Source organism: Methylomicrobium lacus (genome assembly GCF_041897535.1).
Lineage (GTDB): Bacteria > Pseudomonadota > Gammaproteobacteria > Methylococcales > Methylomonadaceae > Methylomicrobium > Methylomicrobium lacus_A.
The window spans coordinates 4,294,218-4,351,888 of sequence record NZ_CP169217.1 but is presented as its reverse complement, the minus strand read 5'-3'; the positions used below and the strand labels follow the sequence as shown (position 1 = coordinate 4,351,888).

Sequence of the window (57,671 nt, the reverse complement as noted above, 5' to 3'; positions counted from 1 at the left end):
GTATCAGCAAACAACGCATGAGACTGGCGGCGAGTGCTGCGGAACTGAGGTTGTGGGAATGGGACATCGTGCATGATGAAATTTTGAGCACGGATAAATCCCGTGCGTTTTACGGCATCGCCACGCCGCAGAAAATCAGCTTCGATTGCTTGCTTAACATCATTCATGACGAGGACCGCGAACAGGTCAGGTTGGCAGTGGAAAAATCAATGGCGGGAAACGGCAATTTTGAGAGCGAATACCGTCTTAAGATGCCGGATGGTCAGATACACTGGTTTAACTCCCGCGGCCGCATCGAATTCGGCCATGACAATCAGCCGCTGCGAATGCTCGGCGTTTCGATCGATATTACCCGGCGTAAACAAGCGGAACTGGAGGTGCAACAGCAACGCAATGAGCTAACGCACCTTTCGCGCGTAACCCTGCTAGGCGAACTCTCCGGTTCGCTGGCGCATGAATTGAACCAGCCGCTAACAGCCATTCTCAGCAATGCCCAGGCCGTCCAGCGTTTCCTCGCGCGCGACGTCGTTGATCTTGCCGAAGTGCGTGACATTTTGAACGACATAGTCGCCGAGGACAGGCGCGCCGGCGATATCATCCACCGCTTGCGTCTGCTGCTCAAGAGGTGCGAGATAGAACATCTGCCGGTCGATCTGAATAAGGTAGTGCGCGATGTCCTGAAACTCCTGCACAGCGATTTGGTGAATAACAATATTGCCGTGAGCGTTGACCTCGATCAGCAACTCCCTGCCGTCATAGGCGATCGCGTGCAGCTCCAGCAAGTGTTGCTAAACTTGATCATGAATGCCTGTGAAGCGATGTCTCAAACAAAAGCAGGCAGGCGCCGACTGTTTGTCCGCACCCAATTAACCTGCAATAATAGCGCGCAGGTATCCGTCGTCGATCAAGGTCAGGGAATTCCCGCTGAAAACCTCGAGAACATCTTTGAGCCGTTTTTCACGACCAAATTGCATGGCATGGGCTTGGGACTTCCTATTTGCCGGACCATCATCACCGCACACGGCGGACAACTCTGGGCTACCAACAAAAACGACAGCGGCGCGGTCTTTCATCTGACGCTGCCATTATACTCTGGAGAGAACGCATGAACGAGCCCGCTCCGATCGTGTTTATGGTCGACGACGACCCTTCCGTGCTGAAAGCCCTGGCGCTGCTACTGCGCGCGATGGATTTGAACGTGATTACATTCGGTACGCCGTATCAGTTTCTTGAACAGTACGCACCGGGGACCCACGGCTGTCTGGTGCTCGATTTTTCGATGCCCGATCTCAATGGACTGCAGTTGCAACAGGAACTTGCTGCCAGGGACATCGAATTACCTGTCATTTTTCTCACCGGACGCGGCGACATTCCGGTCAGTGTGCAGGCGATGAAACAGGGTGCCGTCGATTTTCTGACCAAACCGGTGAATGGCCAAGACTTGGTCGCCGCCATCCATGCCGCTTTCGAAAAGGATCGCATGAGCCGGCGGACTCGCGCCGAACAGGGTGAAATCCGGCAGAAACTCGCGACGCTGACTCCGCGCGAGCGGGAAGTCCTGGAACACGTCGTAGCCGGCAAGCTCAACAAGCAAATCGCTGCCGACCTCGGTACGGTCGAAAAAACGATCAAAGTCCACCGCGCTCATCTGATGACGAAACTGAAAGCCCGGTCATTGGCCGATCTGGTCCGTCTGGCCGAACGCGCCGGGGTTTTGTCCAAAGCGCAGGATCAAAACGACTATCAAGCTTGAACAACCGGCTTTGTCGGTTACCACAGTTCATTTTTGGCCAGCGGCTTGATGATGGTCAGCGCATCCGACAGAATCTTTATGGCCTTCGGGATATTCGCGCTATTTTCACGCACCACGTCGTAGGCGCCGAATAGTGCCACCGAAAAGAACTGTTTAATCAACGAGAAATGCTTCCTGTTTAAGCCGGCCAGGATGGCAATCGACTCCTGCGCGTTGGCGCCGCCGCGCTGCAGGTATTTGAAAACAGCGGATTTGAGCAAATCATTCGACATCACGCCGTAGAGCGCATTGGCAAGAATATTCAGATTGGCATTGGCCTTCTTCCTGTCCCGGTAATAGGCTTCGATTTTTTGATGAATCAAATCGGTATTATTGAAATCCGGCATCGCCAATAAATAGGCGCTCAATATCTGGATATCCGAGAAGACCGCGGTCAAACCGCCGCCGGTTAACGGATGCCGCATATTCAGCGCATCTCCCAGCATCACCGCGCCTTTCCTGATGATAGGTTTTGCCGCCATGTAATGATTGGGCATGACTTTAAACCCGTCTTCCTGCAAGGCCTGCTGATAGCTGCTGCGCATGGCTTCAGGAATATAAGGCGTCACGTTCGCATCCAGATGCGCTTGCAGCGCCAATTTCCTCGGCAGTTCTCCGCCCGGAAAATCGATCAAAAGCCTGACTTCAAAACTGGAAATCGGATAGCAAATGAACGGCGTCGGTCCCGATAAAAACACATGACCATGCTTCGGAAAAGGCATTTCACAATCTTTCAGTATCAAACCAATAAAGTAAGAGGTCACCGTTTTTTCATTGTTGCTGAGACACTCCCTAAAATTCGAAAAGAAACCGTCGCTGGTAATCGTGAGGGGCGCATGAAGGGTCTTGATCTCGGACGAGAGTTCTTCCCGATAACTCACGCCGATAATTTCCTGCCGCTCATTTTCGAGCAGTTGCAATGCCTTGCCGTGTATTTGCGTCACCGATTCGTTTTGCAGCGCAGAGGCTCTAATTTGCTGCAAAAACCGGCCATTATGCAGGCCCATTCCCTTAAAGTCATCCGGATACGGAACGGTGAACTTTTCATTCCCTTTCAGTAGCGAATAACCCTCAACCTGCTGCGCATCAAACCCTTCCAGGCAATGCCCGAGTCCCATTTGCTTGAGCGACTGTACGGCTCCTGGTTGCAGCAATTCACCGACGATGCGCTTTTTTTCCTTATAGCACTGATCGATTAACGCAATCCTGATGCCTTTGGGGGCGAGGTACGCGGCGATGGTGGCGCCCGCCATGCCGGCGCCGATAATACAGATGTCGAATTCTGACTTCATAGTAAGCTCCCTGAATATGAGCGCTTTGAACTGCGTTGATTCATCGATCATCCCTGAACATGCTGCCTGTAGTATCGGCCCAACGCCCAGATTGGAAAGATATTCCTGTAGTTGGCATAGGTGATCATGCAGTTATAATTAAAAACGCCGGAAATACTTTCCTGCGGCCAATCGCCGATGTCGCTTTGTTTATGCAACAGCACATCGATACCTGCTTCGATAACATCTCTTTCGCTAAACTCAGCGGCCATCAGCGCCAGTAAAGCCCACGCCGTATTCACCAGCTGGGACGTCGGCGCCTCGGAGTAAACCAACGTCGAACAGGATTTGAACGTTTCGCCCCAGCCACCATCCGCTTTTCGTTTACCGACGAGAAAGGCGCAGGCTTTGTTGATGCCGGCCGCTAAGGCCGAATCGTCATAATATCCTCTAGCCCTGGCCTTGCTGAGTGCTTCCACGCCGAACCACGTCGCATAGGTGAAACATACCGCCCAGCCCCCATACCAGGAGCCGTCGAGCCTTTGTTGCTTGAGGATGAAACGGAGTCCTGCGCTGGTCGCCTGGCGAATTTCACTGCTTCTATACGCGGGATCCGTTTCCTGAATCTCCAGTAACGCAATCACACAGGCGGCCGTACATTCGGTCCATGAATAATCGATCATGATGTCCGCAAACACTTCGGAAGGATTCAGTTTTTCCAGCCACTTGGGCGCGCGCGTCAATTCATAGGTTGCCCAGCCGCCATCGGAATTTTGGTATGACAAAATGACGTCGACCGCCCGTTGGATACGCGACTGATCGATCGCCGGCTCTACCAGGCCCGAATGATGAACCGCCAACGCGGCACTTAGACCTTCCGCGGTGCAATCCGCAACCGGCCAGCCGTTTTCGGGCGTTGAAAAGGGCCAGCTGCCGATCATCGGGTGACGGAAAAACTCGGCATGCGTCGCGTGTTCCGCCTGGATTTGCGATCGTTCGATAAAGCGATAGCTTTTAGCGATCGTCTCCGGAAACAGTTTGCCAATATCGCTTTCCAGCATCGCCCTGGTCGCAAAAGCGGCATCCCAAAGCTGCGAGCCGTTGTAGCCGTTCATCTTCATGCCATCCTCGGCCACCCATAAATAATCATACCAGCGCGCGACATGCTGTTTAAATGGCGCGGAATCCTTGCCATGGGCATGCCAGATGCAAATCGAATTGATCGCTTTGTTGACCGGGCCGATGTTGATGTAGTCGGTTTGCTGATCCTCGGCATCGATGTATTTCAATATATAGTCAGTGGACTTTTTCCTGAGCCAGTTGCATTTGAATTTTTCATAGTTATTCGTGAAAAAATTCATCCACTTCAGCACCGGAGACGGCGTGGTGTAACAATCCTTTTCGCACACCGCATCGCGCTGCTTCGGCCAGTCAATCGAGGCGAAATCTTCGTTATAAATTTCCTCTCTGAGTGACAAAATCAGTGGGTTTTCGGGCACCTTAATACGCTGAGCATAACAATAGGCCATCGGCAAGTACACCATACGCGTGTGACACCAGTAGCGCCAGGGATGCACCGGCAGCCACTTCGGAAATAACCACATTTCAGGAAACAGGCTGTTAAATCCTTGCCAGTCATAACAATTCAACACCGCCAGATAAAACTTTCCCCAGGAAGGAATGCCGGTTGCGCCGCCATGACTTTTAATCCAAGTCCTCGCTTTGACTAGTTGATCATGGTTTTTATCCACTCCCAGAAGGCGCAATGACACATATTGCATCACCGTGCCGAACATGGTCGATTCACCTTCGATATGCATGCCCCAGCCGGCATCCGTATTTTGATGATTGAATAGATAACGCTTCATCATTTCCCGATGCGCCATGGGAAACGGCACATCGGAAATATAGGAAGCGATCAGCAGGCCTGGCAAAAGGAATAACGGGCCGCCATAATCGCCCGGCCAATGGCCATCCTTGCTTTGCAGGTAAGAAAAGTAATTGATGCCCTTGACGAGCGCATCGGCGACGTTTTGCTCTTCGGGGGTCTTGGCTTCAGGAATTTTCCCGGCAAATTCCCGGTACTTCGCATTGATCGCTGCGTGCCGATATACCTGGTCGGCGGAATTGGGATTAAGGAGTGAATCGAAATGAAAATCCTCGGCAAACCGGGCTATTTCTTCATCCGAAATCTGATCGGCATTTTGTAGATGAGTATCGATAGTGTTCGAGCCGGGCTTGAATGCCCAAATTTGCCGGCCCTGTTCAGTGAGCAGTTGCCAGCTTTTCCAGGAAGGCTTTACATGCAGCATAGATTATTAGAGGTTCTTTTTTTAGCGGGGTTGAGCATCAGATGCCATTCTTGAAAGGAGAGTTTCCATGCATTTTGGAATTATTGATTAAACAGGGCAATACGCACCATGGCCAAAAATCCCTTCAGTTTTTTGAATAATCCGGGCGGTTTGCGCAAACGTTCGTGGCCGGGCAGTAACTGCCCCTTGGCCAATTTGCCGATTTTTCTTTTCACGGCCGGGTCGAGTTTGCCGTCGGCGGCCAACTCAAAAAACAGGGCTTTCACATTGCCCAAATCAAAGAAATCCCGCTGCCATTCCCATTTGAAATTGCCGCCGTAACGGAACCAGGAACCGCCGATACCTGCGACTTCATAATGCGTCCCATCCTCCCTTAGCGCAGGCGACACTTGCCGCCACAAGCCAATCACCTCGCCCAGTTTTTCATCGATTAAAATACGGTGGTAGGGATAGTGCCACTGTTCAAAGCCTTCCATTTGCACGCCTAAAGCCCATTCTTCAATCTCCTTGCGGCTGCGCGCGACGAATTCTTCATTGGGTCCGATATTCCAGCGATATTCTGCGTCATCGGTATACATCGCCCCCAAATATTTGGGCCAGTTGCCTTCTTTTTCAGCGTCACGATTCGCCTGTAACCAACGTTCAACCATTTCTTCCAGTTCTGCTCTAGGATATGCGGCCATTCTTCGACTCTTCAGGGTTCTCAATCAGTTCAATCTTTATTGCCTGGGTTGGGCAATATTTTTCGGCTTGCCGGGCTTGCGCGAGCAAATTCAGCGGCGGGCTTTCTTGTAGAACAGTCACGTTGCCAACATCGTCTACGTGAAAAAGTTCTGGCGCTTCGCTCATGCAGGTCGCATGGCCTTGGCAGAGTTCCCGATCGATTTTGATTTGAAATCTAGGTCTAACAGGAGCCTCTGCTTGCGCCGTATTTCTCGCCGTCTCGGCAGCGGCTTTCTTCATGCCCAAACGTTTGATGTAGCGAACCCGGCAAGGCGACACAGGTTGCACCACCATTTGAGTGAAATCATCCTGGTAAGTGTCCTTGTCGTCGATCAGCTCGAAGGTATACCGGCGCAGCAAAATGCTGAAAATAGCTTTCAGTTGCAGCATCGCAAAGGCGTTGCCCGAACATTTGTGTTTGCCACCGCCAAAGGCAATCCAGCTGAAAGGCCTGGCATCTTCCTGGCGTGCATCCGAATAGCGCTCAGGATCGAACTTTTCCGGGTCCGGGAAAATGTCCGCAATGCGATGCGATACGCGCGGCGAGGTGCAGACATATTTTCCGGCCCTGACCGTATAGCCTTTGAAGTGAAAATCCCGCATCACCTTGCGAATCAAAAAGATCAACGGCGGATGCAGGCGCAGGACTTCCTTGATCACGTTTTCGAGCAGCGGCGTTTCGCGTAACGATTGAAAAGTGACTTCGCCATCGGCGCCGAAGTGGGCATCCAGTTCATTCAACACGCTCCGCATCACTTCAGGCCGGCGCGCGAGTTCCAGCAGGGTCCAGGACGCCGTACCTGCGGTGGTATGGTGACCTGCGAAAATCGTACCGATCAACATGCCGGTTATTTCATGGGCGGACAAGCGGCTGCCGTCGTCATAGCGGGCATCGATCAGCAACTGAAATGCATCTTCACTTTTTTCCGGTTTCTGCGCTCTTTTGGCAATGATACCGGTGACTAGCTCTTGAAGTCTAGCGCGGGCTTTATCGCGGCGGCGAAAGACCGGCAAGGGCAGATAGGGAAACACAAACGCCAGAGGGTTCACGCCTTTTTCGAGATCGTGATAAATTTTCGCGAATTCCTCATTCAATTCGTAACGGAACTCATCGCCGAGCAGGCAGTGGCTGGAGGTATAAATGGTCAGTGCTTTCATGAACGCCAGCAAATCGATTTCGCCGGCATCGCCCCACCCGGCAATCATCTGTTCGACTTCCCGGACGATCACCTCTGCGTAGCCGCGCATCGGTTTATCGCGCAAGACCGGCATCAGCATTTTAAGCTGCTGGTCTTTTTTATGCGGCGGCGCGTCAAACACCACACCCTTGCCAAAAATCGGCGTCATGATCTTATACGCCTGGCTTTGATCCAGTTGCGCGTCGGGCGCACGAAAAAAAGCTTCATTCGCTTCAGGACCGGTCATCAGCACCATTTTTTGATGAAACATACGAAATTCACCGATCTCGCCGAGTGAATTTCGGAGTTTCATCATGTACTCAAAAGGATTTTTACCGAATGCGAGCATGTGCCCTACAAGCGGCAAGGCGCCGGGCATTTTCGGCGGAGCTCTGCCGGGCAAAACGGTTTTCTCGGTAGTCGTCGTATTCATCACTCGAACTGGGTGGTTGCATTCAGGAACGCTCATGGCAGATCCTCGTGGTTCCTTGAAGAGCATGTTCCTTTACATGCTACAGGCGGGAAGCTTTGATTCTACGCGGTACCCGGCTAATGTACAAAACTTTCCTTTTTCCAGCCTCCTCATCTCGACCGGCGAAACCCTGCCTTGCGTGGAAACCTTGTCGTACACTTCATCAAAGGCGTACCGTCAATACGGCAAGCGCTTCCGCAACAGGTCATAGCCGGCATGGTCGATCATCGTCCTGAACCACATGAAACTTTTCCCTGAGCCACCGGGTGGTTTCGGTCTCCGTGTATTTCAATAATTCGATGCGAGGAGGCAAGGCCCAGCCGAGCAGCGCCCTGAAAATCGGGTGCTTGCCAAAAGCAATGATTTCCTCCATGGCCCAGAAATAGCTACGGGTATGGCGGTGAAAATAATCGCGCACCGTCAAACTGTCCAGCTCCGACACCACGGACAGCGTCCAGCCGCGGGAAATCAGGCTGCGCGAAAGCTGGCCCATGGTCGCGAGCGGCTCCACGCGGACGATGCCGCGCTGTTCGTCGATTTCAAGTGTCGTACAGACCGACATCGATCTTGCGATGGGACAGCTTGTATTTAGGCACCATCTCACTCATGGTTTTCCAGCCTGACCTTGCGGTGCACAGATTTTTGTTTTGCGCCCTGCTCTTTCCAGTCCACGATTTGCCGAATCACCGCTTCAATCCTGGCATCGTGTTTGGCGGAGGCGCTGTTCAGGGGAAAGGCAATCCCATTACGAATGCCGGCGTAGGCGCCATAGACCGCCGAGACAGGTAGAAGAAAAAGGGTGGCGAATAGGCCGCGGTAATGGGTCAATAGGTGTTCGAATAATTGATCGGGCTTTATCATTGGGTTTATTGTAAATTAATCGGGAATTATTAGAGACGCTGTCACATCCAATTTTTTTTAAATTCCGTGAGGCAGCCAAATTGGCTATCTGCTCGCAACGGCTTGCCGCCAGGAGGTGCATCCCGATGCATCGAAAACCGTCTCATGCCGTCGCCCTCTCAGGGCTATTGGGCATCAGTTCTATCCTATCGGGAACTCCCGCTTTCGCCGCCCCTCCCGCAACCGAGGAAGTATTGGGCGTGATGGGGATGGATAAAGAGCAAATTGCCGAACTGGCGCAAGGTCAGCCCGTTGCTTATGCCTTAACCGAAGGCCGCGACGATGAGATTGCGGCGGGCATCGCTTGGCTTTTACCGGCTCCATCGATCAAGGTGGCCGAACATTTGCGGCAGGAAAATCCTGACCCGCTAGATGTTGATGTCACTGGGTACGGATTGTTGAAAGAGCATGGCGGTCCGATTTCCTTGGCGCCTATCGTCCTGTCCAGAGAAGAAATCGAAACCTTATCGGCTGCCGAGCCGGGCGACGCATTCAACCTGTCCGCTGCCGAGATTGACAGTCTCAAAACTCTCAAGCAGAACGCTAAGTTCTTCGAAGGCAGGCTCTTACAGCACTACCGGGAGATTCTATTCCGACGCTTTGAAGCCTATCGGCGCCAAGGAATATCTGCGATAGCTCCTTATGTTCGGGAGGAGGGCCCGGATTCCAAGCCGTCCTTGGAACTCCGTCAGGCCGCAAATGCCAGCCCCATCCTAAACCGTTACTTGCCCGCCTTGCACAAGGCATGGCGAGATTACCCAAAACCTTTGCCGGCCGGAGCGGACGAAGCCTTCCCCTGGGTCGAGAAAAAAGTCGAAAACCGCCCAGCGGTCATTCTCAGGCACCGCATCAGTATGGATTGGAACGGCGGCGTCTTGGTGTTGACCCGCGAATTCTATGCGCCACATTCCTACAATTCCAGCCAATGGATAACCGGCTGTCTGCCCTATCACAACGGTACGGTCGTCTTTCAGCAGGTGCGCAGCTACACCGACCAGGTGGCGGGCATAGCCAGCGATGTCAAACATATCATCGGCCGGAAATTACTGAAAGACAAAATGCTCAAGTCTTACAAGCGCCTTTGCGCTGTCGTGGATCAATGCCGTTGATTGACCGGCAATGCGACTTCACTTGTTACGCATTAATGTAAAATTTTTTCACATTCCCTCATATTGGACTATGGTCCAATTTTTTTATGTCGAGCGACTAGTAGCCCTCAACTCCCTTATTAATCGTCATCCCCTAATTCACCTGGAGTTGAATATTTCGTTCATTGAATGGCCTGAATCCACAGATTACTGTCCAACGGATACGGCGCCTCGAAGTTCCTGTCGAAACGTGTCGAATTCCTTTTGCCAAGCCGCCTTATTGTATCCCCAATTGCCTTCGTCCAACAGTTTCTCCCCTTGCGCGAATTCGGCTTTTACCTGAGTCAGGACAGCCTCGTCATCCTCACTCCACAGGGCCTGGGCATAAAACAGATGATTGAGCGGATGCCCTGGATGCTCCTTGACCGCCTTTGCCAGCAGTTCCAACGCCTTGTCGAGATCGCCTATGCCATTGGGCCAGGACGGGGCTTTAAGATAGAGCGCGCCCAGAAGACGCATCGGGCCGCCGTCGTCGATGTCCGGACTCAAGGCCAGCGCCTGCTTCATCTCGCTTTCGAGCCGGCTCAGGTTCTTCATGGCCACGGTGATGTGTTCGCGCACCGCCAGGCCAAGGTTGGCCGCCAGATAGTAATGCACAGGCCCATCCTCGTCGACCTTATGTGTCAGGGCGGCTTCGGCAAACTCCACGCCTTCGGCGGCCAGCTTTTCACGTTTTTCGGGGTTGGTTTCGCGCTCGGCCAGATGCAGGCAAAGGCGACTGCCTAGCGAGGTCCGCAGCAGCGCGATATCCTGGCTGTCGCGCAGCACAGTCAGCGCACATTCCAGGGTATGGGTGTCGCTCAATGGGCCGAGCCGGCTTTGTTGGGCAACGAGCTCGTCCGCCGTCTGCTTGGGGCAGTCGGAGAGCCGGTCGATTTGAACATGGCCGCTCTGGAGCCCGGCGCAGCCCGCCAGAAATGCCAGCACCGAAACGGCCGCAAAAAGTCGAGCGTGACGCAAAATCTTAACTCCCCTTATCCCACAGTTTGACCATGGGCTCGAACACAACCGGGTCCGCGGCGGCGAAGGCTTCGACTCCGAACAGTTCGCACAGTTTTTTGCCTTCGGCGTCGGCACACATCCCCTCCAGCGCCTTGCTGAAGCGGGCGCGTTCTTCCGCGGTCGTGGTAGCGCTGTTGGCCACGACCCCCATCAGCGGGATTTCCTCGGACGTGAAGACCGCTTCAAGGGGCGTTTGCAAATGCAGCGAGCCGAGTCCGCCGAATTGCTGCTCGTTCAAAATGACCGCATCGAGTTCCCCTTTGTCCAATGCGCGCAACGCACGGATGGCCTGATTGGACTTTTTCAGGACAAAGAAACTGGCCGGGTCGTATTTCCCGGCAAAAACGATCTTGCCGATGTAGGACGGCTCTTCCAACACCGTGCCGCCGAGGGTCTTGCCTTTAAGATCGTCCAGGCTCTTGTATTTGTCCTTCTGCACCATCACCCGGTAGCGCTCGTGGGTCAGGCCTTTGATCTTGGGTTGGACCACCGGGACCAAGTTGTGTTGGCCGCGCAGTTCCAGATAGAGCCCCAAAGAGGTGATCGCGAACTTGGGACGCTTTTCGGCCATCCGTTGCCTGCATTCGTCCGCTTTGGCGGTAAACAGGCTGATGAAGCTATTCTCTTGCCACTGGCCGACGCGTTCCACCACCCGCAGCATCGAACTCATCGCCTCGTTGGCATCCTTGGCATTCACGAGGCCGCCGGGATAGCACACCACGATCATTTCGGGATTGGGCGCGGCGTTTGCCGTAAAAGAGACTAACAGGCCGGCGATTATAAGACAGGTTTTTCGCATGATGATTTTCTCCTGGAATCCAGTAATTGTCCGATGGCAGGCGCCACGACGAGAGTTGCGGTCAGGCAGCACAACAGTCCGATCGTGATGCTGACGCCCAGGGAAGACACGCCCCGGTAGCTGGCCAGGGTAATCGCGCCCAGACCGGCCAACTCGGTACCCGCGGCCAGCCCGATCACCTTGCCGGCAGCCAGACTGACTTCTAAGGGTGAGTAGCCTTTCAATTCGGCCCAGCGATAGCTGAACCACACGCCATAATCCACCGCCAACGCGATCACCAAGGGCAACGCGACGATGTTCGCATAATTATAACGAATGCCGCCCAGGGCCATCAGCCCGAGCATCCAGCCGCCGCCGATCAGCAGAGGCAGCGCCGCCAGCAGGAAGCCGCGCACGCTGCGCGTCGCAAGCATGACCCAGAGCAGGCACAGCGCCAAAGCCAACTGCGTGCCGCGGCTGAAACCTTCCACCACCGATTTGGCAAACGCCTGATGCGTGGTCGGGAAGCCGGTCGCTTCCGGCGAGACCCTGTAGACGTCTTTTATCAGAGCGTCGAGGTTGCCGGGATCATACACCGATTTGGCCGGAAAGGCGTAAACCGCGATGGAACCGTCGGCGGCAAAAAATCGGTCGCGCAAGGCCGGCGGCAACTGCGCCGGCGTGAGAACTTTGGCCTGCCGCCAGCCGTCGATGATTTTGAGCCCGGCATCCGCTGAGGCCAACAAGGCCCGCAGGAAACTCTCGCTGCGCCCCCGGCCCTGTTCGCCGTCTGCGGCAAGTTTCGCCGAGATCGCCAATAGTTGTGCGCGCACATCCTCCAAACTCTCGACCAGTTTGTCATGCCCTGCCGAGAAGGCCTGCTCTTCGGCTTCGTCGATGATACCGGTGCCGTTTTCGAGCACCTCCCGCAATAGCTCGAATGATTTTGCGGACAAGCCGGCCTGGTCGAGTTCGGCGATCTGCTTGGCGTAATCGGCCCGGGCGAACGCCTCGCCGATACTCACGGCTTTGTGAAGGCGTTCGCCTCTGTCCTCTGGAAACAGGTTGGCCAACGACTGCGCCTGAGCAACCGTCTTGAGCTTGCCCGCCTCACGGGTGATCCGCCGGGCCTCGGCCATATCCTTGGCGGTGAAAATAATCACCTCGGACTGGAAGTCGCTCTCCGCCACCATGCGGCGTTGATAATAGGCCGCCTCGGAATCTTTAGGCAACATGGCCAACACGTCGTAATCGAACGGAATGCCGAGGCCCTTCATACCGCCGAAGACGGCGCCGCCTATCGCCAGAATCACCAGCGCCACTGCGGCAGGCTTGGGGAATCTGCCGCCGCATTTCCCAGGTTCTACAGGACTTGTCTGTGTGATTGGCGAGTTAATCTCTTTCAATTTGGGCGGCAGCAAGGCATAGAGCGCGGGCTGGACCATCCAGGTGCTGATCAGGATCATCAGAACGCCTTTGGCCGCCACCAGGCCCAGTTCGGCGAAACCTGGGAAATCCACCGTGGCCAGGGCGCCGAAGATCAGCAGCGAGGCGCCGCCCGCCGTCAGTACCGCGATAAAGGAGGAGCCGATGCCGGCCCCGATGGCTTCCACCAAAGGCTTGCCAGTCCGTCGCTCCTCGGCGATGCGCGAGGAGGTGAAGATGCCGTAGTCCGCCCCCAGGCCGAACAAGATCGCGATGAAGGCGGCGGTGATGATGGTCAGATGGCCGACGGTGACCAGCGCCAGACCCAAGCTCCACAGCACCCCGAGCCCCATCGGGATGAAAATCAGCACGGCCCAGCGCACGCTGCGGACCACCAGCAAGATCAAGGCGGCGATCAATCCGGCGGAAGTGAATATCACCAGGGTGATATCCCTCCGGATATTGGTATATTCCTCATACTCGATGGCAGGTAACCCGGTCAGTCCCACCGTGGGCGGAATGTGGCCTGCGGCTTTGACTTGCCCGGCCAAAGCCTCCGACACCTGCTTGACCTTGCCGACAAAAGGGCCAAGGTTCTCGAAATCCTCGGAAGGGTTTTTCGGATGGACGAACAAAAACAGCATCTTCCCGTCGCGCGAGGCGAAGTAGCCGTCGGCCATGCCGCCCGCCCCGTTTTTGGCCAGCAGCCTGTTCCAGTCGAAGCTGGCTGGCACTGTTTCGGCGAATAGCCAGCGCCGCCACTCTTCCAGGAAAAACGCCGCCAGGTTCAAGCCGGCTTCGGCGGTTTGCAGGTCGGTGCCGGCCCCTCCCAGCGGCGGATGGTCTTTGCTCCAACTCAACGCTTTGCGCAGGTTTTCTTCCATCCCGCCGCCCAGGATCGGCTGCTTCGCGATCGCGGTCAGCTTGTCCAGCCCCTCGGCCGGCATCAGCAGGTAGGCGTGGTCCAGGAAAAACGCGGTATCGAGGCGGGATGCCGCCTGGCCGATCTCGGGCTCCGCTCTTAACTTTTCCGCCAGATCGTCGGCAAAGGATTCCAGTTCGTTACGGGGAGCTCCCTCCAATACGACCATCAGATCGGAGGCAGCACCGAAATTTTTCAGGAAAGCGTTGAAACGCTGCGCCACGTCCGTGTCCTGCGGCAGCAGAGCCTGCCGCGAGGTGTAGACCGGGAGTTGCACCGTCGCCCAGCCGGCCAAAACCGAGAGCGATAAGGCTAATCCCAAGATCTTCCAAGGGTTTCTGGCAAAACATTCGGCGAGTTTGGCGGCACGATGGGTGATATTCATTAATCAGAAATGTTGTTAATCAATCCGCTGAAGCAGCCTGCGCCGCCTCCTTACGGGCCAGATATTCCTCCCACTTGCGCGCACTAAGACGCTGGAACATCGGCACTACCGGGTTCAGCTCTATGGGCGGCGCATTCCAGTAGCTTTCATAGCTTAACATCTCGGCTTCCAGGGCGACACCGTCCTGATCGAGTATGGGCCTGAACACCAGCAGCTTGGCAATATTCAGCACCATCTGGGTCAGCCACTTCGGGGTTTTGATCGAAAGCAGCGGAATCGTCAGCGCATCGAAATAAAACAGGAAAAATACCCGGGTGGTCCGCTCGTTGATCGGAAGCATGAACGACCAGTTCTTGATGCTGTCGCCGGTGTTGGTCCATTGGTAGGGGTACTCGTAGCACAATTCGATCAAGCGGGTATTGACCCGGTTGCGGTCAACGAAAAGCCCGGAAATCCGGCCGCCGGCCATATAGGTATCATAGGTCAGGTAAACCCGATCGTCATCGGCTTCGTGATGAGTCAGTTTGGCATCGATGAAAGGCTTGTATTTGCGGTGCAGGAAGGCATGGGAGAAATCGCAGATATTCTCCATCACCATCGAATGATGCGTCTGCCAGGTGTAATCCACGGCAAAGCTGGCCCACGTGTTATTCCCGGTGAGTTCGGGTATTTCCGGTATCTTGTGCTCGGCGGCCAGCTCCGAATCGCCTGGGAAAAGCCAGATCAGGCCGTAGCGGACTTGCACCGGATAAGTCCGCAGCCGTTTCTTGATCAGCGGCTTGCCGAAGCTGTCGTGGGAGTAGTCCTCCAGCCAGCCTTCCCTATTGTAGGCCCAGCCATGATAGGCGCAGCGCAAACTGCACTTGTCCACCGCGCCCTGGCTGAGCTTGAGCTGGCGGTGCGCGCAGCGGTTCTGCATGGCCGCGAGTTCACCGTCTTCGCCTCGATAAAGGGCAATGGGGGTATTCCAGAAAATGACCTCCTTCACCTGGCCTTTTTTTACGGCGCCGTCGTATTCCACCACGTACCAGCGATCAGGGTCCATGCCGGCGGCACGTGCCTTTTGCCGGGAAGTCTTGGCTTCCGCAAAGGCGGGGGGCGGAGTTATTGTCTGTGTGTTGTTCATCTTCGGAACTCCGATTCGCGGTTAAGCAGGGATGCGTTGGTACTTTACTTGCCCGGGACGATTAAGCCCCTGCGCACGAAATCTTCGTAAGCTTCCCGCACCGCTTGGGACAATGGGGTGGACTGGTAGCCCAATTCTTGTTTGGCCTTGTCGTGGTCCGCCTGCCGGCGCATCTGCAGCAGGCGCACCGCCGCCGGCGTGAAGCGCCGGGGCAGGTTCGGAAACAGCCGATACCAGGTCTTGTCGGTTACCTCGGCCAGAGCGGCCATCAACAACGGCGGCATGCGCAGCCGAGGCAATGGGCGGCCGGTGACTTCTCGGTACAGCGCCATCAAATCATCCACGCTGGCGTAGGCGGTACCAATAATGTATTTCTGCCCGGAACGCCCATACCGCATCGCTAAAACATGCCCTTCGGCAATATCGCGGCCGGATACGAATTCGAAGCCTCCGGGAATGTAGGCGCGCAGATTGCCGTGAGCATAATCGATCAGTACGCGACCCATCCGCGAGGGCGCATAATCGTGGGGGCCGATGATCGCGCAGGAAGTCGCGACCACCACGTTCAGGCCGTCGGCGTGGGCTTTGAGACATTCATGCTCGGTCAGATGCTTGGTGAAGCCGTAGGGCAGATGGCGATCGAAAGGATAGAACGGCATGCCTTCGTGGCTGGAACGGCCGGGCTCGTAGCCGGTGGCGCTCAACGATCCCGACACCACCGCCTTGTCGACGCCATGGTACCTGGCCGCCTGCAGGACATGGATGGTACCGCGAACGTTGGTCTCGAATAGTTCGCGCTTATGTTTCGCGTTTCCTTCGATCGTCGAAACCAGAGCGGCGCAATGGTAAACGCGGGCGCAACCGCGCACCGCCGCGAAAACCGCCTCACGGCTGCGAAGGTCGGCAACCACGCGCTCCACATCGAGGCCAGCGAGTGCCCCATTGTCGCGTTCGGAATGCATCATCACCCGCACTTGTTCCCCATCGGCAAGCAGACGGCGAACCAGGTTGGCGCCAAGGTGTCCTGTGGCTCCTGTAACCAGCGTGATGCCTTTAGTCATAATTTTAACCGATGGTGTGACATTCAGAATGGAGCCATGGAGTAAGCTGAAGAGTTCGAATTCATGACACCCACTAATAAGCTCTCTAAAAAAACATCATAGGCATTTAGCAATTGGGTATTCCGGCCAAAACAATTCGAACCCAGTTTTCGGAAATCCAGGTTTATATTTCGAAGCTCTTGAAACAAAAAAGCGCGGATTCAACTCCGAAGTGCGGAATGAGTCATTATACTGTGTCCGGCTAAGTTCTGTTGGTATTTGCTTATAGAAGCAAATTCATACCGTTCAATCAATTAAAATTTCTAATCCACTCACTGGAACTTATCCTATCGATTTGCATAGAAAACCAGCGATCCGCCGCGATAAAGCAGCTTGCGACGGTTTACTTTCTACACCCGACAGCCTCATCGATGGCATTCAGTAAAACCTGCCCGTCAACCGGCTTGCGCAAATATGCGACAATGCCGTTATTCATGGCGAGTCCGTAGGCTTCTTCGCTATCATTGCCGGTGATTACAATCACCGGCAATTTCGAACGATTCAGCGCAAGTTGTTCCAAAACCGCAAAGCCGTTCATCGGCATCATATTCAGATCGAGCACGACGCAGTCCGGCCGGCCAGTTTCCAGGAACCGCAGGAAATCGGGGCCGCTAAGGAATGTTTTTGCGGTAAGCCCTGCGGAACGCAACAACCGCTCAAGACCTTTGCAAACGGACTCCTCATCATCTATGACGGCTATAACAGCCTTATCAGTTTTCATCGTGGCGTCACTTTAGCGGGTTTGGTGCGTCAGAGATACTGGACTTTGGTCTAATGTGTTCGTAGCTTTCGGATACCTCTCTGCCATGATCGAAAATCCTCTGTCCTCCATCCGTCATCAGCTTCAAAAGGACGGGATTTTCAACCCCCGCCCGGCTCAAGATAGAGTTACAGCCCCATCATTGGACACTGTAACCCCGCCCCATCAAGCATGAACTATACGCTTGATCAAATGCTTGAGACGACGTAGCGCTTTGTTGCGATGCCTCGCGGCGATCGTGCCTTTGTTTGGCTCCACCGACAACAACTCCGGCGGCAGCGGCCGATTTGGCTTCGTTTTGACGGTATTCTTGCTTGATGTCGTCGTTCACATTGCCATAGGCTCCGTGTTGCCGCCCTTGCGCCTCCGCCTTTCCCGCACCCGCCATCGCGCCTACGGCCGCCCCCCTCGCTCGGCCGCCAGTAGGAGCGGCTGGCTGGGTTTGCGAACCGGCAGACTGTTGTGCGATTGAAGTGCAATCAGCCTGATCCCTTTGGATCTGATCCGGCGTTTGTCCCTGCATGGGGGTTATCGTGAGCGCAGAAACACCGGGTGAAAATGTGGAGGTGAGTAACAGGATGCTTGCACCCATTGTGAATGATAAAGATGTGTGTTTCATGGTTATTTTCCTACTCTGTAAGTTATGGGTTATGGTTTAAGCCGCTATCTATCTCCCTGACAAGGGCTGGCCTCGTTAGAAACCCTGACGCGATCTTTGGGATCAATATTGCAACTGCCCGCCCCGTTTCTTGGCTAATATCCGGGCGGCGGAGCTACCGGTGAATAAACGACACCCGCATTACCGTATGCCTGGGTATACCAGGTAGAACCGCACTGATAATAAGTTACGCCGTCAACAACAGCCGTGTTGGGAGTGCATGGCAGACTTGCGGAACCCGATGGCGGCGGCGCATAGACGACTGTCGAGGGGGCTGTTGTTGTCGTGGAGGTTGACTGGCCGGCCGCGTAGCCTCCCATCGCGCCCAGGGCGGCTGCGCCGATTGCCACGGCGGCGACTTCGCCATCGTCCCAGTTGTTATCGTCGTAATGTCCAGACTGTGGCGGGTAATACCCTCCGCCGTGGTAAGACTGCGCGGTTTGCTGCCTCGCTTGCGTCCGATCTGTGTAACCTTCTTGGCGCGTGGCAGTCCTGGCAGTGTATCCTTCTTGGCGCTCCTCAACGTTTTGATTCGAGTATTGCTGCCGCTGGGCCTGATTCGCCGTCGAAGTCGTTTGGCGGCCTTGCTGGGTCGTTGCACGGTTCGTGGAAGCGGTCTGAGCGGTCTGCGATCGGCCAGACGCTCTGGACGCGGAGGCCGCCGAACTTCCGGCACTTCTCGATCCGTATTGTCCCGCGCCGGACGAGAAGCTGCCGCTTGCGGCGGCCCCGCTACGGGAAAACCCGCCGCCAGCACCGCCTCCACCGGAAAAGCCACTCCTTGCGCCTCCCCCGCCGCCACCGGAGAAACCGCCCCTCGCGCCTCCTCCGCCACCGGAGAAACCGCCTCCGCCCCCGCCGCCTCCACGGCCACGGGCGGCAGCATCATCGACGGTTCCTATGAGTAAAACGATCGTGGCCGTCATAGCCGTAACGATAAAGTAGGGTTTGGTATTCATTTCTTTCCTCCGGTTTGTACTGTTTTTTTAGGGCCCTCAAGCGCGACTTGGGGCAACTGTGCGAGGAAGGCAATCTTCCGTGCCCCTTCGGGTGGAGTGAACACGAACAGGTTATCCTGAATGGCGGGCGCAAGATTCCAATCGGAAAATACCGCTCTGAACGCCGGCTGCCCCTCCGCGTTCTTGTAGGTCAACACCACGCGGAGCGGCAACGGCTGGGCGCCAGCCGGGACCCAGACCTGATAATCTACCGTTTCGGTACGTCCCGCCAGGTGGTGGACCGGTGTCCCATGAATCACGTCTTTCTCTACATAGTCGAGCGCCTGCGTCCGATTTTCGAGTTCGGCCGGAAGCCGGCTGAGCAGGAGTGCGGCAAGCGGCAGCCGCATATGCAGATCCTTCAGGAAATAGGTGACTGCCTCGTCAATGCCCCCGGGTTTGGAAACTTGCGCATAGACATTCTGGGTCGGGGTATACGTCGTAATCGTCTTGCCGTCGTACAGGACGAGATGCTTCTCGCCGTCGCTATGTTCCACCTCTACCCGAAGCCCATTGGGCCGGCTCACGGTGATCCTCCTGCTCTCGCCGAATTCGATCTTCTGACCCGATTCCTGGAGCACTTCGAAGCTGCCCGTCAGGTTCACGCTGAAACGCGGGGTCTTGGCCAGAAACTCGGCCATGCTCATGAGTATTTTTTTGGGATCGCGCTCCATTTCGGCCACCGCCACAGTCGCCGAAGTAAGGGCTGCGGTGGGTTGTGGCCGGATTGCCGCTTGTTCCTCTGCGCAGCCCACCATGATCAACGGTGCTATCGCACACAGAACAGAGCGTTTTAAGCTCCAACTATATTTTTTCATGGTTAACTCTCCTCTTGGTGAGAACAAAAAAATTACCGGCCGAATACCCGGCCAAAATTGCACGGTATTCGCAACTCGATATCAAAATCAAACAGAAAAACAAGCCCCTTCCCTTTAAATTCGATAGATCGAAACATGAGTCTTATTTATGATTCGTCTGAAGACGGATTAGTTAATCTCAAAATCCGAAGCAATCATTCTATTGCTGCGCAAGCAGATTGCGCTATTGGACTTTAGGTCAAGACCCGGGATGAAGCATTGCCTAGTGCGAAGACACCTATTTTTTTAAGATGTCTACAAAATTAGGAAAATCGGGGTCTCGGCAGCAACCCTAAAATCCTTCTCCCCAACGGTACTGCCAGGCAATTCCGATCGTGTCGAAAAAGCTGCCGGTTCGTGCGTGAACAACCGTATTGCCGAAAATCTTGATGGAGTTCTGCCGATTAACCGAAAATGAAAGCGTACCCCCAACGCGCCAATTCTGTTGAAGGGTATCAGTGACTTTATCGTTCAGTGTGGTACGCGCGCCGGTGTAATAATTGGCATCTATTGCCCCCCACATACCGTGTCCGAAACTATATATCAAATGCCCTTGGAAGTTATAAAGCGGCGACTGTTGCAGTTGCACGTTCACTCCCTGTTTTGGAGAGACAGGCACAAACTGAGCGTCGTTATCGGTAAAAACAAATACCCCGGCAGCGAACTCGGCAGTCCATGCCCCCCACGCCTTGGAAATGCCGATTTCGGGCTTGATTGCCCAACGATGGGTGCCGATATTGACGATCTTCTGCGACTCGTATCGCCCTCCCGGCGGAATCACCGCCAGGCTGGCGCCGATAATCGTGTCCTGCTGGTAACTGGCGAATTCTTTCATCGACAGGGCCGGGGCACCGAAAAGGTTCACGTACAAACGAAACAAGGGATCGGTAAAACCCGAGGTTTGCCGGGGCCTTGGTTGCCCCAAAAAATCCGCCTTTCCCGACATCCAGGCCTGGGGGATGATGATGTCAACCTTGCCGGATTTTCCCCACAGATCGAGCGAACGGACATAGGCAAAAACGCTGCTGTGAATTTCCATCTTACCGTTTTCGATCGGCACCGAAGGTGCAAATGACACATTGCCTTGGGTATAGGAATATCCGGCAATCAGAAAATTGACTCCGACAGGGATGTTGGAATAGGATCGGGGTTCGATATCCGCAGCGCGAACCGAAGATGACATTATGACCAGAGTCGCCAACGCGGCAAGTCCGGCGAAGCGGGATGGCAATAACTGTAAACACGGAAACCTCAAATTCGTCCCCTTCTGTTATTAGCAGACCTTAGCCACGATCGGTTAGGCTTCTGGCTTGTTCAACGCTTCCTTAGCTGATTCCGGCTCATAAGGATTACTGAATCCAACCTTCCTGCTGAAATCGGGTTCTTAGTCTTTCAGTGATTTCCTCAACAATTTGTTCGGTTCTGCCTTCGACTTTGCTGCTACCGCTCTCTTCGCCATAGACCTTCATGCCTGTGCTGATAATCAGCCCGGCAGGATTGCCGGTGGCGATTGCACCGATAGCACCCAGAGCCGCGCCTGGGGCTTTGCTGCCGCTTGCATCGCCGGTACCGCCCCCCACGCTTCTGAGTCCTTGCGGGGTCACTTGATAGCCTTCGACCTGCACCTTCAACTCCGATGCACCGGAACCAAAACCAATGGCGACACGCTCCGCAGTACTCCCCTCATCCATCGAAACAATCTTGCCCTTCAGCACAATATCGTTGATCTGCATCTTTGTTGTCGGCGAACCCGGATCAGCCGGCAGTCCCATTTGACGGATGCCGCTGACTATACCGCCGGCAATTTCTCTGCCAATTTCAGCTTGCAGGGAGGCACTGGCTGAAGATGTCGGCACAAAGTCATAGACCCAGATCTGGTTGGGTCTTGGCAACTGTTCGGCCGTCGCCAATCCTGGGCTTCCGGTAACGCTGGCGAATCCCGGGCTTGTGGTGACGGGGGCCAATTCCGGGCTCGTCGTGACATAGGTTGAGGCACAGCCGGTGCTTAGCAGTACAACGCATAGGTAAAAGAGGTTGGTTGATACTTTTTTCATTTTAATGGTTTCCATAATCTTAAAGCTATAATTTATCATTGTATTCCTGCACGAACAGGCCTCGCTATTGGACCTTAGGTCAAGCCCAAGAGCATCTCGTTATACACAACTTGCCTAATCCTGTAAGCTACGCGATTTTTTCGAACCAAGGACAAGAAGGCAAATGGAGTGGGTGAAAAAGGAATTATCTGGAATCAAACTGGGAGATGAGCGTTTGAACAAAAGATCGGCGAAGCTGTTGAAAAGTTTTGCGTCGAAGCCGAGCGCGAGCATACCGACAGCCTGTGGAGGTTGGAGTGAGACCCTGGCGGCGTACCGGTTTTTCGGGCAAGAGGGGATTGCGTGGAATGACATTCTGCAGCCGCATATCGATTGCACCTTGATACGCAGTCAAGCCTATCCGGTGGTGCTGTGCCTACAAGACACCACGGAGCTGAATTTTAACGGACAGTCAATCGAGGGATTGGGGCCGTTGTCATATGAAGCGCAGCGAGGGATGTACTTGCATCCGACGTATGCGGTGACGCCAGAACGGCTGCCGCTGGGCGTATTGGATGCCTGGATGTGGGCACGGGAGCCGAAAGACGCCGATGGCGAGCGGCGTGGAATCTGTGAGAGCGCGCGCTGGCGGGAAGGTTACGAACGCGTAGCAGAGGTTGCGGAGGCACACCCGGACACGCGCTGGGTTTATGTGGCAGACCGCGAAGCCGACATCCTGGGACTAATGCAACGCGCCCATGCCCTGAAGAATCCAGCCGATTGGCTGATCCGATCCCAGCACAACCGCAAACTTGGGAAGGATGAGGCCAAGTTGTGGGAGCAGGTCGAACGGGCGCAGGTCTTGGGCGAGATTCGCTTTCATCTGCAGCCACGCCCGGGACAGAAAGGGCGCGAGGTAAGCCAACAGCTACGCAGCCTGCGTGTCGGCTTAGCCGATGGCAATGGTGGAACGTTTGAAGTGAGCGCTCTGTTGGCGCGCGAAATCGCCCCGCCTGAAGGCGAAAAGGCGGTGGAATGGCGCTTAATGACAAATCTTCCGGCGTCGACGTTGGACGCAGCGAGGGAGTTAATCGATTGGTACCGATGCCGGTGGGAGATTGAGATGTTTTTCAACATTCTCAAAAACGGCTGCAAGGTGGAAGCCTTACAATTGTCGGCGATGCCCCGCGTCGAGTTGGCCTTGGCTTTCTATCTGATTACCGCTTGGCGGATCGGTTACCTGATGCGTTTGGGGCGAAGCTGCCCGGAGATGGATGGCGAAGCGGTGTTCGAACGGGAAGAATGGCAGGCGGCCTGGCTAGTGGCGCGCAAACCCCTACCGGATAAGCCGCCGACTTTGAACGAGATCATCAGAGTGATTGCCGGTTTCGGCGGCTTTCTCGGACGCAAAGGCGATGGTGAGCCCGGCGCCAAAACACTTTGGATCGGTCTTCAGCGCGTCATGGACTTCGCCATCGGCATTCGCGCGATGCGGGAAGCTCAGAATTGTGTATAACGAAATGGCCCAAGAGCCCTGCTCACCGCTAAGCTTTACAACCAAAATTTTCATCGAAAATAAATAAAATCAGTGTTCTAATTAATAACTGGAGAATATAGTTTGCTAAATTAAAACCTCAGCAGGTAAAAATGATGAAAAATCCAATCGTACTCCTGTTTTTTCTGCTTTTTACCGGCTGCGCGACCCTGGTTTATCAGGCTGAAGATTATGAAGCCTTATATGGGCCCTCTAACCCTAAACAGCGGCGGCTGACCGAAGAGGATGCGGCCCTGAGCCGGCGGCAAAATAAAGTCTCCTTTTACCAAGACGTCAAGCCGATACTGGACTCACGCTGCGTGGTTTGCCACGGCTGTTATGATGCGCCTTGTCAATTGAAGCTAGGTTCCATCGAGGGCATTGACCGAGGCGCCAGCCAGCAGATTGTCTATGACTTCGCCCGCCTGAAAGCCGCCGCGCCGACCCGGCTATTTATCGATGCCTCGGATACGGCGGGCTGGCGGCAGAAAGATTTTTATCCGGTTTTGAATGAACGCCAGGATTCAGACGACGCCAATCTGGATAATTCGGTCCTGGCCAAATTGCTTCAATTAAAACGCCAGAATCCGTTACCCGATACAGGAAAACTGGACAAGGATTTTGATTTTGACATTAGCCGCGAACTGCAATGCCCGACGGTTGAAGAATTCCCCAAATACCAGCACCAGCATCCCCAATGGGGCATGCCGTACGCGCTGCCCGGCCTGTCTCAGAAGGAAGAAGATACCCTGCTGCGCTGGCTCAAGGAGGGAGCAAAAGTCGAGCCGCTGCCGCCCTTACCGAATCCATCAGTCGCGGAGGTGGCGAAATGGGAAAATTATTTCAACGGCCCTACCCTGAAACAGAAACTGGTATCCCGTTATCTTTATGAGCATCTGTTTATCGGGCATCTGCATTTCCGGGAACATCCCGAACAGGAATTCTTTCGCTTGGTGCGCTCGAAAACGGCCCCGGGTCAGCCCATCGAAGAAATTAATACGGTACGGCCTTATGATGACCCGGGCACGGACGCTTTTTATTATCGTTTACGGCCGGTGACCGAAACGATTGTGGACAAGGTTCATTTCGTCTACGAATTAAGCGATCAGAAGATGCAGCGCTATGATGAACTGTTCTTTCAGCCGGATTATCCAGTCACCGCATTGCCCTCTTATCGACCCGAAGTCGCGGCGAATCCGTTCAAGGCCTTCATTGAGTTGCCTCTGGCATCGAAATATCGCTTCCTGCTCGATGATGCCGAATATTTCGTGACCGGATTCATCAAAGGCCCTGTGTGCCGCGGCGAAATCGCGACCGAAAGCATCCGGGATCAGTTCTGGGTCGTCTTTACCCAGCCGGGCCATTTTTATCCCGAAAAAGTGGCCGAGGCGCTGGCCGAAAACAACCAGGTTCTCGGCTTGCCCGGAGAAGAAGGCGATCAAATCGGCCTGATGGGATGGACCAAGTTTGACGCTTTCGGCAAGCAATATCTCAAAATAAAAGATCGGTTCATTGATCTGTTGCTAGCCAAAGATCAAGGCTTTGGCCTGGATAATATCTGGGACGGTGACGGCGAAAATCAAAACGCGGCGCTGACCATTTTCAGACATTTCGACAGCGCCACCGTGACCAAAGGCCTGATTGGCGATACCCCGTTAACGGCCTGGGTGCTTGATTATCCGATCTTCGAACGGCTGCATTATTTATTGGTTGCCGGTTTTAATGTGTATGGTACGGCAGGGCATCAAGTCGCCAGCCGGACCTATATGGATATTTTACGTCAGGATGGTGAAGACAATTTTTTACGTTTTATGCCCGCGATGCAGCGCCAGTCGATCTATAACAGTTGGTATTTGGGCAAGGATGGTTTGCGGACGGCTGACGCCTTATTCAGCATCGGCCATGCAACCCAGATAAAATACCAATCCACGGATTATAAAAAGGAATTTTTTGATCAGGTCAGGCAACGCTTGGGCAAGGCGGCCGGCCCAGTCGATAGCATTAATCAATGCCAACAGGAACCTTGCATCAGAGCCGGTACCACGCCCGTTCAGCAGCAAGTCGATAGCGAAATACGGAAGCTCGCAAAACTGCAAGGGCTTGAATTAGGCGCATTACCGGAAATGTCCCTGCTCCGGGTAAAAACCGGCGATCCCGCCGGAGACCTGGTCTATACCCTGCTGATCGACAAGGCCTACAGCAATATCTCGAAAATGGTGTCCCTGGGTTCCCGCAGGCTGCCGAAAAACGACAGGATTACGATCGTCCCCGGTTTTGTCGGCAGCTATCCGAACTTTTTCTTTAGCGTAGAAAAAAACCGACTGGGCGAGTTTGTGAATAAGATTCAAGGCGCCAGGTCAGAGGCCGATTTGGAACCACTCTACAGTCAATTCGGTATACGCCGCAGCAATCCCGAAATCTGGCTACAGGCGGACTGGTTTAATCAACAACACAAGATATACCGCGGTTTACAGGCAGGGCTGCTCGATCTGAGCCGCTATGAAAATCTGTAAAGGCAATAACCAGTTAGGAGACACTCTATGCTTCGGTCGCACATCGATCACATAGTCATCACAGCCCCCTCCCTGGAAGTCGGCGTGGAATACGTCCGCCAGACGCTTGGGGTGATCCCGCAAGTCGGCGGCGAGCATCCTCGCATGGGCACGCACAACTCGGTGCTGAAATTGGGGGAAAAGCGCTACCTCGAAGTCATCGCGATCAATCCGAACGCGCTTCAGCCCGATCGGCCGCGTTGGTTTCGGCTAGACGACCCCGATGCGTCTGAACCCATTCGCCTAGCTACGTGGATAGCCCACACGAACGACATCCATGCAGCGGCAACGGCTTCGCCGATACCTTTGGGCGAGGTTGAGTCCATGAGCCGTGGTCAGATGAACTGGCTAATCACCCTACCCGCAGACGGCAGTCTGCCTCTGCAAGGGATTGCACCGACCCTGATCCAATGGCCCCCTGGCGTTCATCCGGCTGCCACGCTGCCGGAAAGCGGATGCACGCTTGTGCGCCTTGAGGGATTTCATCCGGAAGCCGAGAAAGTCGTCAGGATGCTTGAGTTCATTGGTTTTGAAGGTGCTTTTCGTGTCTCGCCGCTGCCACTCGATCAAAAGCCGTACCTGGTTGCCCATATCCAGACACCGAAGGGGGTACGGCAGCTGAGCGCCTCTTTTTAGCTCTATTCTGACTTACTGCAAAATGTGCATAGCCAAACAGAATTGGAGATGCCCGTTGTTCGTGAACATGCTCTTTGGCCAGGAACTCTATGCTTGACGACCTCTTTTCCTTTCTTTTGTCGGTGCACTGGATGATGTTCTTTGCTCCGGTTGCCGCTCTATGCGCGATTGTATACGGCTTTATTTCGATTCGGTGGATCAATAAACAACCGGCCGGTAACGAACAAATGCAGGCGATCGCCGCCGCCATACAGGAGGGAGCCAAGGCTTATTTATCGCGGCAATACCAGATCATCGCGCTGGTCGGCACGATTCTGCTCGCGATGATTGCATACTTTTTAAACTGGGAAACCGCGGGCGGCTTCTTTATAGGCGCGGCGCTTTCGGCTATGGCCGGCTTTATCGGCATGAATATTTCGCTGCGCGCGAATGTCCGTACCGCCCAGGCGGCCTATCAAGGCACCGATCAGGCCTTTTGGGTTGCGATCCGGGGCGGGTCCATCACCGGCATGCTGGTCGCCGGCCTCGGGCTTTTGGCCGTCAGCGGTTACTACGAAATCTTACGGCTTAGCGATGTACCTGATCCCTTGCACGCGATGACCGGGGTCGCTTTCGGGGCCTCTTTGATCGCCATATTTGCCCGCCTCGGCGGGGGTATTTTTACCAAAGGCGCCGATGTCGGCGCCGACCTGGTCGGCAAGGTAGAGGCCGGCATTCCCGAGGACGACCCGCGCAATCCGGCCGTTATCGCGGACAATGTCGGCGACAACGTCGGCGATTGCGCCGGCATGGGAGCGGATTTATTCGAATCATACACCGCTTCGCTGATCGCCACGATGATCCTGTCGAGCCTTTTGGTAACAGGAAATCACAATATCACCCTCTACCCGCTCGCATTAGTCGGCATCTCGATCCTGACCTCGATCATCGGCATCTTTTATATCAAGATAGGCCGCGACGGCAACATCATCTATGCACTGTACCGGGGGATGATCGTCTGTGCCGTTTTGACGGCATTGATCTATTACCCGGTCACAGAGTGGCTGCTCGGCGAGACGCTGATTATCCAGGGCAAGATCGTGCCGTCGATCAACCTGTTCTATGCGGCATTGGTCGGTCTGGGCTTGATGGGCGCCTTAATGCCGGTGACCGTTTACTATACGTCCAGCGCCTATGCCCCAGTCCGTTACATTGCCAAAGCATCGACGACCGGTCATGGCACGAATGTGATTGCAGGGCTCAGCGTGTCGATGAAAGCCACGGCGGCGCCGGTGATGCTGATTTGCGCGAGCATGTGGCTAACCTATCAACTCGCCGGTTTGTTCGGCATTGCGATTGCTTCGGTCGGCATGTTGTCGTTGACCGGTCTGATCGTCGCGATGGATGCCTACGGACCGATTACCGACAATGCGGGCGGCATCGCCGAAATGGCAAAACTGCCCCCGGAAATCCGCAAGATTACCGATGCCCTGGATGCGATCGGCAACACCACGAAAGCGGTGACCAAGGGGGCCGACATGGGTTCTGCCGGGCTTGCGGCGCTGGTGCTGTTTTCCGACTATACCACTCAACTGGGCGGGCTGGTTTGCGACCTCGGCGATATCAGAGTCATTATCGGCTTGTTGCTCGGAGCCCTGATTCCCTATGTGTTCGCCGCACTGGCCATGGAAGCCGTCGGCAAGGCCGCCGGCGATATTGTCGATGAAGTCCGCCGTCAATTTAAGGAAATTCCCGGAATCATGAACAATACAGCCAAGCCGGATTATTCCCGAGCGGTCGATATACTGACCATTTCGGCGCTCAAAAAAATGTGGGTTCCGTCTTTATTACCGGTTGGCGTTCCGATCCTCGTGGGATTTACCCTGGGTAAAGAGGCTTTGGGTGGCGTACTGATCGGAGCCATTGTTTCCGGTCTGTATCTTGCGATCTCGATGACCGTGGGGGGAGGCGCTTTCGACAACGCCAAAAAATATATCGAGGCGGGGCACTATGGCGGCAAAGGTTCCCCCGCGCATAAGGCCTCGATCACCGGCGATACCGTCGGCGATCCCTATAAGGATACGGCCGGTCCCGCCGTCAATATCAATATTAAAATGATCAATATCGTGGCCTTGCTGATTGCGCCGTTGCTGTGAGATAAGCTTCGTTCGCCATCAGGTCGTCATTCCGGCAGGAACCATCGGCCTCGGAAACTCGAATTGAACCAAAACCACGTGAGGCAGTCACTTTAAACGTCCCGCCCAGTGGTTTTGTGATCCCTGAGCAAGCGGATCAAGAAAAATCAGGCAGCTTTGAACATCAGTTTTTTAAGCATTCCTCTCCCGCAAAGAACACATCCCTTTAGGAGGCATCATGCCACTCAAACACTACGGCGTTCTTAAAGGCAAGGCGATCAATAAAATCATCGGCCAGGGTTCGAGTCCGCATTATCAAGTGCATCTGATCGACAATACGGCCGACTATCGTATCGCCGTTAACGTCAAATCGAACCTTGCTCCGTCGGAACTTCTGTACCTGGTCATCGATGACTTTAAACATCCGATCCTGGACAAGTTAAAAACCCTCGAAAGCGGTTTTACGCCGCTGGAGAGCGCGCCGAACCAACTGGCGCTCGATTATATCCGCGGCAACCTGTTCGATCCGAGTCGGTTGCGCCCCTTACCGCATAATATTCCGGGAGCGGATAACGACCTGAACGAAAAAATAGATGCCTATGTGCTGCGCGCGATCGGCGACGAAAGGGCAAGCATCTACGCTTTCGGCGAACGCTGGGGACCGGAAAACGGGACGAAAGACAAATATTTCGGTTTCCTGCCCGGCAACGGCATCCATGATATCCACATGAATCAAGCCAATGTGGCGCCATTCGTCAAAGATGACGGCGTTTGGCAGGACGGCGGGCTGCTTTTTCATTTTCCGGGTATCGATCAGATGGAAACCGGCGGCACGGAGGTTTGGCCGGAACAGTGGGTCGCCGTGTTCCTGGCCTTTCAGTCGCAGTGCTGGCATTCCGACGATCGAACCGGCCATCGCCTCCCTGAATGCGATGCGATCATTCCTCCGAAGATAGAATCCGGCGTCCAAATCGTGGCGGCATTGGTCAATCCGGAAGGCGACGATGCCGGCCATGAAACGGTGACGCTGATCAATCTCTCGCCCAGGATGATCGATTTAACCGGCTGGTTTATCGCGGATAAAAACAAGAACCGATCGCAAATTACGGATCTATTGCTGAGTCCCGGAGCCACCGGCGTGGTGAAACTGGATGGACTGGGCGCGCAGCTCGGTAACAGCGGCGGCATTATTACCCTGCTTAACCCCGCCGGGATCAAATACCACGGTGTGTCCTATACCCAAGAACAGGTACGCAGCGGCTGGACGGTCCTGTTTTAAAACTCGCTTCCTAACACTCTGCACTGGACCTGCCAGGTTTAAAAAACCTGACAGGTCTTCAGCCGAGAAATGATTTCCAGTGAAGTCTTCAAGCAAATTTCTTCTTCAACTTCCAAAAAACAACCGCGGTAGTCAGGCCCATCGCGCAAGCGGAACCTATCAATATCAGGCCCAGAAACAAAGTTTGCCTGAACGTATAGTCCACCAATGCCTTGCCGCTGGTCTGTGCTTGCCCGACCGCCCCGCCCAATCGCTCCGACAGACGGTCAATCTGGCCGGAAGCCAGGGTCTGGTCGAAAGCTTGCAGCAACCTCATCAAGTCTTGCGCGGTGGCATTGATCTGCGCTGCCGCCGCCGTGTAATCGTTGATCCGAAAGGGTTCGGCGTTTGGCTTCGATGGGCTGGCATGGAGTTGCCTAACCACTTCTTGAAAGGACTTCAGGGTGGCAGTTGACGCATCGGACATCTGCTTGCCTGCGTCCAGTGCTTTTTCGGTCTGTCCGGCGAGACTGGCAAGCCCCGGTTGGTGCTTGTCCAGGGCTTGGACGATCTGTTCGCGCTCGGCGCTGATGAATCCCGGCAGACTCTCTGCGGTCTGGCTGAAGCGGTCTGCCGATGCGGACAGTTGACTGGCATTGGCCAGCAGTTTTTCCATCTGCGGCATCTCCGCCGTCTGTAATACCAGCAATTCGGTTTCCCAGCGGATCAGGGCCGGCATGTGCCGGGCCAGAAACAAGCCCCGTTCCGCGAACAGCCGGGTGTTGGCCAGTTCGCGCGTGGCAGGGTCAAGCCCCATCAAGGGGTCGATCGAGAGCAGATTGAAAACACTGCTGGTTATGCCTGTGCGGGAACTTCGATGACTCTGCGCGACTTCGGACGCAAAGCTAAGCGACCCGAGATCACTCGGTGAACGCGCATTCGGGTGTTGTTCGTGCCAAATTTTGATCGCGGCGCGCAGTTCCGCGAGCTGTTCTTTTTTTAGCGTCGTCGCAGCGATCCGCCACATCTCCTCCTCGATCTCTTGCGAGGCGCGCAAATAAGGTTTGGCGGATTCGCCGTAAAATTTGGGTATCCAATAATCCTCGACATTCATCCGGTTCAAGCTGGCCAGGATGGTCATGTCGAGGAGGTTGGCATAGGTATTGGCTCCGGTGACAATGGCCAATATATCATTGGTGACGCTGATACGGCGCCTCAAAAGAGTACGCCTTCGGGTGCCCTTATCATCTTCCCGCTGCAACTTGCTGATGGCGAGATTGAGTGTTTCGATAGAATTGTCGGCAATACGGAGCAGTTGGGATTGCAGTTCGACCGGATCGGATACCTCGTTTTCCTGAAACAGGGAGCGGATACCCTTCTCTGGCAACTCCAGGGTCGTTTTGAGCAAATTGCAGCCGCTCACACCCAAGACCAAGGCGAGCAGCAGAAAGACTTTCGGCCCCCAACGATGGGCATCCGGACAGGAAGGCTGACACAGTGCTAGCATAACTCCCCCCCAATTATTCTCCTCGGCATATCCGGTTGCACGACTCAATTCCCCTGAATCGTGACCACCGGCGGCTGGGCTTTCTCTCCTGTTTCCGCCAGTGTCATGATGATCATCAGGAAGGTAAAGACGCCCTTTGACCTGTAATCGCGGTCGTCGATCCAATAACAATAGTCGCGATATTTAACCGTGGCAAAGGCATCAGCCGGGCATGAGGTTTCCGCATGAATCTTGATCAAGGGCGGCAGCGACTGGGTTCCTGCCGGCTCCACGATCTCAGGATAAGTACGGCCTTCCGCAATGTGCTCGGGCGGCACTTCGACATTCGAACCCAATAGATTCAAGATTTGGAATCCGGAACGGGTCTGGATGGCTATCGTGTCATCTTTTCCGGACACATTGCCGCTGACGACCTTAAACTCTTGCAGATCCGGCCGCAACCCTAACAACTTCCTAACCAGGTCTCGATCGGCCTGGTATTCGGGTGGAAGCTCCTTCTGACTGATGACCATTACCGTACCCTCCTGCTTCGATTCCTTGGACACTTCCACCCGCAATCCGAGAATGCCCGAGCCCTGGAGACGCTGCAAGGCCGCCAACAGCCTGACGAAATCGGGTTCTGCCGCATGTCCTCGCGCTCCGCCCTTGCGATTCGAAATACCGTTGATCGATTGCGCACCAATCTGCAAAAGCATGTCTATTGGCCAGCCTTCCTGAGAAAGCCTTAATAAGTTCGGAGGCGGAACCGGCGTGATCATGACCTGAAGAAAATGGGCGCCGGTCAGCGGCGTATAGGTGATTGTCGGACGATCGGTGTAGGTTGCCGCGGACCCCAGGTTCAGGATATCGCCCACTACGCTTGCGCTATTGAGCGATGCCCCCACCGTCACGGCCCCTTGTAACTGGTAGCCGCTAATGATCTGTCCCACGTCCAGAAACACCGGCGTATCGGCATAGCGCATCTTGACGATATTGAGCAGGGTTTGCTGTTTCCAGGAACTCGAAATCGCGTTGACGTAATCGAAACGGTCACGATCCAGGCTTGGCGGGCCAAAGCTGCTACATCCGGGCAGACCGAGAACGATGTCCGCTAAAAGGAACAGGCGGCTGACCTCGACCCAAGCGCGGGCAGCATGCCGGTATTTCAAAGGGCGTTTTAAAAGGCTGCGAGACCAAGCCATGCTAATACCCTCCAACTTCGGGGTTGCCGATCCGGTACTTTTTATGCTTTTTCCTGATCATAACAAAATCCCCACCAGCCGCTTAAGCAGATCTTCCAGGGAAATCAACGTCAATGTCAGTGGCAACAACGGCGCCAGCACCGAGATGACGGTTTGTAGTACAGCGGATTTACTGAATGGGAACGGCCGCATCGTCTGTACGACCTCAAAGCTGCCTGCCATGTCGTTCAGGGATTGAATGTCCCCGCTGCCGACCAGGGGTTCATCCAGCGGGGCGCCGCCGCGCAGCCATTTATCGTCAAATTCACGGACGTAGCGGTTCGCCAGCGCGCCATACTCAAGCAAGCCCTGGCGTTTGGCTTGCGCCAGGCGGGGAGCGAACACGCACAGGGGGCCGAGTACGAGCAGCAACACAAAAACTACGGCAGCTACGATTTCGGGTTTAAAGTCCAACAATGTCTTTCCCTCATAAAAAATGTAGTTGGCGATCAGGCCTGCCAGCAAAGCGCCTTGGGACAGCAGTAACGGCACGAATGCCGCCGCGCTTCCGCCGAGAAAGCCGAGCCCCGCAGCACGGTCGGGATGGGTCGGCACGAGATGTAAATCCAGCCGGGAAACCTTCCACAGAAACCTCGCCCAGATGAAAATGCGAAAAAACCAGCGCGCTAAGAGGAATTGATAAATCGGAATGCTGACAAAGGCGTACCAATACCCTGCCAGGGAATAGTGGCGATGCCCATCCACGATGGCCGCATACCAGGTGGCCGATGTCAGCGCCATCTGGCTTGACCAGAGATAATGCATACCCGTCCATACCAGGACAATCAGCAATACTTCAATCAACACCGAATTGCGCAGACGCATCGTCGAGTCGATCAGGACTTCGAACTCCGGAATGGAGCGTGCCGGAACGATTCCGCGCTCGATAAATTGCCTGACGACCAGTCTGATTCGCTGGTGGACCACGAGTTCCGCGACCAGCAGCAACGGCAAGGCCAGCAGAAAGCGGACATGTACATCCACGTCATAAAGAAAAGGGACTTTAATCGCGCCGCCCAGCGCCTCGCCGGTCAACACCGAAAGCAACAGCAACGGCAACCAGGTGAATAGGGAAAAGAAAATCAATCGGCGCTTGGCTAAACCTAGGGTATCGGTGGTTAGTCCTGCGTGCATAAAAAGCTGGAAGAGTGGGCCGCCCAATACCAGGGAAAAATCTTCAGGCTGTTTTTTGTCGGCTGAATCGTTCATAGGATTGTAAATATCAAAAAGCCGGAATCATTCGGAGAATTCACTGTTGCCATGGTAATCCCCCATTATTAATGGTCATCAAAAGTCTAGACCGCAATCTCATAATTAGTTAAGCAACAAGTCATTTAAGTTTCTTAGGCAAGAAGCGCTTTAAATTGCTTTTCAGTTTATTGGAAAGGGCTGACTTCTCTTTGTAATCCCATGAGTTTCCCAAAAGACTCAAAATAATCAATAGGTAGTTTTACTAAGTTTTTAAATGAGGCGTTTTTTGTTAACATAGACTTTTGCCGAAAGAATTAGCCAATATTTGTCCATTTCCCCCTAAACAGAGGAAATTTTATATCTTGGCTAGGCGCTTAACAGGAGAGAGTTTTATGCGAAAAAATTACGTTCTGGCTGCTGCCTCACTATCGGCAATGAGCTGTTTGTCAATGGTTCAAGCCGACGAGTATCAAGATGATCGATGGTATATCGCACCTTTTGGGACCTTTATCAATTCCGGCGGCGATCGGGGGGCTGATGATGGTTGGGGCGGAGGCATGGGACTCGGTAAAATGCTTGACGAACATTTCAATGTCGAAGCGAGAGGTTTTTACCAAGGTTTTGGCGGCGATTCGGGCAACTGGGATCTGACCGGCGGTTCCGCAGATCTGCAATATTACCTTTTTCGCGACACCTTCTCGCCTTATGCCGTTTTAGGCTTAGGCGCAATGAATACCAGCCACGGCGGTGATAGCGGCGTAGGCTTCATCGGTGAAGCGGGCGTTGGTATTACCTACGAAGTGATGGATAATTTTATGCTGCGTAGCGATGTTCGCTATCGTTACAACAACAATTTTAATGCGCAAGTCCAGCCAGGCACGGATGAGTTTCATGACATGACCGTCAATGTCGGTTTCGTCATTCCGTTTGGCGAAAAACCGGCTCCTGCGGTTGTTGCCAAGGCCGAGCCCCTTGCTCCGGAACCTACGCCCGTCGTGGCGGATTGCTCGACTCTCGATGGAGACAACGACGGTGTCAACGATTGTGATGACAGATGCCCGAACTCTTTGAGCGACATTCATGTTGGCAAATACGGCTGCTGGATAGTCGACGTGAAATTCGACAACGATAAAGACATCATTAAACCCCAATATTATCCGAATCTTGACAGCGTCGCCGAGGCGATCAAAAAGCATCCTGATACCATGGTTGAAGTACAGGGCCATACCAGTAAAACCGGATCTTACGAACACAATATGGACCTGTCCGAACGCCGAGCAAAAGCGGTTAAGGATTATCTGGTCGGCAGCCACCACCTGCCCAATGTAACCTCGCGCGGTTATGGCTGGACGCAACCCATCGACACTAACGATACCGAAGAAGGCCGCGCCAATAACCGGCGCGTGCAATTGGAGGTTGAGGGCAAACCGCAAGCCGAGCATTAACCCCGCATAAGGGCTCGATGTAGGGTTTACAAGGCAGGAATAGTTAGCACTTTCCTGCCTTTTTTTCTTGTTATTGCGCTCACGAAAAGGTTGTTCAACTCTCACCCCATGGCGTTTAAATGACCTGTTTTGCTGATTGAGAAATGGAGAAACGCTGATGAACAACGAACACGAGGTGTTACCCAATAAAACGTTGGAAAAGCTGATCTCGCACAAAGTGCTTGATTTATTCATCCGTGCCGGATTGATCAGTTTTTTAGTGGTTTATTGCTATCAAATATTCAAACCGTTTTTCGGCTTGATGTTATGGTCGGTAATTTTGGCCGTGGCCCTGTATCCCCTTCATACCATGATCGCCCGCAAGATGGGGGGTAAAGAGGGGCGCGCCGCAACGGCCTTGGTGCTGGTGATATTGTTGAGCGTATTAATCCCCACCACGTTATTGGCCATTTCCTTCGCGGATTCAACGACCGGTTTGGTGAAACAAATCCAGAGCGGAACATTGCAAGTACCCGCGCCCAATGAATCTGTCGCCGGATGGCCGCTGGTGGGAAAACAGTTATATGCGCTATGGTCGTCAGCGCATTCGGACCTGGGCGCCGTGGTAACGAAATACGAACCCAAAATTGCCGTAGTCACCAAACAAGTTCTGGGCTATGCGGCCAGCGCCGGCACCGGCGTTTTGATGTTTTTGGTTGCCTTGGTGCTTGCCGGGATCTGGATGGCCTACGGTACATCGGGCCATGCAGCGGCCAAGGCCATTGCCAAGCGGATGACAGGAGATAAGGAAGGAGAAGCCTTAGTCGCGCTTTCGACCTCGACCATCCGTGCCGTGGCGCAAGGCGTCATCGGCATCGCCTGCATTCAAGCCCTTTTACTGGGGGCTGGATTTATCCTGGTAGGTATTCCCGCCGCCGGAATTTTGGCCTTATTGGTCTTGGTGTTAGGCATCATGCAAATCCCTGCCGCCCTGGTCGCACTGCCGACGATCGTCTATGTGTTATCCACCCATGAATCGACTCCGGTGGCGATCATGTTTACTGTTTATACCCTGGTTGCCGGTATGGCGGACAATATCCTCAAACCCTTGATGTTAGGCCGTGGCGTAAATGCCCCCATGCCGGTGATTTTATTGGGCGCACTAGGCGGCATGGCGACCGGCGGCATTATCGGTTTGTTTCTGGGCTCGGTAATGCTGGCCTTGGGTTACCAATTGTTTATGGCCTGGGTGTATCGTGAAAATGAAGAGGAGGATGCCAGGGAGGGTACCGGCTAAGACCTTGAGCTAGACCATCAAAAGTGGACGCCATCGGCTAGCTCTGTAACCGGTACGTCCATGAGTAAAGGCAGCGGACGAAAGGTATCCGAGTTTCGAAGCCGTCTTTGCCGGTTATAAAATATTTCTCATCTTAAACACTCGGAGTCATAACGCTGCTGTAAAGCAAATTTGCGTTGCGGTTTACCCTTCAAGGCATTAATTTTCTTTCTCAGCTCCTGACAGTGATTCGATGACTGCTTCTCGGAAGACTGATAATTTTCGTCATGCATCCAAGAAGATTCTTCGGCAGCCTCTTTATAAAAACGCGAAGAATCCAATTTGAGATCAAGCGGTTTTTTTTCAGCATTGCCAACCAATGGCGGCAGAAGAATTAACAAGAATAATGACCAATTTCTCATTGTTATGCCTCGGATTTAAATAGAGATTGAAAAACGCTGCCAAAATTTATCACCTTCAGCGCCTGCTTTACAAGATAATTTACCGTGAAATTTGCCAGAGGCTGATTTTCGATAAAGTGAAATTGCCATCACAATGCATTTAAAAGAAACTTTAGTTTTTGTGGAGAATCTATCTTGCATAAGAACCAAAATACCTTACCTGAGGATATTTTACTTATGAAACTAAAACATCTAATTTCCCTGTTATTGCTTGCTTTATTGGCTAATGGCTCTGCGACAGCTGGCGTTACGGATCAGGACTTCGTAGCCCAGAAGACACAAAACTTAATCAACCTCTGCGCGGCATCGCCGCAAGACCCCCATTATCGGGAAGCCATCCATTTTTGCCATGGTTATTTAGTCGGAGCCTATCAATACTATCTAGCCCAGACAGCAGATAAACAGGAACTGAAGATGTTCTGTGTTCCAGACCCTAAGCCATCTCGCAACGAGACAATTGCCCTGTTTATTTCATGGGCGCAGAAACACCCCGAATACATGAACGATATCCCGGTCGAAACCGAATTCAGATTTTTAACCGAAAAATACCCATGTAAAAAATAAAATAAAGAGGATTGCACAACATGAAAATATTTTCGATTTTAGTCATAGCAATATGGGCCATTACCCATTTGTCAGGTTGCGCCGGCATGTCGGATACTCAGCAACGCACTGTAACCGGAGGCTTGGGCGGTGCGGCAGGAGGAGCGATCATTGGTGCGATCGCAGGCAATGCCGGCATGGGAGCTGCCATCGGAGCAGGCGCTGGCGTCGTGGGTGGGTATTTGTATGGCAAACACAAAGAATCCGAACAACGCGCGTACGAACAAGGGCGAAGGGATGCACAACGCTAATCTTATTAAACCCAAGCGGTGTGCAACCCGGAGTATCGTCGTCCATAGTCTCCACCTGAAAGTTAAGCGGACACCATCCTGCACACTTTGACTGGCTCAAAAACAAGTTTACCTGTCCCCTACAGACATTCAGCTGCAGTTAAATCCGAATCAGTCTATTTTGGAGCCCCGCGCGGATTCGCGGGTTTTTTGTTTGACATCACGTTTTTCTTGCCGACATTCCGGCCCACTCGCACCGGCATCGCGGCATCGATCTTTGACCTCCCTTGCAACGTCTCGACCTTCCTGCCTTATGTCCTGCTCTCCCTGCCTGTCATCCCGGCGATCATCCCGCCTTTCCATGCCAGCCGTTTCGGAATAAGTCGGCGCAGACCAAATCAGCGCTCCGACTGCAGCAAAAACCAAGGCTAAGTTGCCAACCTGAAAACAAGTCTTTCGATTCATAACATCTCTCCTGTGCTTGATCCGCAGGATTAAGTCCGTTATCCCTTTCGGATCAATTCAAATACGCCATAACCCCATGGCGGTAAGTCCAGATAAAGGCCGGGCGAAAGCAGGCTATCACCACTGCGATCATAACTGTCCGAGCCCATTAAATTTTTAAGCTCATAGACGCAACCATCGGCATTTGGCAAAGGTAACGGGAGATAACACTGGCTCTGGTTCGGCGCGTAGTTAACCGCAACGATCGCTTGTTGCCCATCCTGGCCTCGCCAAGCAAAGGCAATCAGGCACTCCGATGTCCAATTGCCCTCCCATGCCCGTTTGCATTCCAGCAACTGCCAAACCCCATTGCGGAACACATCCAGCCGCAAAGCATCGAGGAGATGACGATAAAATTCCTGCAATTCCGTATCGGTGGGTTGTTCCTGACCTCGACAGAGGTGGACCGAAATTTTCTTCGGCCATCCTTGCAATTGCCCCTCATGAAAGAAGCGCAGGCCGGGGTTGAAATAGGTCAAGACGGCGGCGGCTTGATGGACGTGCGCCGGAAAGGTCGCGGCGGCACGGGGTTCATCGTGGTTCTCTAAAAAACGGGCGGACTTTTTCTGGTAATCCATGTCCGCCCAGAAATGTAGCCGCACAGGTCCGGCCTGCTTCCCGCGCAAGCGGTCGTATAACCGCTTGTCGTAGGTGTAATCGAAGCCTTGCTGTTGCAGCGTCCATTCCATATCCCAGTAAACCTCAGCCATGAATACGAAATCCGGATGTTCTTCCCGCACCTTCCGGGTAGCCGTAGGCCAAAAAGGTTCAGCGGCGATGCCCCAGGTGCGTTCAAAGATGTCCGGTAATGCCAGCATCGCCATGTCGCAGCGCAGACCGTCGCAGCTTTGGGCAATTTTTAACAACTCATCGATTTGCGCGAGCTGAAAGGCTGGGTTGCCGTAATTGAGCTGCAGGGTATCCGGCCAGCCGTCAAAATACGGGTCGCGGCCGAATGCCAAAATAGCCGGCCCTTGGGTCAAGTCCAATTTGACATAGTTTTGCGGCTGCCCGATAAGTTGCTCTTCCGTGCCGGAAACATAATACTCCGGGTGCGCCTGCACCCAGGGATGGTCCGGCGCGGTATGGTTGGGCACAAAATCCAGCATCAATTTGAGGCCCCGTTGGTGCAGGCGGCCGCGCAGGCGTGCCAATGCTTCCGGCTCCCCCAATAAATTGTTGAGGGTATAAGCGGTTACCGCAAAGCCGGAACCGCAGATATCGTTTTCCCGCAAGTCCGGTAAAAGCTCCCGGTATTCGGCGAGCCATTGCGGATTGGAACGGGAGACCTTGCGCCCTGCTTCTCCGGTTTGCCAGACGCTGAGGCAGTAAAGCCAGTCAAAGCCCAGATTCGCCAGTTGATCCAGTTCGGCATCGGGAATGTCGTCCAGCGTCGCCGGGCGGCCGATTTGGCGTGACAATCGATTGAGCCAGACACGCGTATTGATTTGATAAAGGGAAGGATAGAGGACACTATTCATGATTTCCCCCTCAATGAAATCGGTAAAATTTTAGCGGTGCAGGATGCTGCGTTTTGGGGACGCCTGCCAACAATCAACATGACTGGCCCGGCCTCCGCCTTCAAAACTTCATCATCACTTGCCAACCGTCTTCTTTATTGCCGCCATCTCGGCATCCGGACCGGTCACGACTTCTTTCGTTATATCGCCCATGCCTTGAATGACGCGAGCGATGCAACCCGTCCAACCGGTCTGGTGACTGGCGCCGATGCCGGCTCCATTGTCGCCGTGGAAATATTCGTAGAACAGAACCAGGTCCTTCCAATAAGGGTCTGTTTGGAATTTTTCGCATCCCCCATAGACCGGTCGATGGCCATCGCCATTGCGGAGGAAAATGTTGGTCAGGCGTCTACTCAGTTCCTGCGCCACCTCAAACAGGGTCATGTACTGTCCCGAGCCGGTCGGACATTCCACCGTAAATGCATCGCCATAGTAGGCATAGAGCCGTATCAATGCAACGTGGAGCAAGAAATTAACGGGCATCCAGACCGGCCCCCGCCAATTGGAGTTGCCGCCGAACATGCCGGTATTCGAATCTCCCGGCAGGTAATCCACGCGGAACTCCTGACCCGCGTAATGAAACACAAACGGATGCTCCAGGTGATGGCGGGACAGCGAGCGGATGCCATAAGGGCTGAAGAACTCGTTTTCATCCAGCATTTTGGCGAGCACCCGGCGCAATTTCTGCTCGTTGAACACCGACAGCATGCGCCTACCCGCTATGCCAGGCTGACTGGGCAGGTGCATATTCGTCAAGAGTTCGGGGTGGCGGCGGTAAAAGACTTGGGCATGCTGGACGAAGTTGGGCAAGTGCTTAAAGTCCGCTTCTTCAAACAGAGCCACGGCCGCCAGAGGCAGCAGCCCCACCATCGAGCGCACCTTCAAACGCATCGCCGTGCCATCCGGCAGGCGCAGGACATCGTAAAAGAAACCGTCCTCCTCATCCCACATTTCATCCCGATGCTCGCCCAGACGGTCCATCGCCCCGGCAATCCACATCGTATGCTCGAAAAATTTGCTGACGAATTCTTCGTACAGGGTGTCGTGAACCGCCAGTTCGACGGCAATCCTGAGCATCTGCTGACTGAAAAAGATCATCCAGGCGGTGCCGTCCGCCTGCTCCAGGTAGCCCCCGGTGGGCAAGGGCGAACTGCGGTCGAATACCCCGATGTTATCCAGCCCCAGGAAGCCGCCTTCAAAGACATTGTTACCGTTCCTATCCTTGCGGTTGATCCACCAGGTGAAGTTGACCAGCAGTTTCGAAAAGGCATACTTCAGAAAGTCGATATCGCCCTTGCCGTCATTGCGCGCCTTGTCCATCAGATAGATTTGCATGGTGGCGAAAGCATGCACGGGTGGATTCACGTCGCCAAAATTCCACTCATACGCCGGGATTTGCCCGTTCGGGTGCAGGTAGTCGTTACGCAGCATCAAATCCAACTGCGATTTGGCAAAGTCCGAGTCCACAATCGACAACGGCATCATATGGAACGCCAGGTCCCAGGCCGCAAACCAGGGGTATTCCCACTTGTCCGGCATCGAGATGATGTCATCGCAGTAAGCGTGGTACCATTCGCCGTTGCGAATCCGCTGACGTTCTTCCGCTCCGGACCACGGGGTGACGTTGTGTTCCTCCAGCCATTTGTCCACGCCATAGTAGAAATATTGCTTCGACCACAACATGCCGGCGAGCGCTTGGCGCATCAGATTGGCCCGATCCGGATCGGTTTCCTCGATGACCGTTGGAATAACTTCGTGATAAAAGGCATCGGCTTCCTGCAAGCGCGTTTGGAAAACGTTATCGAAACCCGCGAACGGCGTTTCCAACTGGGCCGGTGCTTTACGGGTCAGGCGCAGCCGAACCACTTGCGTTTCCCCGACACCCACGGTCAATTGATAGTGCGAGGAGACCTTTGTCCCGATCTGAGCCGAATTGACCGCATCCTGCTGTCCGTGCAAGAGATAATTGTTGATGCCATCCTTCACGCAAGGACCGGCATTCTGGCCTGCAAAGAGGCGGGCATTGTTGGTTTCATTCTCGGTAAACAACAGCGGTATATTGCCATCGCAGTAGAGATAGTAGTCGTCCAGGAATTCCTGAAAGAACGGGTCGGTATGACGAGCATGCACGATGCTGCGATCGGCATTACCGAACTGTTGCAGTACCGGTTTGCTGCCGCCGTCCGACCAAGACCAGGTATTGCGGAACCAGAGCGTCGGCAACAGATGCAGGGACGCCGCTTCCGGGCCACGGTTGGCGACGCTGATTTTGATCAGTATATCCTCGGCATCCCCTTTGGCATATTCGACAAACACATCGAAATAGCGGTCTTCGTCAAAAATGCCGGTATCCAGAAGCTCATATTCCAACTCATTCCGGCTCCGCTGCCGGTTGGTTCTGATCAGATCTTCATAGGGATAAGCCGCCTGCGGATACTTGTACAGATATTTCATGTAGGAATGGGTGGGCGTACTGTCGAGGTAGAAGTAATACTCCTTCACATCCTCGCCATGATTGCCCTCGCTGTTGGTCAGGCCGAACAGCCGTTCCTTCAGGATGGGGTCTTTGCCGTTCCATAATGCCAGAGCAAAGCAAAGAATTTGATGGTCGTCCGAAATACCGCCCAAGCCGTCCTCTCCCCAGCGATAGGCGCGTGAGCGCGCCTGATCGTGCGTAAAATAATTCCAGGCGTCGCCATTAGAGCTATAGTCTTCCCGCACGGTACCCCACTGGCGCTCGCTCAGATAGGGCCCCCATTTTTTCCAGGGAATATTGCTATTGCGAGCTTCTTGTAGCCTAATTTGCTCCAGTGTCATAGCTTACTCCTGTGGGCTTTGGTAATCATTCATATACGCCATTCATGGGTTGTCAGAAGACAGATTCGTTAGTCTTAAGACGAAACGCCAGCATTGTATTCCTGTATAAAGAAGTCTCGCTATTGGACTTTAGGCCAAATTGACTTTAAGAAACAGCGCAAAATTTCTGGTCAGAAGCACTTAAAAGAAATTGCAGCTTTTGGACTGGATTAATGCTGTCGCTTTGATAACATGATGCCGTACAGCCATAAAACGAATCTGTGTGTAAAACCCTCATTATCGGGAGCGAGCCCTGCATGCCTACACTGACGCGGCGTTCAAAGGCCGGCAATTACGCTTTCCTTCTATCCGGTCTGCTTATTCTTTTCTTGCTGATGCCTCTGCTAAGAACCATTCCTGCCTTGGCAGAGAATGCCTTGCTGATGCATATTGCCTTGCGGGTGGGCTACAGTGTCTTGATGCTGCTTGGAATATGGGGCCTGTCTCACGAAAATAATCGTTTCAGGTTCGGATTGGCGCTGGCTTTATTGACTGTTACCTTCACCACCATCAATATTTTTTATGACAGCATCGCGATCGAATTGTGCATAAGCGCGGCAGTGCTTTTGTTTTCCATTAGCAGCGCCGTCATTGCAGCCAAGCATGTGTTCGGAGGCACTCAGGTCGACCGCAACCTGCTCTTCGGAGCCATGTGCGTTTATCTGCTGATGGGGCTTATTTGGGCGATCCTGTACGGCTTGATCTTTCAATTTTGGCCAGGGTCGTTCAACGGTATCGAAGGAGTTGAGGGCAAGGCTCCGATGGATGCCCTGCTCTACTTCAGCTTTGTGACTCTGGCCAGCCTGGGCTATGGAGACATCACCCCCGTTGGGCCGCTGGCGCGAACACTTGCCTATCTGGAAGTGATCAGTGGACAGCTATACATTGCGATTATGTTGGCTGGATTGGTGGGACTTTTTTTGCACAATCGCAAATAACATGTCGTTTCCGTGGCTTCGAAGCACTTCCCTACCCCTGCCCCAAATCCGACAAAATCTTGTCTCGCACCAACTGCCCGGACAAGGTTACCATAGGCATGCCCCCCCCCGGATTGACGCTGCCGCCGACGAAATAGAGGTTTTTTAACTCGCTGCTGCGCTGCGGGGCTTTAAAGCCGAGGTTTTTCCACCGATCGGCAACAACGCCGTAAATCGAACCTTGATTCGAAAAGTAGCGGGCTTGAATCTCGTGCGGCGTCCAGTATTCTTCGGTCACGATGTGTCGGCGCAAGTCGCTCAGCCCCATCCGTTCGAGCTTTACCAGAACGCGTTCACGGAACGCTCGATAATCCTCCGCCGAAAGCGGGTTGCCGGTATCGAGATGCGGGATGTGCGGAAGAACCTTGATGATTTCACAACCGGCCGGGGCTTGTGCGGGGTCGGTTTTGCAGGGCGCGACGAGATAAACGGTCGGGTCGTCGGACAATTTATTGCGGTGAAACACGGCGTCGAAATGCTCGCGCGGTTTGTCCGAATAAAAGAAATTGTGATGCGCGAGTTGCGGATAGATGCGGTCGACGCCAAGGTGCAGCACGAGCCCCGAGCAGCTCGGTTCAAAGCGCCGCACCTTGTTCAGCGCAGCTTCCGAACTGTTCAGCAACTGCTTCATCGCCGGAATCACTTCCATGTTCGAGACGACCAGATCGGACGGCAACACCTCGCCATCTTTCAGACGGATCCCGGTCGCACGCGAGCCCTCCCGAGTGATTTCGGCGACCTCTGCATTCAAGCGAATGCGCACGCCGAGCTCCAGAGCAAGCCTCTCCAGTGCCTGCGCCAGTCCGTACATGCCGCCTTTGACGTACCAGAGACCGTATTCGAACTGGATGTGTGGCAGCAGGTTCATCAGTGCCGGCGCATCATAGGGCGACGAACCGACGTATTTGATGAAATAGTTCAGGATATCCACCAGCTTCGGATTAGAAATGAAGCGGCGGACACCCTGGTCCATCGAGCGGAACACATCGAAACCGAGCAGGCTGCGCAATGGTCCGTAAAAACTTATCAGGTCCCAGAAACTGTCGAGTCCCTTCGCAAAATAACCGGCTTCGGTCTCGGTGCAAAGTTTTTTCGAATAGGCAAGGAAGCGGGCGAATTCCGCGGCCACTTCGGGGCCGAGCTTGTCGAGTTCGCGCCGCATCGCCTCCGGCTCGGACATCAAATCGATCGTCGTGCCGTCCTCGAAGAAGTTGCGCCAGTGCGGTTCGACGGCTTGAATCTCGACATAATCCGACATCTTTTTGCCTGCGCGAGTGAACAGCGCTTCGAAGATATGCGGCATGGTCAGGATAGACGGCCCGAGATCGAAGGTGAAGCCGTCCTTGTAGAGAATGTTCAGTTTGCCGCCTACCTTCGCGTTTTTTTCGACCAGTTCGACGTCGAAGCCCTCGCTCGCCAGCGCTATCGCGGCGGAGAGGCCGCCGAGGCCGGCACCGATGATCACGATACGTTTATCTTGATTGTTCATTCAATTGTCCCGGTTCCATGGCAGCATCAGTCGCAGATTTTGCCATCTTTGCATCAGATCGAAGACCGAATACTCACGGAAAGCCTGCAACGCCGGCCAGTTGCGCCGGATACGCCGATACAGCGAACCTTCGCCGTAGACAAAATCCAGAAAGCCCTTGAAGTGTGCGTAGCGTTCTGCGTTGTAAGGAAACCAGTTCGGTTCCTTTGGTAGCCGGCTGCGGCAGATCAGGCCGGAGACCGGATAGGTAAAACTGCGCAGGCCTTCCGCGCCGTGGTAACGGCCAAATCCGCTCTTTTTGGCGCCGCCGAACGGCAGCCGCCCATGGCCGACATTTTTGAGCACATCGTTGATCGCCCAATTGCCGACCTGCAAGCGACTCGCGATCCGCCGCGCCTTGCGGATGTCACCGCTCCAAATGCTTGCGTTCAGGCCGAAATCATTGTCGTTGGCGAGTCGCAATGCCTCATCCTCGCCGCTAAACGGCATCACCGGCAGCAACGGCCCGAAAGTTTCCTCGCGCATCACCCGCATACCGTGATGCACATCCCAGAGCACCACCGGCTTCAGATAATTGCCTTCGCGCAGCAGCGGCCCCGAAGCCTTTGCGCCTTGCGCCAGAGCGTCGCGGTAATGTTCCTCGACGACAGCGATCTGGCGCGGCGACGTCATCGCGCCCAGATCGCCATCGAGACCCTGCCCGACCTTCAGATGTGCGGCCGCTTCGACCAGCATCTGCACAAATCCTTCGTAGCAGGCCTGCTCGACATACATCCGTTCGACTGCAACACAGGCCTGCCCGCTGTTACTGAAAGCGCCATACAATGCGGCGTCGCGGGCACGGTCGAGATCCGCGTCGGCAAAGACCAGCATCGGATCCTTGCCGCCCAATTCGAGCAGGACCGGAATCGGGTGCCGGGCGGCACGCTGCATCACCGCGCGGCCGGCGGCGAGCCCGCCGGTAAAAAACACTAGATCCGGTCCGGCATCGATCAGTAGTTCGCCGATCTGGCCGTCGCCGATGACAGCTTGCACCAACCCCGCCGGCAAATCCAGCCTGTCGAACAGATCGCCTATCAATGCTCCGACCGGCAGGCTTAACTCGGACATTTTAAAGATCACCGCATTGCCGGCAAACAGGGCGCTCAAGATTGGCGCGACGGTCAACTGGAAGGGATAATTCCAGGGTGAAATCACCGCGACGACGCCATAGGGACGGCGCTCTATGCCCGCGGTCGCCCCCGGAAAACCGAAGGGTGAGGTCGACACGCCGCGGTACCGCAAAATGCGCCTCGCATGTTTCTCGTAATAATTGGCCAGATCCAGCAAGGGGTAGACTTCGCCGAGCAAAGCCTCGGTTCCGACCTTTCCGGTAGAGCGCATAATTACATCGACGACTAAGTCCGCTTCGTCGAGCAAAATCCGGCTAAAACGGGACAATAACCGGACACGCCTCGTAACGTCAATACTCGACCAGGCTGCCGCCGCCGCACGTGCCGCATCCATCTGCCGCCGGATCGTTTCCGCGCTGCTCTTTTCAAATACGCCTAAGACTTGTCCGTCGACCGGCGAAATCGCCTGCATGGTCTCCATCTCAAGCCCTGGCTTTCTTCAGCCATAGGTTTTGCTTGATTTTCTTGAAGCCGACGCGGTGTTTTTTCGATATCAGATCGGACGAGATGCGCGCCGACTCGTAGATGGTCGGCAGACCGCTGCCCGGATGCGTACCGCCGCCGACCAGATAGCAGTTGTCGAGTTCCTCGAAACGATTGTGTGGGCGCCAATACAGCATCTGGCTGAATTTGTGCGCCAAGCTGAAGGTTGCGCCCTTGTAGACATGTTCGTCACGCTCCCAGTTAGCCGGCGTGATGATTTTTTCGCACTCGATATGACTGCGAATATCGGTCAGGCCGAGACGCCCGCCTAAAGCGTCCAAAATCTGTTCGCGCACGTTTTGGCAATGCGTCTCCCAATCGACGCCGCTGTCATTATTCGGCATCGGCACCAACACGTAAAGCGTCGACTTGCCGGGCGGTGCCAGACTGGAGTCGGAAATTGTGGCGTTCTGCACGTAAAACGAGAAATCCTCGGTCAGTTGCTTGTGGCTGAAGATATTGCGGATATTGGTGCGATAGTCTCTGGCGAAGACGATCGAATGATGCGGCAGATCGTACACCTTGTCCAGACCGAGATAGAGCATGAAGGTCGAACAGGAATAATCGCGCTTCTTCAGTTGCTCGGCAGCGTATTTGTGGAGTTGCCCCGGCGGCACCAGAGTCTCCATCGCATGCGCGAAATCTGCATTCACGATCACCTCATCGCCCCGGATTTCCTCCCCGTTAGTCAATTTCACACCTTTCACGCCGCCATTTTCAATGATCAAGGATTTTACAGGCGTACTGGTGTGCAACGAACCTCCGTTCTCCTTGATGACTTCGGCCATCGCGGCCGATATACGGTTCAAGCCGCCCGCGACATGATGGATACCGTAGTCGTGCTCCAGATAAGGCAGCATGGTAAACAGCGCCGGGCAATCCCAAGGCGACATGCCGAGATATTTCGATTGAAACGAAAATGCCAGGCGCATTTTTTCCTGATCGAAATATTGGCCGAGGTTGGAAAATACGCTCTTGGACAAGGCCAGCCAGGGTAGCGCGCGGATCAAATCGAGCGATAAAAAGGACGCAAGGGACGAATAATCCCGTGTAATGCAGGGATAGAGACGAAGGAAACGCTGTCTTTCGTTCTTAATGAAGCGGTCGTAACCTTCGCTGCCTTCCGCAAATACGCGCTCGAGTTCCGCGCGCATCCGCTCCGGGTCCGAATAGACCAACAGCTGCCGATCGTCATAGACCAGGCTGTACATCGGGTCCAGTTTCACGAACTCGACATAGTCTTCACTGCGCCGGCCACACAGTTCAAACATTTCATCGAGAACGCCTTTCATCAGCAAGAATGTCGGCCCGGTATCGAAGACAAAACCGTTCATCCGGATCGCCCGATTGCGTCCGCCAACCTCCTGGTTTTTATCGAAAATGGATACGTTGAAGCCGCGCTGACTCAACAGCATCCCCGCACATAGACCGCCCGGGCCTGCGCCGACAATGATGATATGTTTTGGTTTGGACATGAGGGCCTGCGGGTGACTGAGTCAAATAAATGGCGCACGGAGTGCCAATGTAACAGCAAAAGGCCAAAACACAATAAGGATTTCATCAAAAATAACTTCCACTTATGGTTCCCACGCTCTGCGTGGGGACCCTCTAAAGGACGCTCTGCGTCCCGAACCGCAGGAGCGGTTCAGGCGACATTCCCACGCAGAGCGCTCATCGTTATACACAAGTCTCCCAAAGACTAAACTACAAGGAAAGACAGGTTTTGGAGAACAGCAATGAGAAACTGGGCGCAGGAAGAAGTGCAAACCGCTGATCTGGAAGATCATCGGTTGAACAAGCGGTTAGCGTTGGTCTTGGAGAAACTGGGCCAGCACCCGCAACTGAGTATCCCGTCAGCATGCGGAGGCTGGAAGGATACGATAGGAGCTTATCGTTTCTTCGATAACGACAAGGCGACGTTCGAGAAGATACTGGCACCGCATCGAGACGCTACTGTCGAGCGCATGAAGAGTTGTCCGGCCGTGCTGCTGGTGCAAGACACCACTGAAGACGATGAGAACATTAGCTTGGGTCCCAAAGGGCTAGTACTACAAACCTAAAAAATGAAGGATAATAGCAAGCCCGAAAATCATCCCGCAAGGAAGCGATGCGCCCACTCACTCCGCTTATTTTGACGCAAGCCCAACAATCGACGCTGGAAGCCATTGTTCGAAGTCGGCAACTGCCGCACAGTTTAGTGCAGCGGGCGCGCATCGTCTTAAATGCGGGAGCCGGCCGTCGCAACAAGGCCAGCGCGCAGGGTCTGAACATCAAGGAAGAGACGGTCGGTTTGTGGCGTCGTCGTTGGCTGTCGGCCCAAGAGGCGCTGGCTGCCTGCGAAGATGATCCCGAACGTTTACGCCGGCAGATCGAGACGATTCTGGCGGATGCGGAACGTCCGGGTGCACCACAGACCTTCAGCGCCGAACAGGTCTGCCAACTGCTGGCGTTGGCTTGTGAAACGCCGCCTTCACCCTTGACGCATTGGACGCGCAAAGATTTGGCACGGGAAGCCGTTAAGCAAGGCATTGTCGACCGTATCTCAGCGACCAGTATTGGTCGTTTTTTAAATGCAGGGTCAGCTAAAGCCGCATCGAACGCGCTATTGGCTGAATCCCACCATCGACGATGAAGCCACCTTCCAGGTCAACGTCGAAGCGGTATGCGACCTGTATCGGCAAGCCCCGGCGCTGCATGCGCAAGGCATTCACGTGATCAGCATCGATGAAAAAACCGGCATTCAGGCCCTGGAGCGCATTCACCCCGCACAGCCCATGCAACCCGGACAGCCGGAACGGATCGAGTACGAATACCGGCGCCACGGCACCCAAGCCCTGATTGCCAACTTCGAGGTGGCAACAGGCAAGGTCATTGCGCCCACTGTTCAGGACACACGAACAGAAGCTGACTTTGTCGCCCACGTGCAGCAAACCGTCGCCACAGACCCTCAGGGGCAATGGCTGTTTGTGGCCGATCAGTTGAACACCCATAAATCCGCGACGCTGGTGGAATGGATCGCCAAAGCCTGCGGAATTGACGAGGACTTGGGCGTGAAAGGGGAACGCGGAGTACTACGGGATATGAACTCCCGCGCGGCTTTTTTGCAGGACGAAAGCCATCGCATTCGCTTTGTTTATACGCCCAAGCATTGCTCGTGGCTGAATCAGATCGAGATTTGGTTTGGCATTCTATCCCGTCGCTTGCTCAAACGGGCAAGCTTCACCTCGAGAGCAGATTTGAAAGGACGTATTTTTCAGTTTATCGATTTCTTCAATGAAACCCTCGCTAAGCCTTTTCGCTGGACTTATACCGGAAGGCCTCTGGTGGTTTAAAAATTATTCGGAGAATTTCCGGTGCGTTGTACTAGGTACCTTGAGGGACGTGGAAAAACGGTCGCACCGACTGCATCCGACCGTTGCCTTTACCCCATCGCGTATTTGTTTGGGGGTCGTGAAAGCCTCGTATTGGACGCGTGAAGCGCCCAGCCCGCGACAGCAACGGCGTAGTAAAGGTGTGGATGAGAAAGAAAGTTACCATTGGATCGAAAGCTATCAGGACAGCTGCGCGTTACAGGCGCAATTGCCAGAGACCTTGCTGGTCAATCTTGCCGATCGAGAGGGCGATATTTACGAATGGTTTGCCGAATACGAAGACTACGCACCCACCATGCGTGCCCAATGGATCGTCCGTGCGGCGCAAAACCGATGTCTGCTCACCGCGGAGAGCAGCATGAAACATCTGTGGGACGCCTTAGCCCAAGCCAAAGTACTGGGTTACACCAAGGTTAATGTGAAGCGGCGGCCAAATCGCGCGGCGCGTCTGGCTCATATCACGTTACGCGCCGCCAGGGTGACCCTCAAGCCGCCTGCTCGCGTGGGGTATCGACTGGCAGCGCTCACCGTCAATGTCGTACTCGCGCGCGAAGAGGCGCCGCCCCCCCGCGTGGAAGCGCTGGAATGGCTCCTGTTGACCAGTTTGCCGGTCGATAGTTTCGAGCGGGCCGCCACCGTGGTGGATTGGTACGCCGTGCGCTGGTGCATTGAAGTCTACTTCCATGTGCTGAAGAGCGGCTGCCAAATCAAGCGGCTACACCTGGAAACGGAAGCACGGCTACTGCCTTGTTTGGCCCTGTACATGGTCATTGCGTGGCGGGTGCTATTCACCCTGATGCTGGGGCGTGCCACGCCAGACATGCATTGCGAGATTATCTTCGACGCACAAGAGTGGCGAGCGGCTTATATTGTGGTTAAGCGCTGCCCGCCGCCGCTAACGCCACCTCGTTTGGGTGAAGTGATCCTCCTGATAGCGAGTTTGGGTGGCTATCTCGGACGTAAACACGATGGTCCTCCGGGCGCCAAAGCTATGTGGATCGGTTTGCAGCGCTTACGCGACTTTGTCATCGCCCTGGAGGCTCAGCAGCTTGTCTCTACGAGATGTGTATAACGATGAGCGCAGAGCGTGGGAACGATGAGGCAAGGTCTTATTGCACTGTCTTCGACTGAAGAGAACGGCAAAAAGTGATTTGTTCTAGTCAAAATTTATGACAACCGACGTCTTGAACCGTGGATCAAGGTCATCGCGGGTTGATTTTAGCTCCTGGTCAATAAGGGAGAAATAAGGCGTTTAATGTCCCAAGCATTCACGAATCGTCAAATTCGCCGCCTTGTGCGCCGGCCAGGAGGAAGCGAGCCAAGAGAGCGCAATAACGATGACAAGCCAGTAAACAACCGCTACCAGATCGAACGCGTAATCCAGTTGCATGCCGAGCATCGTTTTTCCCAATTCGCCGGCGATAGGCTCGGCGGCGAGAAAGGCCAGCGGCACGCTGAGCGCCCAGGCAACGATGCCGTGCAGGAGTCCTTCGAGCAGAAACAAGCGAAAGATCGCTTTGGACGGTGCGCCGATTGCACGCAGCACACCGATTTCGCGGATCCGCTGCAAAACCCCGATCGCGAGTGTTCCGGACAGGCCGATGACGCCCACCGCCGCGATCATCGAAGCCAGCCCGAGCAGGGTCCCAATCAGTGGGTTGAACTGATTGCGGGCGAAGCGGCGCTGTTCGAGTCTGGCTTGTGTCGTGTAAACGTCGAGTTTGATTTGCTTGTCTTCAAATTTTTGTTTTAACGCGCGGACATAATCGGCTTCTTCGGCCAGGGTCTCGATCGACGCGTCGAGCAAAGCGAACGAAGCCGCCTCGCCGCGCCCGGTAATGTCCCTCACCGTTTCCAGCGGCGCATAAACCGGTTCGACCGTATAATTTGAGCCCGCGAGCCAGCGGTAAAAGCCGATCACCTTCCATTTTTGGGTGATACTTTCCAGCCGGACATCCACCGCATCGCCGATTTTGATGCCGTTCAATGCGGCGGTATCGGCGCTGAGCACCAGCACGCGCTGACCGGCATCGGCGGCCTCAAGCCAGCGTCCTTGTTCTAGCAAAGGTCGGTACATCGCCGTTGCCGCGGGTAAAGCGAACAATTGCGCGCCGAGACTGCCCTGTTGTCGCAACGCGGCATCGCCTTTCGAGATGTCGATCGGCAGCCGCTGCCAGATTTCGACTCGCCGGCTTCCCGCGACCGACATGGCCACTTCGGTCACCTTTGGTTCGGGCTGATCGTTGGTAAAACCCAGGCGCACCGCATAGCGGCTGCGCACCATTTCATTGTCCAGCGTCAAATTGACTGACGCGATAAGACTCATCAAGATCAGAAACATCGCGCCGGCGATGATCAGTACACCCTGGGTCAACAGCAGCCGCCCCTTCCGGCGGAACAGGTTGCCCAATGCCGCCGCATACAGCGTCGGCAGAAAGCGCGCGCCGATGCGCTCCACCCAGCGGTCGAAACGGCGGGTCCCGAAACCGGAGCCCAGTCCGTAGCTGGCGATCGCTACCCGCACCGTCATCGACGCGCCGCGCAGTATCGGACCCAGTGCCGCCAGCAGCGGTGCGAAGAGGCCTCCCAGCAGCATGAAGGCAACGGCGCGGATCGAGACGTCGAAAACCCCGCAATCGATATTGAAAAGATTCAGCAGCCTGCACGAACTGAAATGAGCGGCGGCGAGGCTCGGCGGCACAGCCAATGCTACCGCGGCAACCGCCATCAGCAGCGTCTCGATCAGATAAAGCTTGGCGATCGTGATGGTGCTCCCTCCCAAGGCTTTCATCACGCCGATCTGGTCGGTTTGCTGGGCGATATGCGCGGAGAGCGTATTGAAGATCAACACACAGGCCAATGCCAGCGAGGCGAGTGCCATGATCTGCAATACGCCATTGATGCCGGCGAGAATGGGTCGCCCCCAGTGTTTGTCGGGGTCCTGTAATAAGGTCACGTTGACTCCGATTTTGTATTCTGCAAGCAGTACGCGGATGTCCTTGGCAACCGCACGCACGCTGTCGGTGCTGTAGGGTAGCGTGATATTCACCAGCGCCTGCCGGAAGGTGTTGGCCGGCAGGCCGAATTCGGCGGCCAGAGCGGAAGCGGCGAAAAAGTGCAGTTGCCCGCCAAAATTCGGTGGTTTGACGAAGGGATGGCGCACGATGCCGCCGAGCGTGAGAGCTTGTGTCCCGTTCAGCGTTTCCACTTCGACCCGGTCGCCGATCTGCAGCCCTGCATATTCCGCCGAGAGGCGTTCGACGGCAATGCCCTTGCCGGACGGCCAGCTGCCGGCAAGCAACGTCGTTCTGTCGAATTGCTGCGCCGAATAATCCGGACGGATGATCAAGGTACCCATGTTCCAGTCGGACTTTCCGGGAAGTCGGTAGCGAACGGTCAACGGCGTCATCGTATCAATGCCCGCCACGCCTTCAACGGCCCTGATCTTCCCGAGCAAGGAATTGTCGGCAGTGTTGCCGAGGATTAGATTGATATGCGAGGGTTGCGATTGCCGATGCGCGGCGTCCATCTTCGCAAGTTGCAGGTCGATCATACCGAACAGGGTGCCGACGCAGAACACTCCGGCCGCAATACTGCCGATGGCCAGAGCAGTGCGGGCTTTGACGAGCCAGAGGTCGGCCCAGATTTTGTTCCAGAGCGTATGCAAAGCTTAATGGGCGGACAGCCTGGAGTCGTCGGCGTGAATGCGGCCGGAGCGGATTTCGAGTTTGCGTGTGGCGGCCTCCGCGAGCGCTTCGTTATGGGTCACCATCACCAACGTCTTGCCCTGATCGCGAAGATGAGCAAACAATTCAAACACCGACGCGGCGGTCGCAGCGTCAAGATTCCCGGTCGGTTCGTCGGCGACGATCAAGGCCGGGTCATTGGCCAGGGCACGGGCAATCGCCGCGCGCTGCTGCTGGCCGCCGGAAACCTGGCTCGGCAGACGCTCCGCTTCTTCCGCAAGACCGACCCGTTCCAACAGCTGCATGGCTCTTTGCTTGCGCTGGCGTTTCGGCAGCGCGGCATGAAAATCCATCGGCAGAATGACGTTTTGCAGAAGAGTCAAGGCAGGCAGCAGCTGAAAAAACTGAAACACGATGCCGACATGACCTCCGCGCCAAGACGTCAGCTTTTCTCCACTCATTTTCTGTAAGCGCACGCCGTCGACGATCACTTCGCCACGGGTCGGGTGGTCGATGCCGGTCAAAAGATTCAGCAAGGTCGATTTGCCGTTGCCGGAAGGGCCGACGATCGCGACGAACTCGCCGACCAGGATGTCAAGGGTAATATCGTGCAAAACGGTTTGCAGCGTGCCGGCCTGCTGGTAATCCTTGTAAACGTTTTTCAATTCAATGATTTTTTTCATGGCCGGCAAACACGTGGGATTCGGTCAATTATTTTCCGTTTAATCGGTGCGAAAGCACGCCTTCGCAGAGCCGGCATCGCTATTATTTGCCGCATCCTTAGGAATTTAGGGCAAATCGAAGCGGAACCATTGTAACATGCTTGCTTGTTCCCAATATGAGCCCGGAGCGGATCAATGACATCAATACGCCTGTTATGGTTATTGCTTTGCCTCTTATGGATAGGCATGGAAATTCGCCTCCTGCGTAAAACACGGATCGACAAAAACATCGTGTCGGAGAGTGAGGAGCGCACACAGCTGATTTTATGGTTTACCGTCGCAACCGGCGTGTTCGCGTCGCTGCTGTTTAAATCGTTGGCTTTGACGCCGCTGCCGGTTCCGTATATTTACCGGCAACTGCTGGCACTACCGCTGTTTGCGGCCGGGCTTTGTCTGCGTTACAGCGCGGTCGGCTGGCTGGGCCGGTTTTTTACCACCCAGGTGACGATACAACACGACCATCATCTGATTGTCGAGGGCCCCTATCGTTGGGTGCGGCATCCGGCCTATGCCGGCTTATTGATCGCTCTGGCGGCGGCGGGAATCGCGATGGGTGATTTGCTGGCCTTGTTGGTCATCAGCATACCGGCGTATTTTGCGGTCAGTTTTCGCATCGGAATAGAAGAAAATTTACTCTTCCAGCAATTTGGGTCGGCCTATCTCGATTACTGCAAAACGACGCCAAGACTCCTGCCGTGGCGCTAGTTAGAGCGATCGATTTAGCGCACCCAAAGCGGTCTGCCGTCATTCATTGAATTGCTTATATTTCTCGTTATTTTCCATGCTGCGTTGCTTGATGGATTCCAATTTGCCCATTTTGCGTCTTGATTCAATTGCCCTCGTCCCTGCTATTTGTCAGTCAGTCAAGACTGCGAGCGTTTCACGCGCGATCTGCAACTCTTCGTTCGTGCGCACGGCCAGAACGTGAACCGGGTGCCCGCTACGCCCTATCTCGCCGATTTCTTCAAGCGCTCTGTCATTGGCTTCCTGATCGATCGCAATGCCGAGTTTTTCCAGGCCCTGACAGACCCTGCTTCGAATCAAGGCCGCATTCTCGCCGACACCGCCGGTGAAAATCAGGGCGTCCAAACCGTCCAGCGCGACAAAGTAGGCGCCGATATATTTTCGGATGCGATAACAGTAAACCTCCAGCGCCAGCTTGGCGCGTTCGTCACCGCCCTGCTCGCCCGCCAGCACTTCGCGCAAGTCGTTGCTGCCGCATAGCCCCTTCAAGCCGGAGTCCCGGTTGAGGACTTCCTGCAGTTCGCCTGCGCTCTGACCCAGAACGTCTTCCAGATAAAGCGGTATCGCCGCATCCAGATCGCCGCAGCGGGTTCCCATCACCAGGCCTTCCAAGGGGGTAAAGCCCATCGAGGTATCGATGCAGCATCCGTGTTTTATTGCGGCCGCGCTGGCGCCATTGCCGAGATGCAGGGTAATCAATTTAAGGTCTTCGAGCGGACGCCGCAAATAGTCGGCCGCCCGACTGGCGACATAACGGTGCGAGCTGCCGTGAAATCCGTAGCGGCGTATACCATGGCCGCTATACCAGGCTTCCGGGATCGCATAGCGAAAAGCATGCGGCGGCATGGTCTGATGAAAAGCGGTATCGAAAACGGCAACCTGCGGCACCGCCGGAAAAATGTCCCGGCAGGCTTCGATGCCGGTCAGATTGGCCGGATTATGCAGCGGCGCCAACGGGATCAGCTTTCGAATCGTATCGATCACCGTCTGATCGATCGCTACCGATGCTGAAAAGGCCTCGCCGCCATGAACCACGCGATGACCGATCGCATCCGGCCCATCCCCTGCGTCAAAGCCGAAGGTACGGTGTAAAATCGCGGCGATCACGTTGAAAGCCGCGCGGTGGTCGGGGGCTTCGATTTCCTGCCGGGTCTCGACTCGCTCGCCTTGCGCATTTTCTTCGCGGTGCCGGATCAGGCTCACACCTTCACCGATACGTTCCAACAGTCCGCTGGCAAGCAGATGACCCGGTTTCATCGCAAACAGTCCGTATTTGATCGAAGAGCTGCCGCTGTTGATCACCAGGACTTTGGGGGTATCGCATAGGATTTCCACGCGGCTCATGCTTTGATCATCCGCGCGCCTCGAACACGGCGACCGTGCGCCGGGGTATTGGATAAGACGAACCTTCGAAAGCCTTCTGCCGGTCGCGCGGCATGATGTCATCGGGCCCCGTGCGCGAGGTATCCAGCGCCAGATAGCATTTGCGTCCGGGTATCTTGGGCAAGGGAGCATCGATTGTCCGCTCCGACATATTTAAAATGACATGCACGTCTTCCTCATCGCCGGTGAGTCCGGCCAATGTATAAGCCAAAAATTGCGCGCCGTAATCGAACCATAAGGGCTCGTCAAGCCGGTAGCCATGCCAAGATATATCCCGTAGACCACGGCCCGGCACCTCCTCTCCGGTAAAAAATTCGCACCGGTTCAGATTCGGGTGCCGGCGTCTCAATGCAATCAGTTCCTTCACGAAGCGCAGCATGTCGCGATTTTTTTCGACGCGGCTCCAGTTGAACCACGACAACTCGTTATCCTGACACCAGGTATTATTATTGCCTTTTTGCGTATGCAGCACCTCATCGCCGGCCAGCAGCATCGGAATCCCCTGGCTCAATAACAGAATGCCGATCAGGTTTTTGGCTTGCCGCCGCCTGAGGGCCAACACATCCGCATTATCGGTCTCGCCTTCCGTGCCGCAATTCCAGGACATATTGTTATCGCAGCCGTCGCGATTGTTTTCGCCGTTCGCTTCGTTGTGTTTGCCGTTATAGCTTACCAGATCGTGCAAGGTAAAGCCGTCATGACAGCTGATGAAATTGATACTGTGCAAGGGCAAGCGGTCCTCGTCCGCATACAGATCGCTGCTGCCGGCGATGCATGAGGCGACTTCGCCGACCAGCCCCGGATCGCCACGGACAAAACGCCGAATCATGTCGCGGTAGCGGCCGTTCCACTCCGCCCAGCGCAAGCCGGGAAACGATCCCACATGATATAGCCCCGATGCGTCCCAGGCCTCCGCAA

The 57,671-nt window shown here is 54.6% G+C and carries 48 protein-coding genes and 2 pseudogenes (2 of these 50 cut by a window edge); 21 read left to right on the top strand and 29 right to left on the bottom strand.

The window, feature by feature from the left end:
* A protein-coding gene (locus ACEPPP_RS19445; protein ID WP_374089003.1) for a sensor histidine kinase crosses the window boundary here: on the top strand, positions 1-1,109 show its 3' portion. Its footprint begins 751 nt before the window's first position; only the last 1,109 of its 1,860 coding nucleotides appear in the window; its start codon lies off the left edge, out of view; it ends in the stop codon at positions 1,107-1,109.
* Positions 1,106-1,753 carry a response regulator transcription factor gene (locus ACEPPP_RS19440; RefSeq protein ID WP_374089002.1) on the top strand — a complete coding sequence of 216 codons (648 nt, stop codon included), beginning with the start codon at positions 1,106-1,108 and terminating at the stop codon, positions 1,751-1,753. Before ACEPPP_RS19445 ends, ACEPPP_RS19440 begins: the two co-directional genes overlap by 4 nt.
* A 17-nt stretch (positions 1,754-1,770) precedes the next feature.
* Here the strand turns inward: ACEPPP_RS19440 and ACEPPP_RS19435 are convergent, their stop codons facing one another.
* The 4 genes from ACEPPP_RS19435 to ACEPPP_RS19420 form a co-directional block, all read right to left on the bottom strand.
* On the bottom strand, positions 1,771-3,084 hold the full coding sequence (locus ACEPPP_RS19435; protein WP_374089001.1) for an FAD-dependent monooxygenase: 1,314 nt from the start codon (positions 3,082-3,084) through the stop codon (positions 1,771-1,773).
* Between the two features lie 47 nt (positions 3,085-3,131).
* Complete coding sequence (locus tag ACEPPP_RS19430; RefSeq protein ID WP_374089000.1) at positions 3,132-5,375, bottom strand: terpene cyclase/mutase family protein; 2,244 nt, start codon at positions 5,373-5,375, stop codon at positions 3,132-3,134.
* Between the two features lie 80 nt (positions 5,376-5,455).
* Positions 5,456-6,058 (bottom strand): nuclear transport factor 2 family protein, encoded by a 603-nt coding sequence (locus tag ACEPPP_RS19425; RefSeq protein ID WP_374088999.1) that lies wholly within the window; start codon positions 6,056-6,058, stop codon positions 5,456-5,458.
* Positions 6,042-7,655, bottom strand: coding sequence for a cytochrome P450 (locus ACEPPP_RS19420; RefSeq protein WP_374090953.1), 1,614 nt, complete (start codon positions 7,653-7,655; stop codon positions 6,042-6,044). Before ACEPPP_RS19420 ends, ACEPPP_RS19425 begins: the two co-directional genes overlap by 17 nt.
* Between ACEPPP_RS19420 and ACEPPP_RS19415 the strand changes: the two genes are divergently transcribed.
* A complete protein-coding gene (locus tag ACEPPP_RS19415) occupies positions 7,591-7,959 on the top strand; it encodes a hypothetical protein (protein WP_374090962.1) in 369 nt (122 codons plus the stop codon). The genes ACEPPP_RS19420 and ACEPPP_RS19415 overlap by 65 nt on opposite strands.
* Here ACEPPP_RS19415 and ACEPPP_RS19410 read toward each other — a convergent pair.
* The gene (locus ACEPPP_RS19410) at positions 7,954-8,310 is read right to left on the bottom strand and encodes a hypothetical protein (RefSeq protein WP_374088998.1); all 357 of its coding nucleotides are present in this window, start codon (positions 8,308-8,310) and stop codon (positions 7,954-7,956) included. The two genes, ACEPPP_RS19415 and ACEPPP_RS19410, sit on opposite strands and share 6 nt — an antisense overlap.
* Before the next feature lie 38 nt (positions 8,311-8,348).
* A complete protein-coding gene (locus ACEPPP_RS19405; protein WP_374088997.1) occupies positions 8,349-8,609 on the bottom strand; it encodes a hypothetical protein in 261 nt (86 codons plus the stop codon).
* Between the two features lie 125 nt (positions 8,610-8,734).
* On the opposite strand from ACEPPP_RS19405, the gene ACEPPP_RS19400 reads away from it, so the two are divergent.
* Positions 8,735-9,757, top strand: a complete 1,023-nt coding sequence (locus tag ACEPPP_RS19400; protein WP_374088996.1) for a hypothetical protein — start codon at positions 8,735-8,737, stop codon at positions 9,755-9,757.
* 186 nt (positions 9,758-9,943) lie between these two features.
* On the opposite strand, the gene bstC is transcribed toward ACEPPP_RS19400, so the two are convergent.
* The 6 genes from bstC to ACEPPP_RS19370 all read right to left on the bottom strand — a co-directional run bounded on the left by bstC (position 9,944) and on the right by ACEPPP_RS19370 (position 17,255).
* Complete coding sequence (gene bstC, locus ACEPPP_RS19395; RefSeq protein WP_374088995.1) at positions 9,944-10,756, bottom strand: sterol transporter outer membrane protein BstC; 813 nt, start codon at positions 10,754-10,756, stop codon at positions 9,944-9,946.
* Between the two features lie 4 nt (positions 10,757-10,760).
* The gene (gene bstB, locus ACEPPP_RS19390; protein ID WP_374088994.1) at positions 10,761-11,597 is read right to left on the bottom strand and encodes a sterol transporter periplasmic substrate-binding protein BstB; all 837 of its coding nucleotides are present in this window, start codon (positions 11,595-11,597) and stop codon (positions 10,761-10,763) included.
* Positions 11,576-14,308, bottom strand: coding sequence for a sterol transporter cytoplasmic membrane protein BstA (gene bstA, locus ACEPPP_RS19385; RefSeq protein ID WP_374088993.1), 2,733 nt, complete (start codon positions 14,306-14,308; stop codon positions 11,576-11,578). The genes bstB and bstA overlap by 22 nt, the downstream gene beginning before the upstream one ends.
* 19 nt (positions 14,309-14,327) lie before the next feature.
* Positions 14,328-15,434 carry a Rieske 2Fe-2S domain-containing protein gene (locus ACEPPP_RS19380; RefSeq protein ID WP_374088992.1) on the bottom strand — a complete coding sequence of 369 codons (1,107 nt, stop codon included), beginning with the start codon at positions 15,432-15,434 and terminating at the stop codon, positions 14,328-14,330.
* A gap of 44 nt (positions 15,435-15,478) precedes the next feature.
* Positions 15,479-16,495, bottom strand: a complete 1,017-nt coding sequence (locus ACEPPP_RS19375; protein ID WP_374088991.1) for an NAD-dependent epimerase/dehydratase family protein — start codon at positions 16,493-16,495, stop codon at positions 15,479-15,481.
* 382 nt (positions 16,496-16,877) lie between these two features.
* Positions 16,878-17,255: a response regulator transcription factor gene (locus ACEPPP_RS19370; RefSeq protein ID WP_374088990.1), complete on the bottom strand. Its 378-nt coding sequence runs from the start codon at positions 17,253-17,255 to the stop codon at positions 16,878-16,880.
* A 253-nt stretch (positions 17,256-17,508) separates the two neighbouring features.
* On the opposite strand from ACEPPP_RS19370, the gene ACEPPP_RS19365 reads away from it, so the two are divergent.
* Positions 17,509-17,766, top strand: coding sequence for a hypothetical protein (locus ACEPPP_RS19365; RefSeq protein WP_374088989.1), 258 nt, complete (start codon positions 17,509-17,511; stop codon positions 17,764-17,766).
* Positions 17,767-18,461: 695 nt separating this feature from the next.
* Positions 18,462-18,860: a hypothetical protein gene (locus ACEPPP_RS19360; RefSeq protein WP_374088988.1), complete on the top strand. Its 399-nt coding sequence runs from the start codon at positions 18,462-18,464 to the stop codon at positions 18,858-18,860.
* A 47-nt stretch (positions 18,861-18,907) separates the two neighbouring features.
* Here ACEPPP_RS19360 and ACEPPP_RS19355 read toward each other — a convergent pair whose 3' ends face one another.
* The 3 genes from ACEPPP_RS19355 to ACEPPP_RS19345 form a co-directional block, all read right to left on the bottom strand.
* Complete coding sequence (locus ACEPPP_RS19355; RefSeq protein ID WP_374088987.1) at positions 18,908-19,768, bottom strand: DUF2092 domain-containing protein; 861 nt, start codon at positions 19,766-19,768, stop codon at positions 18,908-18,910.
* A gap of 331 nt (positions 19,769-20,099) precedes the next feature.
* Positions 20,100-21,008, bottom strand: coding sequence for a transporter (locus ACEPPP_RS19350; RefSeq protein WP_374088986.1), 909 nt, complete (start codon positions 21,006-21,008; stop codon positions 20,100-20,102).
* Positions 21,009-21,156: 148 nt separating this feature from the next.
* Positions 21,157-21,900, bottom strand: coding sequence for a DUF4410 domain-containing protein (locus ACEPPP_RS19345; RefSeq protein WP_374088985.1), 744 nt, complete (start codon positions 21,898-21,900; stop codon positions 21,157-21,159).
* A gap of 124 nt (positions 21,901-22,024) precedes the next feature.
* On the opposite strand from ACEPPP_RS19345, the gene ACEPPP_RS19340 reads away from it, so the two are divergent.
* From ACEPPP_RS19340 to ACEPPP_RS19320, 5 genes are all read left to right on the top strand, one after another.
* Complete coding sequence (locus tag ACEPPP_RS19340; protein WP_374086177.1) at positions 22,025-23,356, top strand: IS4 family transposase; 1,332 nt, start codon at positions 22,025-22,027, stop codon at positions 23,354-23,356.
* A gap of 131 nt (positions 23,357-23,487) precedes the next feature.
* Positions 23,488-25,887 carry a fatty acid cis/trans isomerase gene (locus ACEPPP_RS19335; RefSeq protein ID WP_374088984.1) on the top strand — a complete coding sequence of 800 codons (2,400 nt, stop codon included), beginning with the start codon at positions 23,488-23,490 and terminating at the stop codon, positions 25,885-25,887.
* Between the two features lie 27 nt (positions 25,888-25,914).
* Entirely contained in the window at positions 25,915-26,562 is a 648-nt protein-coding gene (locus ACEPPP_RS19330) for a VOC family protein (RefSeq protein WP_374088983.1), read from the top strand.
* Positions 26,563-26,651: 89 nt separating this feature from the next.
* Complete coding sequence (locus ACEPPP_RS19325; protein ID WP_374088982.1) at positions 26,652-28,697, top strand: sodium-translocating pyrophosphatase; 2,046 nt, start codon at positions 26,652-26,654, stop codon at positions 28,695-28,697.
* Positions 28,698-28,914: 217 nt separating this feature from the next.
* Entirely contained in the window at positions 28,915-29,955 is a 1,041-nt protein-coding gene (locus ACEPPP_RS19320) for a DUF2278 family protein (RefSeq protein ID WP_374088981.1), read from the top strand.
* A gap of 88 nt (positions 29,956-30,043) precedes the next feature.
* Here the strand turns inward: ACEPPP_RS19320 and ACEPPP_RS19315 are convergent, their stop codons facing one another.
* From ACEPPP_RS19315 to ACEPPP_RS19305, 3 genes are read right to left on the bottom strand one after another with little or no spacing between them, the layout of a single operon-like run.
* Positions 30,044-31,441, bottom strand: coding sequence for a hypothetical protein (locus ACEPPP_RS19315; RefSeq protein ID WP_374088980.1), 1,398 nt, complete (start codon positions 31,439-31,441; stop codon positions 30,044-30,046).
* Between the two features lie 44 nt (positions 31,442-31,485).
* The gene (locus ACEPPP_RS19310; RefSeq protein WP_374088979.1) at positions 31,486-32,622 is read right to left on the bottom strand and encodes a hypothetical protein; all 1,137 of its coding nucleotides are present in this window, start codon (positions 32,620-32,622) and stop codon (positions 31,486-31,488) included.
* Between the two features lie 57 nt (positions 32,623-32,679).
* Positions 32,680-33,870 carry a hypothetical protein gene (locus ACEPPP_RS19305; RefSeq protein ID WP_374088978.1) on the bottom strand — a complete coding sequence of 397 codons (1,191 nt, stop codon included), beginning with the start codon at positions 33,868-33,870 and terminating at the stop codon, positions 32,680-32,682.
* A 374-nt stretch (positions 33,871-34,244) separates the two neighbouring features.
* Between ACEPPP_RS19305 and ACEPPP_RS19300 the strand changes: the two genes are divergently transcribed.
* Both ACEPPP_RS19300 and ACEPPP_RS19295 read left to right on the top strand, forming a co-directional pair.
* Positions 34,245-35,297 carry an OmpA family protein gene (locus ACEPPP_RS19300; protein ID WP_374088977.1) on the top strand — a complete coding sequence of 351 codons (1,053 nt, stop codon included), beginning with the start codon at positions 34,245-34,247 and terminating at the stop codon, positions 35,295-35,297.
* Positions 35,298-35,454: 157 nt separating this feature from the next.
* On the top strand, positions 35,455-36,573 hold the full coding sequence (locus tag ACEPPP_RS19295; protein WP_374088976.1) for an AI-2E family transporter: 1,119 nt from the start codon (positions 35,455-35,457) through the stop codon (positions 36,571-36,573).
* Between the two features lie 128 nt (positions 36,574-36,701).
* On the opposite strand, the gene ACEPPP_RS19290 is transcribed toward ACEPPP_RS19295, so the two are convergent.
* Positions 36,702-36,974, bottom strand: a complete 273-nt coding sequence (locus ACEPPP_RS19290) for a hypothetical protein (protein ID WP_374088975.1) — start codon at positions 36,972-36,974, stop codon at positions 36,702-36,704.
* Positions 36,975-37,148: 174 nt separating this feature from the next.
* On the opposite strand from ACEPPP_RS19290, the gene ACEPPP_RS19285 reads away from it, so the two are divergent.
* Positions 37,149-37,577: a Rap1a/Tai family immunity protein gene (locus tag ACEPPP_RS19285; RefSeq protein ID WP_374088974.1), complete on the top strand. Its 429-nt coding sequence runs from the start codon at positions 37,149-37,151 to the stop codon at positions 37,575-37,577.
* 20 nt (positions 37,578-37,597) lie between these two features.
* Complete coding sequence (locus ACEPPP_RS19280; protein ID WP_374088973.1) at positions 37,598-37,867, top strand: glycine zipper family protein; 270 nt, start codon at positions 37,598-37,600, stop codon at positions 37,865-37,867.
* A 150-nt stretch (positions 37,868-38,017) separates the two neighbouring features.
* On the opposite strand, the gene ACEPPP_RS19275 is transcribed toward ACEPPP_RS19280, so the two are convergent.
* The 3 genes from ACEPPP_RS19275 to ACEPPP_RS19265 form a co-directional block, all read right to left on the bottom strand.
* On the bottom strand, positions 38,018-38,311 hold the full coding sequence (locus ACEPPP_RS19275) for a hypothetical protein (protein WP_374088972.1): 294 nt from the start codon (positions 38,309-38,311) through the stop codon (positions 38,018-38,020).
* Positions 38,312-38,349: 38 nt separating this feature from the next.
* Positions 38,350-39,831 carry an alpha-amylase family glycosyl hydrolase gene (locus ACEPPP_RS19270; protein WP_374088971.1) on the bottom strand — a complete coding sequence of 494 codons (1,482 nt, stop codon included), beginning with the start codon at positions 39,829-39,831 and terminating at the stop codon, positions 38,350-38,352.
* Positions 39,832-39,945: 114 nt separating this feature from the next.
* Positions 39,946-42,687: a glucosidase gene (locus ACEPPP_RS19265; protein ID WP_374088970.1), complete on the bottom strand. Its 2,742-nt coding sequence runs from the start codon at positions 42,685-42,687 to the stop codon at positions 39,946-39,948.
* 296 nt (positions 42,688-42,983) lie between these two features.
* Here ACEPPP_RS19265 and ACEPPP_RS19260 point away from each other — a divergent pair, with 296 nt between their 5' ends.
* The gene (locus ACEPPP_RS19260; RefSeq protein ID WP_374088969.1) at positions 42,984-43,664 is read left to right on the top strand and encodes a potassium channel family protein; all 681 of its coding nucleotides are present in this window, start codon (positions 42,984-42,986) and stop codon (positions 43,662-43,664) included.
* 31 nt (positions 43,665-43,695) lie between these two features.
* On the opposite strand, the gene ACEPPP_RS19255 is transcribed toward ACEPPP_RS19260, so the two are convergent.
* The 3 genes from ACEPPP_RS19255 to ACEPPP_RS19245 are packed head-to-tail and all read right to left on the bottom strand — an operon-like array spanning position 43,696 to position 48,322.
* Positions 43,696-45,192 (bottom strand): phytoene desaturase family protein, encoded by a 1,497-nt coding sequence (locus ACEPPP_RS19255; protein ID WP_374088968.1) that lies wholly within the window; start codon positions 45,190-45,192, stop codon positions 43,696-43,698.
* Complete coding sequence (locus ACEPPP_RS19250; protein WP_374088967.1) at positions 45,193-46,776, bottom strand: aldehyde dehydrogenase family protein; 1,584 nt, start codon at positions 46,774-46,776, stop codon at positions 45,193-45,195.
* Between the two features lie 10 nt (positions 46,777-46,786).
* Complete coding sequence (locus tag ACEPPP_RS19245) at positions 46,787-48,322, bottom strand: phytoene desaturase family protein (RefSeq protein WP_374088966.1); 1,536 nt, start codon at positions 48,320-48,322, stop codon at positions 46,787-46,789.
* Positions 48,323-48,583: 261 nt separating this feature from the next.
* Here ACEPPP_RS19245 and ACEPPP_RS19240 point away from each other — a divergent pair.
* The 4 genes and pseudogenes from ACEPPP_RS19240 to ACEPPP_RS19225 all read left to right on the top strand — a co-directional run.
* Positions 48,584-48,892 (top strand): annotated as a pseudogene (locus ACEPPP_RS19240) (transposase DNA-binding-containing protein); the annotation flags it as partial.
* Positions 48,893-48,954: 62 nt separating this feature from the next.
* On the top strand, positions 48,955-49,479 hold the full coding sequence (locus tag ACEPPP_RS19235) for a helix-turn-helix domain-containing protein (protein ID WP_374088053.1): 525 nt from the start codon (positions 48,955-48,957) through the stop codon (positions 49,477-49,479).
* Positions 49,418-50,179: a transposase gene (locus ACEPPP_RS19230; protein WP_374088051.1), complete on the top strand. Its 762-nt coding sequence runs from the start codon at positions 49,418-49,420 to the stop codon at positions 50,177-50,179. Before ACEPPP_RS19235 ends, ACEPPP_RS19230 begins: the two co-directional genes overlap by 62 nt.
* Positions 50,180-50,210: 31 nt before the next feature.
* Positions 50,211-51,290: pseudogene (locus tag ACEPPP_RS19225) on the top strand (IS4 family transposase); the annotation flags it as partial.
* Between the two features lie 180 nt (positions 51,291-51,470).
* Here ACEPPP_RS19225 and ACEPPP_RS19220 read toward each other — a convergent pair.
* Both ACEPPP_RS19220 and ACEPPP_RS19215 read right to left on the bottom strand, forming a co-directional pair.
* Positions 51,471-53,885 carry an FtsX-like permease family protein gene (locus tag ACEPPP_RS19220; protein ID WP_374088965.1) on the bottom strand — a complete coding sequence of 805 codons (2,415 nt, stop codon included), beginning with the start codon at positions 53,883-53,885 and terminating at the stop codon, positions 51,471-51,473.
* Positions 53,886-53,888: 3 nt separating this feature from the next.
* Complete coding sequence (locus ACEPPP_RS19215; protein WP_374088964.1) at positions 53,889-54,587, bottom strand: ABC transporter ATP-binding protein; 699 nt, start codon at positions 54,585-54,587, stop codon at positions 53,889-53,891.
* 174 nt (positions 54,588-54,761) lie between these two features.
* Here ACEPPP_RS19215 and ACEPPP_RS19210 point away from each other — a divergent pair, with 174 nt between their 5' ends.
* Complete coding sequence (locus ACEPPP_RS19210) at positions 54,762-55,331, top strand: isoprenylcysteine carboxylmethyltransferase family protein (protein ID WP_374088963.1); 570 nt, start codon at positions 54,762-54,764, stop codon at positions 55,329-55,331.
* A 150-nt stretch (positions 55,332-55,481) separates the two neighbouring features.
* Here the strand turns inward: ACEPPP_RS19210 and ACEPPP_RS19205 are convergent, their stop codons facing one another.
* Positions 55,482-56,714 carry an acetate/propionate family kinase gene (locus ACEPPP_RS19205; protein WP_374088962.1) on the bottom strand — a complete coding sequence of 411 codons (1,233 nt, stop codon included), beginning with the start codon at positions 56,712-56,714 and terminating at the stop codon, positions 55,482-55,484.
* A 7-nt stretch (positions 56,715-56,721) separates the two neighbouring features.
* Positions 56,722-57,671 carry the end of a glycogen debranching protein GlgX gene (gene glgX / locus ACEPPP_RS19200; RefSeq protein ID WP_374088961.1) on the bottom strand. 1,135 nt of this gene lie beyond the right edge of the window, so only the last 950 of its 2,085 coding nucleotides appear in the window; the start codon falls outside the window, past its right edge — the gene reads right to left on this strand; the stop codon is at positions 56,722-56,724.

What these genes read in the sequence shown, in the direction of transcription:
- ACEPPP_RS19245 (WP_374088966.1), bottom strand. Translation starts at nt 48,322, where the DNA reads ATGTCCAAACCAAAACATATCATCATTGTCGGCGCAGGCCCGGGCGGT.
- ACEPPP_RS19335 (WP_374088984.1), top strand. Translation starts at nt 23,488, where the DNA reads ATGATGAAAAATCCAATCGTACTCCTGTTTTTTCTGCTTTTTACCGGC.
- ACEPPP_RS19440 (WP_374089002.1), top strand. Translation starts at nt 1,106, where the DNA reads ATGAACGAGCCCGCTCCGATCGTGTTTATGGTCGACGACGACCCTTCC.
- ACEPPP_RS19380 (WP_374088992.1), bottom strand. Translation starts at nt 15,434, where the DNA reads ATGAACAACACACAGACAATAACTCCGCCCCCCGCCTTTGCGGAAGCC.
- ACEPPP_RS19300 (WP_374088977.1), top strand. Translation starts at nt 34,245, where the DNA reads ATGCGAAAAAATTACGTTCTGGCTGCTGCCTCACTATCGGCAATGAGC.
- ACEPPP_RS19290 (WP_374088975.1), bottom strand. Translation starts at nt 36,974, where the DNA reads ATGAGAAATTGGTCATTATTCTTGTTAATTCTTCTGCCGCCATTGGTT.
- ACEPPP_RS19415 (WP_374090962.1), top strand. Translation starts at nt 7,591, where the DNA reads ATGTACTCAAAAGGATTTTTACCGAATGCGAGCATGTGCCCTACAAGC.
- ACEPPP_RS19295 (WP_374088976.1), top strand. Translation starts at nt 35,455, where the DNA reads ATGAACAACGAACACGAGGTGTTACCCAATAAAACGTTGGAAAAGCTG.
- ACEPPP_RS19340 (WP_374086177.1), top strand. Translation starts at nt 22,025, where the DNA reads ATGGAGTGGGTGAAAAAGGAATTATCTGGAATCAAACTGGGAGATGAG.
- bstA (WP_374088993.1), bottom strand. Translation starts at nt 14,308, where the DNA reads ATGAATATCACCCATCGTGCCGCCAAACTCGCCGAATGTTTTGCCAGA.
- ACEPPP_RS19210 (WP_374088963.1), top strand. Translation starts at nt 54,762, where the DNA reads ATGACATCAATACGCCTGTTATGGTTATTGCTTTGCCTCTTATGGATA.
- ACEPPP_RS19430 (WP_374089000.1), bottom strand. Translation starts at nt 5,375, where the DNA reads ATGCTGCATGTAAAGCCTTCCTGGAAAAGCTGGCAACTGCTCACTGAA.
- ACEPPP_RS19370 (WP_374088990.1), bottom strand. Translation starts at nt 17,255, where the DNA reads ATGAAAACTGATAAGGCTGTTATAGCCGTCATAGATGATGAGGAGTCC.
- ACEPPP_RS19260 (WP_374088969.1), top strand. Translation starts at nt 42,984, where the DNA reads ATGCCTACACTGACGCGGCGTTCAAAGGCCGGCAATTACGCTTTCCTT.
- ACEPPP_RS19325 (WP_374088982.1), top strand. Translation starts at nt 26,652, where the DNA reads ATGCTTGACGACCTCTTTTCCTTTCTTTTGTCGGTGCACTGGATGATG.
- ACEPPP_RS19405 (WP_374088997.1), bottom strand. Translation starts at nt 8,609, where the DNA reads ATGATAAAGCCCGATCAATTATTCGAACACCTATTGACCCATTACCGC.
- ACEPPP_RS19320 (WP_374088981.1), top strand. Translation starts at nt 28,915, where the DNA reads ATGCCACTCAAACACTACGGCGTTCTTAAAGGCAAGGCGATCAATAAA.
- ACEPPP_RS19280 (WP_374088973.1), top strand. Translation starts at nt 37,598, where the DNA reads ATGAAAATATTTTCGATTTTAGTCATAGCAATATGGGCCATTACCCAT.
- ACEPPP_RS19270 (WP_374088971.1), bottom strand. Translation starts at nt 39,831, where the DNA reads ATGAATAGTGTCCTCTATCCTTCCCTTTATCAAATCAATACGCGTGTC.
- ACEPPP_RS19330 (WP_374088983.1), top strand. Translation starts at nt 25,915, where the DNA reads ATGCTTCGGTCGCACATCGATCACATAGTCATCACAGCCCCCTCCCTG.
- ACEPPP_RS19425 (WP_374088999.1), bottom strand. Translation starts at nt 6,058, where the DNA reads ATGGCCGCATATCCTAGAGCAGAACTGGAAGAAATGGTTGAACGTTGG.
- ACEPPP_RS19410 (WP_374088998.1), bottom strand. Translation starts at nt 8,310, where the DNA reads ATGTCGGTCTGTACGACACTTGAAATCGACGAACAGCGCGGCATCGTC.
- ACEPPP_RS19265 (WP_374088970.1), bottom strand. Translation starts at nt 42,687, where the DNA reads ATGACACTGGAGCAAATTAGGCTACAAGAAGCTCGCAATAGCAATATT.
- ACEPPP_RS19315 (WP_374088980.1), bottom strand. Translation starts at nt 31,441, where the DNA reads ATGCTAGCACTGTGTCAGCCTTCCTGTCCGGATGCCCATCGTTGGGGG.
- ACEPPP_RS19345 (WP_374088985.1), bottom strand. Translation starts at nt 21,900, where the DNA reads ATGATAAATTATAGCTTTAAGATTATGGAAACCATTAAAATGAAAAAA.
- ACEPPP_RS19355 (WP_374088987.1), bottom strand. Translation starts at nt 19,768, where the DNA reads ATGAAAAAATATAGTTGGAGCTTAAAACGCTCTGTTCTGTGTGCGATA.
- ACEPPP_RS19255 (WP_374088968.1), bottom strand. Translation starts at nt 45,192, where the DNA reads ATGAACAATCAAGATAAACGTATCGTGATCATCGGTGCCGGCCTCGGC.
- ACEPPP_RS19400 (WP_374088996.1), top strand. Translation starts at nt 8,735, where the DNA reads ATGCATCGAAAACCGTCTCATGCCGTCGCCCTCTCAGGGCTATTGGGC.
- ACEPPP_RS19235 (WP_374088053.1), top strand. Translation starts at nt 48,955, where the DNA reads ATGCGCCCACTCACTCCGCTTATTTTGACGCAAGCCCAACAATCGACG.
- ACEPPP_RS19420 (WP_374090953.1), bottom strand. Translation starts at nt 7,655, where the DNA reads ATGCCCGGCGCCTTGCCGCTTGTAGGGCACATGCTCGCATTCGGTAAA.
- ACEPPP_RS19375 (WP_374088991.1), bottom strand. Translation starts at nt 16,495, where the DNA reads ATGACTAAAGGCATCACGCTGGTTACAGGAGCCACAGGACACCTTGGC.
- ACEPPP_RS19275 (WP_374088972.1), bottom strand. Translation starts at nt 38,311, where the DNA reads ATGAATCGAAAGACTTGTTTTCAGGTTGGCAACTTAGCCTTGGTTTTT.
- ACEPPP_RS19205 (WP_374088962.1), bottom strand. Translation starts at nt 56,714, where the DNA reads ATGAGCCGCGTGGAAATCCTATGCGATACCCCCAAAGTCCTGGTGATC.
- ACEPPP_RS19305 (WP_374088978.1), bottom strand. Translation starts at nt 33,870, where the DNA reads ATGAACGATTCAGCCGACAAAAAACAGCCTGAAGATTTTTCCCTGGTA.
- ACEPPP_RS19230 (WP_374088051.1), top strand. Translation starts at nt 49,418, where the DNA reads ATGCAGGGTCAGCTAAAGCCGCATCGAACGCGCTATTGGCTGAATCCC.
- ACEPPP_RS19310 (WP_374088979.1), bottom strand. Translation starts at nt 32,622, where the DNA reads ATGGCTTGGTCTCGCAGCCTTTTAAAACGCCCTTTGAAATACCGGCAT.
- ACEPPP_RS19435 (WP_374089001.1), bottom strand. Translation starts at nt 3,084, where the DNA reads ATGAAGTCAGAATTCGACATCTGTATTATCGGCGCCGGCATGGCGGGC.
- ACEPPP_RS19215 (WP_374088964.1), bottom strand. Translation starts at nt 54,587, where the DNA reads ATGAAAAAAATCATTGAATTGAAAAACGTTTACAAGGATTACCAGCAG.
- ACEPPP_RS19250 (WP_374088967.1), bottom strand. Translation starts at nt 46,776, where the DNA reads ATGCAGGCGATTTCGCCGGTCGACGGACAAGTCTTAGGCGTATTTGAA.
- bstB (WP_374088994.1), bottom strand. Translation starts at nt 11,597, where the DNA reads ATGCGAAAAACCTGTCTTATAATCGCCGGCCTGTTAGTCTCTTTTACG.